Origin of the sequence: [Mycobacterium] manitobense (assembly GCF_025821665.1) — a bacterium.
Taxonomy (GTDB): Bacteria; Actinomycetota; Actinomycetes; order Mycobacteriales; family Mycobacteriaceae; genus Mycobacterium; species Mycobacterium arseniciresistens.
The window spans coordinates 1-47,201 of sequence record NZ_JACKSJ010000245.1; the positions used below are offsets into that span (position 1 = coordinate 1).

At 70.3% G+C, this 47,201-nt stretch carries 46 protein-coding genes; 8 read left to right on the plus strand and 38 right to left on the minus strand.

Going from position 1 to position 47,201, the window contains the following annotated elements:
- The 7 genes from pyrF to pyrR form a co-directional block, all read right to left on the minus strand.
- A partial coding sequence (pyrF, locus tag H7I41_RS26835; protein WP_264015685.1) for an orotidine-5'-phosphate decarboxylase occupies positions 1-707 on the minus strand: 707 nt, incomplete at its 3' end.
- 2 nt (positions 708-709) lie between these two features.
- The gene (gene carB / locus H7I41_RS26840; RefSeq protein WP_264015686.1) at positions 710-4,054 is read right to left on the minus strand and encodes a carbamoyl-phosphate synthase large subunit; all 3,345 of its coding nucleotides are present in this window, start codon (positions 4,052-4,054) and stop codon (positions 710-712) included.
- The gene (gene carA / locus H7I41_RS26845; protein ID WP_276009711.1) at positions 4,055-5,158 is read right to left on the minus strand and encodes a glutamine-hydrolyzing carbamoyl-phosphate synthase small subunit; all 1,104 of its coding nucleotides are present in this window, start codon (positions 5,156-5,158) and stop codon (positions 4,055-4,057) included.
- 14 nt (positions 5,159-5,172) lie between these two features.
- Positions 5,173-5,730, minus strand: a complete 558-nt coding sequence (locus H7I41_RS26850; RefSeq protein ID WP_264015688.1) for a PH-like domain-containing protein — start codon at positions 5,728-5,730, stop codon at positions 5,173-5,175.
- Positions 5,727-7,028: a dihydroorotase gene (locus H7I41_RS26855; protein WP_264015689.1), complete on the minus strand. Its 1,302-nt coding sequence runs from the start codon at positions 7,026-7,028 to the stop codon at positions 5,727-5,729. The genes H7I41_RS26850 and H7I41_RS26855 overlap by 4 nt, the downstream gene beginning before the upstream one ends.
- The gene (locus H7I41_RS26860; protein ID WP_264015690.1) at positions 7,025-7,972 is read right to left on the minus strand and encodes an aspartate carbamoyltransferase catalytic subunit; all 948 of its coding nucleotides are present in this window, start codon (positions 7,970-7,972) and stop codon (positions 7,025-7,027) included. Before H7I41_RS26860 ends, H7I41_RS26855 begins: the two co-directional genes overlap by 4 nt.
- Positions 7,969-8,550: a bifunctional pyr operon transcriptional regulator/uracil phosphoribosyltransferase PyrR gene (pyrR, locus tag H7I41_RS26865; RefSeq protein WP_264015691.1), complete on the minus strand. Its 582-nt coding sequence runs from the start codon at positions 8,548-8,550 to the stop codon at positions 7,969-7,971. The genes H7I41_RS26860 and pyrR overlap by 4 nt, the downstream gene beginning before the upstream one ends.
- 112 nt (positions 8,551-8,662) lie before the next feature.
- Between pyrR and H7I41_RS26870 the strand changes: the two genes are divergently transcribed.
- Positions 8,663-9,868, plus strand: a complete 1,206-nt coding sequence (locus tag H7I41_RS26870; RefSeq protein WP_264015692.1) for a serine hydrolase domain-containing protein — start codon at positions 8,663-8,665, stop codon at positions 9,866-9,868.
- Between the two features lie 4 nt (positions 9,869-9,872).
- Here the strand turns inward: H7I41_RS26870 and H7I41_RS26875 are convergent, their stop codons facing one another.
- From H7I41_RS26875 to H7I41_RS26920, 10 genes are all read right to left on the minus strand, one after another.
- A complete protein-coding gene (locus H7I41_RS26875; RefSeq protein WP_264015693.1) occupies positions 9,873-12,551 on the minus strand; it encodes a fumarate reductase/succinate dehydrogenase flavoprotein subunit in 2,679 nt (892 codons plus the stop codon).
- On the minus strand, positions 12,551-13,306 hold the full coding sequence (locus H7I41_RS26880) for an ABC transporter ATP-binding protein (protein ID WP_264015694.1): 756 nt from the start codon (positions 13,304-13,306) through the stop codon (positions 12,551-12,553). Before H7I41_RS26880 ends, H7I41_RS26875 begins: the two co-directional genes overlap by 1 nt.
- On the minus strand, positions 13,303-14,091 hold the full coding sequence (locus H7I41_RS26885) for an ABC transporter permease (RefSeq protein ID WP_264015725.1): 789 nt from the start codon (positions 14,089-14,091) through the stop codon (positions 13,303-13,305). Before H7I41_RS26885 ends, H7I41_RS26880 begins: the two co-directional genes overlap by 4 nt.
- Before the next feature lie 71 nt (positions 14,092-14,162).
- On the minus strand, positions 14,163-15,596 hold the full coding sequence (locus H7I41_RS26890; protein WP_264015695.1) for an ABC transporter substrate-binding protein: 1,434 nt from the start codon (positions 15,594-15,596) through the stop codon (positions 14,163-14,165).
- 38 nt (positions 15,597-15,634) lie between these two features.
- The gene (locus tag H7I41_RS26895) at positions 15,635-15,865 is read right to left on the minus strand and encodes a 4Fe-4S dicluster domain-containing protein (RefSeq protein WP_264015696.1); all 231 of its coding nucleotides are present in this window, start codon (positions 15,863-15,865) and stop codon (positions 15,635-15,637) included.
- Complete coding sequence (locus H7I41_RS26900) at positions 15,862-16,587, minus strand: GntR family transcriptional regulator (protein ID WP_264015726.1); 726 nt, start codon at positions 16,585-16,587, stop codon at positions 15,862-15,864. Before H7I41_RS26900 ends, H7I41_RS26895 begins: the two co-directional genes overlap by 4 nt.
- A 260-nt stretch (positions 16,588-16,847) precedes the next feature.
- The gene (locus H7I41_RS26905) at positions 16,848-17,399 is read right to left on the minus strand and encodes a hypothetical protein (protein WP_264015697.1); all 552 of its coding nucleotides are present in this window, start codon (positions 17,397-17,399) and stop codon (positions 16,848-16,850) included.
- A 7-nt stretch (positions 17,400-17,406) separates the two neighbouring features.
- Complete coding sequence (gene nusB, locus H7I41_RS26910; protein WP_264015698.1) at positions 17,407-17,892, minus strand: transcription antitermination factor NusB; 486 nt, start codon at positions 17,890-17,892, stop codon at positions 17,407-17,409.
- 20 nt (positions 17,893-17,912) lie between these two features.
- Entirely contained in the window at positions 17,913-18,476 is a 564-nt protein-coding gene (gene efp, locus H7I41_RS26915; protein WP_264015699.1) for an elongation factor P, read from the minus strand.
- A gap of 27 nt (positions 18,477-18,503) precedes the next feature.
- A complete protein-coding gene (locus tag H7I41_RS26920) occupies positions 18,504-19,592 on the minus strand; it encodes a M24 family metallopeptidase (RefSeq protein ID WP_264015700.1) in 1,089 nt (362 codons plus the stop codon).
- 33 nt (positions 19,593-19,625) lie between these two features.
- Between H7I41_RS26920 and H7I41_RS26925 the strand changes: the two genes are divergently transcribed.
- A complete protein-coding gene (locus tag H7I41_RS26925) occupies positions 19,626-20,240 on the plus strand; it encodes a B-4DMT family transporter (protein ID WP_264015701.1) in 615 nt (204 codons plus the stop codon).
- Here H7I41_RS26925 and aroQ read toward each other — a convergent pair.
- The 4 genes from aroQ to aroC are packed head-to-tail and all read right to left on the minus strand — an operon-like array spanning position 20,237 to position 23,610.
- A complete protein-coding gene (gene aroQ, locus H7I41_RS26930) occupies positions 20,237-20,671 on the minus strand; it encodes a type II 3-dehydroquinate dehydratase (RefSeq protein WP_264015727.1) in 435 nt (144 codons plus the stop codon). The genes H7I41_RS26925 and aroQ overlap by 4 nt on opposite strands.
- Complete coding sequence (aroB, locus tag H7I41_RS26935; protein WP_264015702.1) at positions 20,665-21,747, minus strand: 3-dehydroquinate synthase; 1,083 nt, start codon at positions 21,745-21,747, stop codon at positions 20,665-20,667. The genes aroQ and aroB overlap by 7 nt, the downstream gene beginning before the upstream one ends.
- Positions 21,740-22,399 carry a shikimate kinase gene (locus H7I41_RS26940; protein ID WP_302471837.1) on the minus strand — a complete coding sequence of 220 codons (660 nt, stop codon included), beginning with the start codon at positions 22,397-22,399 and terminating at the stop codon, positions 21,740-21,742. Before H7I41_RS26940 ends, aroB begins: the two co-directional genes overlap by 8 nt.
- The gene (gene aroC, locus H7I41_RS26945; RefSeq protein ID WP_264015703.1) at positions 22,399-23,610 is read right to left on the minus strand and encodes a chorismate synthase; all 1,212 of its coding nucleotides are present in this window, start codon (positions 23,608-23,610) and stop codon (positions 22,399-22,401) included. Before aroC ends, H7I41_RS26940 begins: the two co-directional genes overlap by 1 nt.
- 161 nt (positions 23,611-23,771) lie before the next feature.
- Between aroC and H7I41_RS26950 the strand changes: the two genes are divergently transcribed.
- From H7I41_RS26950 to H7I41_RS26965, 4 genes are read left to right on the plus strand one after another with little or no spacing between them, the layout of a single operon-like run.
- Positions 23,772-24,296 (plus strand): DUF1097 domain-containing protein, encoded by a 525-nt coding sequence (locus H7I41_RS26950; RefSeq protein ID WP_264015704.1) that lies wholly within the window; start codon positions 23,772-23,774, stop codon positions 24,294-24,296.
- The gene (gene nthB / locus H7I41_RS26955) at positions 24,293-25,030 is read left to right on the plus strand and encodes a nitrile hydratase subunit beta (protein WP_264015705.1); all 738 of its coding nucleotides are present in this window, start codon (positions 24,293-24,295) and stop codon (positions 25,028-25,030) included. The genes H7I41_RS26950 and nthB overlap by 4 nt, the downstream gene beginning before the upstream one ends.
- Positions 25,027-25,647: a nitrile hydratase subunit alpha gene (gene nthA, locus H7I41_RS26960; protein WP_264015706.1), complete on the plus strand. Its 621-nt coding sequence runs from the start codon at positions 25,027-25,029 to the stop codon at positions 25,645-25,647. Before nthB ends, nthA begins: the two co-directional genes overlap by 4 nt.
- Positions 25,644-25,925, plus strand: a complete 282-nt coding sequence (locus H7I41_RS26965) for a nitrile hydratase accessory protein (protein ID WP_264015707.1) — start codon at positions 25,644-25,646, stop codon at positions 25,923-25,925. Before nthA ends, H7I41_RS26965 begins: the two co-directional genes overlap by 4 nt.
- A gap of 48 nt (positions 25,926-25,973) precedes the next feature.
- Here the strand turns inward: H7I41_RS26965 and H7I41_RS26970 are convergent, their stop codons facing one another.
- The 6 genes from H7I41_RS26970 to H7I41_RS26995 form a co-directional block, all read right to left on the minus strand.
- Positions 25,974-26,402: a prepilin peptidase gene (locus H7I41_RS26970; protein ID WP_264015708.1), complete on the minus strand. Its 429-nt coding sequence runs from the start codon at positions 26,400-26,402 to the stop codon at positions 25,974-25,976.
- A 15-nt stretch (positions 26,403-26,417) separates the two neighbouring features.
- Entirely contained in the window at positions 26,418-27,233 is an 816-nt protein-coding gene (locus H7I41_RS26975) for a shikimate dehydrogenase (protein WP_264015709.1), read from the minus strand.
- A complete protein-coding gene (locus H7I41_RS26980; RefSeq protein WP_264015710.1) occupies positions 27,211-28,461 on the minus strand; it encodes an endolytic transglycosylase MltG in 1,251 nt (416 codons plus the stop codon). The genes H7I41_RS26975 and H7I41_RS26980 overlap by 23 nt, the downstream gene beginning before the upstream one ends.
- Positions 28,454-28,975, minus strand: a complete 522-nt coding sequence (gene ruvX, locus H7I41_RS26985) for a Holliday junction resolvase RuvX (protein ID WP_264015711.1) — start codon at positions 28,973-28,975, stop codon at positions 28,454-28,456. The genes H7I41_RS26980 and ruvX overlap by 8 nt, the downstream gene beginning before the upstream one ends.
- Before the next feature lie 4 nt (positions 28,976-28,979).
- Positions 28,980-31,679 (minus strand): alanine--tRNA ligase, encoded by a 2,700-nt coding sequence (gene alaS, locus H7I41_RS26990; RefSeq protein WP_264015712.1) that lies wholly within the window; start codon positions 31,677-31,679, stop codon positions 28,980-28,982.
- Positions 31,680-31,806: 127 nt separating this feature from the next.
- Positions 31,807-32,208, minus strand: coding sequence for a secondary thiamine-phosphate synthase enzyme YjbQ (locus H7I41_RS26995; RefSeq protein WP_264015713.1), 402 nt, complete (start codon positions 32,206-32,208; stop codon positions 31,807-31,809).
- Positions 32,209-32,335: 127 nt separating this feature from the next.
- Here H7I41_RS26995 and H7I41_RS27000 point away from each other — a divergent pair, with 127 nt between their 5' ends.
- Positions 32,336-32,668, plus strand: coding sequence for a GlsB/YeaQ/YmgE family stress response membrane protein (locus tag H7I41_RS27000; RefSeq protein ID WP_264015714.1), 333 nt, complete (start codon positions 32,336-32,338; stop codon positions 32,666-32,668).
- 30 nt (positions 32,669-32,698) lie between these two features.
- Here H7I41_RS27000 and H7I41_RS27005 read toward each other — a convergent pair whose 3' ends face one another.
- The 7 genes from H7I41_RS27005 to H7I41_RS27035 all read right to left on the minus strand — a co-directional run bounded on the left by H7I41_RS27005 (position 32,699) and on the right by H7I41_RS27035 (position 40,115).
- Positions 32,699-34,957 carry an MMPL family transporter gene (locus H7I41_RS27005; protein ID WP_264015728.1) on the minus strand — a complete coding sequence of 753 codons (2,259 nt, stop codon included), beginning with the start codon at positions 34,955-34,957 and terminating at the stop codon, positions 32,699-32,701.
- Positions 34,958-35,099: 142 nt separating this feature from the next.
- Positions 35,100-35,603, minus strand: coding sequence for an isoprenylcysteine carboxyl methyltransferase family protein (locus H7I41_RS27010; RefSeq protein WP_264015715.1), 504 nt, complete (start codon positions 35,601-35,603; stop codon positions 35,100-35,102).
- Positions 35,604-35,606: 3 nt separating this feature from the next.
- The gene (locus H7I41_RS27015; RefSeq protein WP_264015716.1) at positions 35,607-36,674 is read right to left on the minus strand and encodes a type III polyketide synthase; all 1,068 of its coding nucleotides are present in this window, start codon (positions 36,672-36,674) and stop codon (positions 35,607-35,609) included.
- Positions 36,675-36,946: 272 nt separating this feature from the next.
- Positions 36,947-37,420: an SRPBCC family protein gene (locus H7I41_RS27020; RefSeq protein WP_264015717.1), complete on the minus strand. Its 474-nt coding sequence runs from the start codon at positions 37,418-37,420 to the stop codon at positions 36,947-36,949.
- On the minus strand, positions 37,417-37,782 hold the full coding sequence (locus tag H7I41_RS27025) for an ArsR/SmtB family transcription factor (protein WP_264015729.1): 366 nt from the start codon (positions 37,780-37,782) through the stop codon (positions 37,417-37,419). Before H7I41_RS27025 ends, H7I41_RS27020 begins: the two co-directional genes overlap by 4 nt.
- Before the next feature lie 98 nt (positions 37,783-37,880).
- The gene (locus H7I41_RS27030) at positions 37,881-39,215 is read right to left on the minus strand and encodes a replication-associated recombination protein A (RefSeq protein ID WP_264015718.1); all 1,335 of its coding nucleotides are present in this window, start codon (positions 39,213-39,215) and stop codon (positions 37,881-37,883) included.
- 60 nt (positions 39,216-39,275) lie between these two features.
- A complete protein-coding gene (locus tag H7I41_RS27035) occupies positions 39,276-40,115 on the minus strand; it encodes a DUF3097 domain-containing protein (RefSeq protein WP_264015719.1) in 840 nt (279 codons plus the stop codon).
- A 58-nt stretch (positions 40,116-40,173) separates the two neighbouring features.
- On the opposite strand from H7I41_RS27035, the gene H7I41_RS27040 reads away from it, so the two are divergent.
- Positions 40,174-40,749, plus strand: a complete 576-nt coding sequence (locus tag H7I41_RS27040) for a hypothetical protein (protein WP_264015720.1) — start codon at positions 40,174-40,176, stop codon at positions 40,747-40,749.
- Positions 40,750-40,756: 7 nt separating this feature from the next.
- On the opposite strand, the gene H7I41_RS27045 is transcribed toward H7I41_RS27040, so the two are convergent.
- From H7I41_RS27045 to H7I41_RS27060, 4 genes are all read right to left on the minus strand, one after another.
- Positions 40,757-41,833, minus strand: a complete 1,077-nt coding sequence (locus H7I41_RS27045) for a zinc-binding metallopeptidase family protein (RefSeq protein WP_264015721.1) — start codon at positions 41,831-41,833, stop codon at positions 40,757-40,759.
- A complete protein-coding gene (locus tag H7I41_RS27050; protein WP_264015722.1) occupies positions 41,826-42,731 on the minus strand; it encodes a transglutaminase family protein in 906 nt (301 codons plus the stop codon). Before H7I41_RS27050 ends, H7I41_RS27045 begins: the two co-directional genes overlap by 8 nt.
- Positions 42,728-45,367 (minus strand): circularly permuted type 2 ATP-grasp protein, encoded by a 2,640-nt coding sequence (locus H7I41_RS27055; RefSeq protein ID WP_264015723.1) that lies wholly within the window; start codon positions 45,365-45,367, stop codon positions 42,728-42,730. The genes H7I41_RS27050 and H7I41_RS27055 overlap by 4 nt, the downstream gene beginning before the upstream one ends.
- Positions 45,367-47,201 (minus strand): transglutaminase family protein (locus H7I41_RS27060; protein ID WP_264015724.1); only part of this gene is annotated, 1,835 nt, incomplete at its 5' end. The genes H7I41_RS27060 and H7I41_RS27055, both read right to left, overlap by 1 nt.

Sequence of the window (47,201 nt, forward strand, 5' to 3'; positions counted from 1 at the left end):
CCGAGGCCGCCGAGCGCCTCGGGCCTGCCGCCCTGGGCCCCGACGCCTGGCACCAGGACGGGGCCGGCCAGCGCGCTCACGTCCGGCGGTTCGGCCAGGGTGGCGCCGACCACGACGCCGACCGATCCGGGCTCGGGAGCGGTGGCGCGGTTGACCGCTGCGGCGGCGTCGACGACGGATTGCGCGACCGTGCGCCCGTCGGTCGGCCCGTCGACCAGGGCACGCTGCACCGACGCACCTTCCGGATTCGACGTCGCGGCAAGCACGAAGACTCCCCTGCCGTGGGCGGCCGCCGTGTCCAGCAGCGGTTGCAGCGCGCCGAAGCCGAGATACGGCGACGCGGTGACGGCGTCGGCGGCCAGCGGCGAGTCGCCGGCCCAGGCCTCGGCGTAGGCCGCCATGGTGGACCCGATGTCGCCTCGTTTGGCGTCGGCCAGCACCAGCACCCCGGCCGCCCGCAACTCGGCGATGGTCTCCTCGAGCACGGCGAAGCCGGCGGCGCCGTACGGCTCGAAGAACGCGACCTGCGGCTTGACGATGGCGAAGTCGCCGAACGCCGCCACGCAGGTCTGGCAGAACGTCCGCAGCCCGTCCACCCCCGTGGACAGCCCCCAGTCCCGCAGCAGCGCGGGATGCGGATCGATGCCCGGGCACAGCGGTCCGCTACGCGCCACCGCCTCGGCGAGCCGACGACCGAACCCCGGCACGGTCAGCGTGATTCCAGCTCGCTGTGCAGTTCCTGAAGACTCATCACCCCGATGTCGCCGCGGATACCGGCCTCGATGCCCTGCACCGCCGCCGACGCGCCCTGCACCGTCGTCACGCACGGGATGTTCATGGACACCGCCGCCGACCGGATCTCGTATCCGTCGATGCGCGGCCCGGAGTTGCCGTACGGGGTGTTGATCACCATGTCCACCTCACCGGCGCGGATGGCGTCCACCGCCGAGAGCCGCTTGTCGTCGGCGCCACTCGGACTCTCGTAGTGCTTGCGCACCTCGTCGCACGGAATTCCATTGCGGCGCAGCATCTCCGCGGTGCCCTCGGTGGCCAGCACCCGGAAGCCCAGATCGGCGAGCCGCTTGACCGGGAACACCAGCGAACGCTTGTCGCGGTTGGCCACCGAGACGAAGATCGTGCCCTCCTTGGGCAGTGACCCGTACGCGGCGGTCTGACTCTTGGCGAAGGCGCTGCCGAAGTCGTGGTCGATCCCCATCACCTCGCCGGTCGACTTCATCTCCGGGCCGAGCAGCGAATCCACCTGGGCGCCGTCGGCGCGCCGGAACCGGTGGAACGGCAGCACCGCCTCCTTGACCGCCACCGGGGCGTTGCGCGGCGTGGTGGCGCCGTCACCGGTAGCGGCCAGCAGTCCCTCCTCGCGCAGCTGGGCGATGGTGGTGCCGAGCATGATCCGCGCACACGCCTTGGCCAGCGGCACCGACGTCGCCTTGGACACGAACGGGACGGTGCGGCTGGCGCGCGGATTCGCCTCGAGCACGTAGAGCACGTCGTCCTTGAGCGCGTACTGCACGTTGAGCAGACCGACCACGCCGATGCCTTGCGCGATCGCCTCGGTGGCCCGGCGCACCGACTCGATGTCGCTGCGGCCCAACGTCACCGGCGGCAGCGCGCACGCCGAGTCGCCGGAGTGGATGCCGGCCTCCTCGATGTGCTCCATGATCCCGCCGATGTACACCTCGGTGCCGTCGCAGAGTGCGTCGACGTCGATCTCGATGGCGTCCTCGAGGAACCGGTCCACCAGCACCGGGTGCTCGGGCGACAGTTCGGTCGCCCGGGTGATGTAGCCGTGCAGGGTCTCGTCGTCGTAGACGATCTCCATGCCGCGCCCGCCGAGCACGTAGGACGGCCGCACCAGCACCGGGTAACCGATGTCGGCGGCGATGCGGCGAGCCTGATCGAAGCTGGTCGCCATGCCGAACCTCGGCGCGGGCAGCCCCGCGGAGTTCAGCAGCTCCCCGAACGCCCCGCGGTCCTCGGCGAGGTCGATGGCCTTGGGGCTGGTGCCGACGATCGGCACCCCGGCCTTCTCCAGCCGTTCGGCCAGCCCGAGCGGGGTCTGCCCGCCGAGCTGCACGATCACGCCGGTGACACCGGGTCCGCCTGCCCCCGAGGCCGATTCGGCGTAGTAGACCTCGAGTACGTCCTCGAAGGTCAGCGGCTCGAAGTACAGCCGGTCGGCGGTGTCGTAGTCGGTGGACACCGTCTCGGGGTTGCAGTTGACCATCACGGTCTCGAATCCGGCCGCGCTCAGCGTGGTGGCGGCGTGCACGCAGGAGTAGTCGAACTCGATGCCCTGACCGATGCGGTTGGGCCCGGAGCCCAGGATGAGCACCTTGGGTTTCTCCGCCTGCGGCGCGACCTCGGTCTCGGCCGCCGGATCGAGCTCGTAGCTGCTGTAGTGGTACGGCGTCTTGGCCTCGAACTCGGCGGCGCAGGTGTCGACCGTCTTGAACACCGGATGGATGCCGAGCCGCTGGCGCAGCGCCCGCACACCCATCTCGCCGGCCAGTTCCGGTCGCAGCGCCGCGATCTGGCCGTCGGACAGGCCGCTGTGCTTGGCCCGGCGCAGCAGCGACCCGTCGAGCACCGGCGCCTCGAGGATCTCGGCGCGCAGCGCCACCAGGCGAGAGATCTGGTCGACGAACCACGGGTCGACGCCGGAGGCCTCGGCCACCTGCTCGACCGTCGCACCGAGACGCAGCGCCAGTTCGATGTCGTAGACCCGGCCGTCGGTCGGGGTGCGCAGCCCGGTGAGCACCTCGTCGACCGTGAGGTCGGGATCCGGCGTGGTCCAGAAGCCGGCCCGCTTGGTCTCCAGTGAGCGCATCACCTTGCCGAGCGCCTCGATGAAGTTGCGGCCCAGCGACATCGCCTCGCCGACCGACTTCATGGTGGTGGTCAGGGTGGCGTCGGCGCCGGGGAACTTCTCGAACGCGAAGCGCGGCGCCTTGACCACCACGTAGTCGAGCGTCGGCTCGAAGCAGGCCGGCGTCTCCTTGGTGATGTCGTTGATGATCTCGTCGAGGGTGTAGCCGATGGCCAGCTTCGCGGCGATCTTCGCGATCGGGAAGCCGGTCGCCTTGGACGCCAGCGCACTCGAGCGCGACACCCGCGGGTTCATCTCGATGACGATCAGCCTGCCGTCGGCCGGGTTCACCGCGAACTGGATGTTGCAGCCGCCGGTGTCGACGCCGACCTCGCGCAGGATGTCGATCCCCAGGTCGCGCATGGTCTGGTACTCGCGGTCGGTGAGCGTCATCGCCGGCGCCACGGTCACCGAATCGCCGGTGTGCACGCCCATTGGGTCGAAGTTCTCGATCGAGCACACCACCACCACGTTGTCGCGATGGTCGCGCATCAGCTCGAGCTCGTATTCCTTCCACCCGTAGATGGATTCCTCGATCAGCACATTGGCCGACGGTGATGAGGCCAGGCCGTGGCCGGCCATTCGTTCGACGTCCTCGGCGGAGTACGCCATGCCCGACCCCAGCCCACCCATGGTGAACGACGGGCGGACGACGACCGGCAGTCCGAGGTCCTCGACGGTCTCACGGACCTCGTCCATGGTGAAACAGACCCGGCTGCGCGCCGATTCGCCGCCCACCTTGGCGACGATGTCCTTGAACTTCTGCCGGTCCTCACCGCGCTGGATCGCCTCGAAGTCGGCGCCGATCATCTCGATGCCGTATCGCTCGAGTGCGCCGTTCTCGTAGAGCGACACCGCGGTGTTGAGCGCGGTCTGCCCGCCGAGGGTGGCCAGCAGCGCGTCGATCTTGTTGCCGCGCTCGGCCTGTGCGGCGATCACCCGTTCCACGAACGCCGGCGTGATCGGTTCGACGTAGGTGTGGTCGGCGTACTCCGGGTCGGTCATGATCGTCGCCGGGTTGGAGTTGATCAGGCTGACCTGCAGGCCTTCGTCGCGCAGCACGCGGCAGGCCTGGGTGCCGGAGTAGTCGAACTCGGCGGCCTGGCCGATCAGGATCGGACCGGAGCCGATCACCAGGATGTGGTTGAGGTCTTCGCGGCGCGGCATCTACTTCTCCTCCGCCATCAGGTCGACGAATTGGTCGAACAGGTAGTTGGCGTCGTGCGGACCGGCTGCCGCCTCGGGGTGGTACTGCACCGAGAACGCGCGGCCGTCAACCAGTTTGACACCCTCGACGGTGCCGTCGTTGGCGCAGGTGTGGCTGACGACGGCCCGCCCGAACGGGGTGTCGAACTCCTCCCCCGCCTCACCTTCGAGTGCGAAGCCGTGGTTCTGCGCGGTGATCGCGACACTGCCGGTCTGGTGGTCGATCACGGGGATGTTGATGCCGCGGTGGCCGAACACCATCTTGTAGGTCGACCGGCCCAGCGCGCGGCCGAGGATCTGGTTGCCGAAACAGATGCCGAAGAGCGGGATCCCGGCGCCGAGCACCTCGCGGGTGACACCGACGATGTGATCGGCGGTGGCCGGGTCGCCGGGGCCGTTGGACAGGAACACCCCGTCCGGTTTCAGGTCGGCGATCTGGGCGAACGTGGCATCCGACGGCAGCACGTGGCTGCGGATGCCGCGGCGGGCGAAGTTGCGCGGCGTGTTGGTCTTGATGCCGAGGTCGATGGCGGCGACGGTGAGCCGGTGGCCGCCCTCGGGCTCCACCACGTAGGTGACATCGGTGCTGACCTGGCCGGCGAGATCGGCGCCGAGCATCGCAGGCTGGTTGCGTACCCGCTCCAGCAGTTCGTCGGCGCCGGCCAGGGCGTCACCGGAGAAGATGCCCGCCTTCATCGACCCGCGGCTGCGCAGGTGCCGCACCAGCGCCCGGGTGTCGATACCGGCGATCCCGACGATGCCCTGCTGCACCAGTTCGGCGTCCAGAGTGCCGGTGGCTCGCCAGTTCGACGGGCGCGGCGACGGATCGCGCACCGCGTAGCCGGCCACCCAGATCTTGTCGCCGCGGCTCTCGGCGTCCTCGTTGTTCCAGCCGGTGTTGCCGATCTGCGGCGCGGTGGCCACCACGATCTGACCGTGGTAGCTCGGGTCGGTGAGCGTCTCCTGGTAGCCCGACATGCCGGTGGAGAACACCGCCTCGCCCAGCGTCTGGCCGACGGCGCCGAACTCCGTCCCGGTGAACGTCCGCCCGTCCTCGAGCACCAGTAGAGCAACAGATGTCACGCTGTCTTGCCTTCCACGTTGTCGCCGACGCTGTCGGTCGGGGGCGTCTGAACCCATTCGGCGTAGCGGTGCCGGTCGTCGGCCCGGAACCCGGTGTCGATCTCCACACCGGACGGCAGCCGCCATCGGATCGCCAGCACGCCGTCGCCACGGTCCGCCCCGCGGTGTGGGATCACCTTGCCGGCGATACCCATTTCGGTGCGGATGGCCACGATCGTGTCCTCGGGGATCCAGATCGGCCCGGCGCCGGTGCGCTGCACCATGATCCCCTCCGGGTAACGGGTGAGGACGGCCTTGGCCCGGAACCCGAGATCGGCGGCGGCGACGCGATCCTGCCAGCTCGGCGACAGTGTGGTTCCGACGTAGAGGCCAGGGGTGGCGGTGACGGTCGCGGAGCCCACGGTGTCGGGCAGTGCGGGCAGCTTGCCGATCAGCTCGGCCTGCCGCTGCGCGCGATGCACCCAGCCGCGCAGCATCTGCCGGATGAAGAACGCGATCAGCAGCACCACAAGTGCGGCCATGATCAGCGATGCGATCAGCGTCGGGGTGTTCATGAGACTGCGCTCTTCCCGTCGCGGGCGGTGATCCTGCCGCGCAGCATCGTGAGCGTGACGACTGCGGGCAGCGTCATCTGCTCGAAAGGCGTGTTGTCCGAACGGCTGGCGAGGTCGGAGCCCGCCACGGTCCAGGTGGTGTCGGGGTCGACGACGGTCAGGTTGGCCGGCTCACCGACCTCCAGCGGACGGCCCTGATCGGGCAGCCCGACGATGCGCGCTGGGTTCTCGCTCATCACCCTGGCCACGTCGCGCCAGGTCAGCAGGCCCGACCGCACCATCGTCTCGACCACCACCGACAACGCGGTCTGCAGGCCGAGCATGCCGGGGCGGGCGTGGGCGAACTCGCACATCTTCTCGTGCTCGGCGTGCGGGGCGTGGTCGGTGGCGACGCAGTCGATGACGCCGTCGGCCAGCGCCTGCCGCAGCGCTTCGGCGTCGCCGGCCTCCCGCAGCGGCGGGTTCACCCGGTTGCGCCCGTCGTAGTCGACCAACCGGCTGTCGTCGAGCAGCAGGTGGTGTGGGGTCACCTCGGCGGTGATCGCGATGCCCTGTTCCTTGGCCCACCGGACGAGTTCGACGGTGCCCGCGGTGGATGCGTGACAGATGTGCACGCGCGCGCCGGCGTCGCGGGCCAGCAGCGCGTCGCGGGCGACGATCGACTCCTCGGCGGCGCGCGGCCAGCCGGCCAGTCCGAGCCGCGCGGCAGTGGGACCCTCGTGGGCGACGGCGCCGACGGTCAGCCGGGGCTCCTCGGCGTGCTGGGCGATCAAAGCGCCCAGGCCGGTGGCGTACTCCAGCGCACGCCGCATCATCAGCGGGTCGTGCACGCAGATGCCATCGTCGGAGAACATCCGGACCTGCCCGGCCCCGGCGGCCATCATGCCCATCTCGGTGAGCTGGGTTCCGGCCAGGCCGACGGTGACCGCGCCGACGGGGTGCACGTCGACCAGCCCGACCTCCTGCCCGCGGTGCCAGACGTGGTCGGTGACCACCACGCTGTCGGCGACGGGATCGGTGTTGGCCATCGCGAACACCGCGGTGAATCCACCCAGCGCCGCTGCGGCCGAACCGGTCTCGATGTCCTCGGCGTACTCGCGGCCGGGTTCGCGCAGATGGGTGTGGAGGTCGACGAAACCCGGCAGCAGGATCTGCCCGTTGGCATCGATCACGTCTGCGTCGTCCGGAACGGCGAGGCCGGCGCCGATCTCGGCGATCTGGCCGTCGTCGACCAGCACGTCGACCGGTTCACCTTCGCCGTAGGGGCGGACGCCCCGGATCAGGACAGTGGCACTCATGCGCTGATCGCCTCCTTTTCGGCGCCGACGAGCAGATGGAACAGCACGGCCATCCGGACGTGCACGCCGTTGGAGACCTGTTGCAGCACAGCGGATTGCGACGAGTCGGCCACCGAGGAGGCGATTTCCATCCCGCGCAGCATCGGCCCGGGATGCAGAACGACGGCATTGCCCGGCAGCAGCGCCTGACGCTTCTGCGACAGGCCGTAGCGCACCGAGTACTCCCGGCTGGACGGGAAGAAGCCGCCGTTCATCCGCTCGGCCTGCACCCGCAGCATCAGCACCGCGTCAGCGCCGGGCAGTTCGGCGTCGAGGTGGTGCGACACCGTGACCGGCCACTCGCTCGCACCGACGGGCAGCAGCGTCGGCGGCGCCACGAGCACCACCTCGGCGCCGAGGGTGTGCAGCAGCGACACGTTGGAGCGGGCGACCCGGCTGTGCAGGACGTCGCCGACGATCACCACCCGCCTGCCCTCGATCCCACCGAGCCGCTGGCGGATGGTCAGCGCGTCGAGCAGCGCCTGGGTCGGGTGCTCGTGGGTGCCGTCACCGGCGTTGATCACACTCGGACCGCCGTTGGGCTCCGCCGTCCACTCCGAGAGCTGTTGCGCCGCACCGGAAGCAGGATGGCGGATGATCAGCGCGTCGGCGCCCGCGGCCCGCAGTGTCAGCGCGGTGTCGCGCAGCGACTCCCCCTTTGCGACCGAGGATCCCGATGCGCTGACGTTGATCACGTCGGCGCTCATCCATTTGCCCGCCACCTCGAACGACACCCGGGTGCGGGTCGAGTTCTCGTAGAACATCGTGATCACCGTGCGGCCGCGCAGAGTCGGCAGCTTCTTGACCTCACGGCCGAGCAGCGCCTGGCCGAACCGGTCGGCGTCGTCGAGGATCGCCGTGGCCTCGTCGCGACTCAGGTCGGCGGCAGAGAGCAGATGCTTCACCTTTTCGGCCCTCCCTGGGGTGCGATGGACACGCCGTCGCGTCCGCCGTCGTTCTCGACCAGCCGCACCTTGACGTTCTCGCTCCGCGAGGTGGGCACGTTCTTGCCGACGTAGTCGGCGCGCAGCGGCAGTTCGCGGTGCCCACGATCCACCAGCACGGCGAGTTGCACGATCCGGGGCCGGCCGATGTCTCGCAGCGCGTCCAGCGCCGAGCGCACCGAACGCCCCGTGTAGAGCACGTCGTCGACCAGGATCACCAGCGCGCCGTCGATGCCGCCCGCGGGGATCGAGGTCTCCTCGAGCGGGCGCGGCGGCTTGCCTGCCAGGTCGTCGCGGTACAGCGTGATGTCCAGCGCACCGTGGCCCACGGTCACGCCGGAGAATTCGCTGATGTTGGCCGCCAGCCGCGCCGCCAGCGTGACGCCGCGGGTGGGAATGCCGAGCAGCACCACGCGGGGCGCATCGGCGCCGCCGTCGAGTGCGGTCTTCTCGATGATCTGATGCGCGATACGGGAAATGGTGCGGCCCACGTCCGCCGCCGTCATCAATTCCCGGTCGGGGGTGTCAGGACTGCCCACGCGCGATCCAGACCTCCTTCTCCGCCTCGCCGGACGGATCGTTAAAGGATGTCAAACTGCCGCGGAGCCTACCACCGCGGCGGCGCCCGCCCGCGCTGGCTAGCCTGGCTAGGTGAATCTCAGTGGTAATCAGGCCTCGATCCGGGACGCGGTCGACGCCGGGGTGCTCGCCGGCGCGGTGACCCTGGTGTGGCGCGACGGACGCATCGAGCAGGTCAACGAGATCGGCCACCGCGACATCGAGGCCGGGTTGCCGATGCGCCGCGACACGGTGTTCCGCATCGCGTCGATGACCAAACCGGTGACGGTGGCGGCGGCCATGGCCCTGGTCGAGGAGGGCAAGCTCGCCCTGACCGACCCGGTCACGAAGTGGTTGCCCGAACTGGCCGACCTGCGCGTGCTCGACACCCCGGGCGGCCCGCTGGACCGCACGCACCCGGCCCGCCGACCGATCACCGTCGACGACCTGATGACCCACCGCAGCGGACTCGCGTACTTCTTCTCGGTCACCGGGCCGCTCGCGCGCGCGTACGGCCGCATCTCGGCCAAGCAGTCGCCGGACGCCTGGCTCGCCGAGATCGCCGCCCTGCCGTTGCAGCACCAGCCCGGCGACCGGATGACCTACAGCAACGCCACCGACGTGCTCGGCGTGCTGCTCGAACGCATCGAGGGCGCGACGCTGCAGGACGTCATGACTGAACGGATCCTCGGGCCGCTCGGCATGGTCGACACCGGGTTCTTCGTGGATCCGCGAAACCGAGGCCGGGTCGCGACGATGTACAAGCTCACCGATGACGACACGCTCAGCCACGACGCGATGGGGCCGCCGACCACCACGCCGCCGCCGTTCTGCATGGGCGGGGCGAACCTGTTCTCCACCGCCGACGACTACCTGCGGTTCGCCCGGATGCTGCTGGAGGGCGGCAGCGTCGACGGCGTGCGGGTGCTCTCGGAGGAGTCGGTGCAGTCGATGCGCACCGACCGGCTCACGCCCGAGCAGAAGCGCCACCCGTTCCTCGGCATGCCGTTCTGGATCGGGCGCGGCTTCGGGCTGAACCTGTCGGTGGTCACCGACCCGGCCAAGTCACGTCAGCTGTTCGGGCCAGGCGGGGCGGGCACCTTCGGCTGGCCCGGCGCGTACGGGACGTGGTGGCAGGCCGACCCCGCCGCCGACATGATCCTGATCTACCTGATCCAGAATCTGCCCAACTTCGGCGCCGACGCGGCGGCCGCCGTGGCGGGCAACACGTCGCTGCTCACCCTGCAGTCCGTGCAACCGAAGTTCGTCCGCCGGACGTACCAGGCGCTCGACCTGTGAGCCCTCAGCCGGCCAGCGCCCGGCGCGCGTAGGCACGGACGTCGGCGTCACCGTCGTCGAGCGCCAGGCCCAGCGCGTCGCGGGCGGCCTGCTCGGAGGACGCCCACCGGGTGAGGCTGAGCACTGCGGCCTTGCGGACGTCCAGGTGCGGATCGGCCAACGCCCGCGACAGCGGGGGCACGGCCGTCGAGGGCGACGGAGCACCCGCCAGCGCCCGCGCCGCGCCCTGGCGGATCTGCCAGGCCGACGCGGCGAGCGCGCCCTCGACCGTCGGTCCGTCGTCGGCGCCCCACCCGATCGCCCCCATGGCGGCCAGCGCTGCGGCGCGCACCAGCGGGTCGGCGTCGTCGATCAGGGCGCGGACCGCGTCGGCGCCCGCCCCGAGGGTGCCAAGGCCGTTGGCGACGGCGATGCGCACCTCACGGTTCTCGTCGGTGGCGCCCGCCGCGACCCCGTCGACGTCGTCGACCGACACCAGCGCCCGCACCGCCTCGATGCGCACCCGGTGGTCGGCGTCGGACAGCGCCTCGCGATAGGCGTCCGCCGCGCCCACCCGTCGCGAACTGAGCAGATAGAGGGCGACGGCCCGCACCACCGCGTCCGGCGAGCGCAGGTGTCCCGCAACGGCTTCGGGTGCCGGTAGCACCTCGACCAGCTCACGCACGCTCTCGGCCGCAACGCCACGCACCTCGGGCGCCTCGTCGCCCAGTGCGCGGAACAGCCCGTCGGCGTAGCCGTCCGGCAGTACCTCGACCAGCGTGGCCACCGCCGTGCGCCGCACCCCCGGATCGGGATCAATGAGGTACCCGGCGAGGTCGGCCACCGAGGGCTCCTCCAGCGCGAGCACCGCCGCGATGCGCGGAGACGGCGGTTCGGCGGCCACTTCGCGCGGCCGGATCTTCTCGTCCAGCGGGGCGCGGCCCCCGACCAGCTCCGGCTGCGCCACCGTGGTCACCGGGGCATCCGACGGCAGATGGTCCAGACCCGGCACCGGCACGAAATACGCTGCGACGGGGCGCTTGAGGAACTCCATCGACCCGGCGGCGGTCTTGCGCAGGTTCAGGTGGTAGCGCCAGTTGTCGTCATCGCGGCCGGGCAGGTCGGCACGGTCGTGGTAGAGCCCCCAGCGTGATTCGGTGCGGGTCAGCGACGACCTGGCGGCCATCTCCGCGCAGTCGCGGATGAACGACACCTCCACCGCACGCATCAGCTCGTGCGGCGTGGTGGCGCCCATCCCGGCGATCTCGCTGCGCATCCGTTCGAACGTCTGCACGGCGATCGACAGCTTGGTGGCCGATTTCGGCGGCGCCACATAGTCGTTGACGAACCGGCGCAGCTTGTACTCGACCTGCGGCTGTGGCGGCCCGGACGGATGCCGCAGCGGCCGGTAGATGAGGTCGTGCGCCTCCTGCAACTGGTCGCGCGGGAGGGCGGCGGGAACCGGTACGTCCGCGAGCGTGCCCGCGGCGTGCGATCCGGCCAGGTCGCCGTAGACGAAGGCGCCGATCATGTAGTTGTGCGGCACGCACGCCAGGTCGCCCGCCGCGTAGAGTCCGGGCACCGTGGTGCGCGCATGCTCGTCCACCCAGACACCGGACGCAGAATGGCCACTGCACAAACCGATCTCGGAGATGTGCATCTCGATGTCGTGGGTGCGGTAGTCGTGACCGCGGTTGGCGTGGAAGGTGCCCCGGGTCGGCCGCTCCGTGGTGTGCAGGATGTTCTCCAGCGCCGACAGCGTCTCGTCGGGCAGGTGCGACACCTTGAGGTAGATCGGCCCGCGGGCGGACTCGATCTCCTGCTTGACCTCCGCCATCATCTGGCCCGACCAGTAGTCGGAGTCGACGAAGCGTTCACCGAGGGCGTTGACCTGGTAGCCGCCGAACGGGTTGGCGACGTAGGCGCATGCCGGGCCGTTGTAGTCCTTGATGAGCGGATTGACCTGGAAGCACTCGATTCCGGACAGCTCGGCGCCGGCGTGGAAGGCCATCGAATAGCCGTCGCCTGCGTTCGTCGGGTTCTCGTAGGTGCCGTAGAGGTAGCCCGACGCCGGCAGTCCCAGCCGTCCGCACGCCCCGGTCGCGAGCACCACGGCCTTGGCCGCGACGGTGACGAACTCGCCGGTTCGGGTGTTGAACGCGGCGGCGCCCACGGCCCGACCACCGCTGGTGAGCACGCGGACCGGCATCAGACGGTTCTCGATCTGGATCTTCTCGCGCATCGACCGTTGCCGCAGCACCCGGTAGAGCGCCTTCTTGACGTCCTTGCCCTCCGGCATCGGCAGCACGTAGGAACCGGACCGGTGCACCCGGCGCACGGCGTACTCGCCGTGCTCGTCCTTCTCGAACTTCACGCCGTAGCGCTCCAGCCGCTGCACCATCGCGAATCCGCGAGTCGCGGTCTGATAGATGGTGCGCTGGTTGACGATTCCGTCGTTGGCGCGGGTGATCTCGGCGACGTAGTCCTCCGGCGTCGCCTTGCCGGGGATGACGGCGTTGTTGACGCCGTCCATGCCCATGGCCAGCGCGCCCGAATGCCGGACGTGGGCCTTCTCCAGCAGCAGCACCCGCGCACCGTGTTCGGCGGCCGACAGCGCGGCCATCGTGCCCGCGGTGCCGCCACCGATGACCAGCACGTCGCAGTCCAGCCGGGTGGGCTCGGGGGCGAGGGTGGGGATGTCCATCAACTGACGAGCTCCGGGTGGTCGGGGGCGGTGCCCAGGTTCGAGATCGCCTCGGCGCGTATCGCGGTGCGGTCGACGGTGTGGTCGCGTGGGCTCGGCACGTCCAGCAGCGCCCGCAGCGGTTGCCCGGCCCGTCCGAGCACCGCGATGCGGTCACCGATCAGCAGGGCCTCGTCGACGTCGTGGGTGACGAACACCACGGTGGTGGGATGCGCGCGCCAGGTGTCGATCAGCAACTCCTGCATGGTGGTCCGGGTCTGGGCGTCCAGCGCGCCGAACGGCTCGTCCATCATCACCGCGCGCGGCTCCCCGGCGAGACCGCGGGCCAGTTGCACCCGCTGGCGCATCCCGCCGGACAGGCTCTTGGGCAGGTAGCGCTCGAAGCCGGTGAGGCCGACGTCGGCGATCCACTTCAGCGCCTCGTCGCGCCTGCCCTGCCGTGGCCGGCCGGCCAGCTTGAGCGCCAATTCGACATTGGACTGCACGGTGAGCCACGGCAGCAGCGCGTTGTCCTGGAACACCATCGCCCGGTCCCGCGACGTCGTGGTGACGGGCGCCCCGTCGGCGAGCACCTCGCCGGCGTCGGGTGTCAGCAGGCCGGCCAGCGCCCGCAGCACCGTCGACTTGCCGCATCCCGACGGGCCGGTGAGCACCAGGATCTCCCCCGGCCGCACGTCGAGGTCGAGGCCGTCGATGACCGGCGCGCCGCCGTAGCTGAGCACGAGGTCCCGCAGGGTGAGGTTCATGCCGGTCATCGGTTACTCCCCTCACCGCGGGGCAGCCAGCGGGTGACACGGCGCCCGATCAGTTCCACGGCGGCCGAGGTGGCGAATCCGAGCACCCCGATGGTGATGATGCCGACGAACACCTGCGGGTAGGCCAGCACGGTGTAGGCCTGCCAGGTGCGGTATCCCACGCCGAGCCGGCCCGAGATCATCTCCGCGGAGATGACGCAGATCCATGCGACGCCGATGCCGACCGACAGCCCGCCGAACACGCCGGGCAGGATGCCGGGCAGCACGACCCGGCTGATGACGTCCCAGCGGTTGCCGCCGAGGGTGCGCACCGAGTCCTCCCACAGCGTGGGCAGCGCGCGCACGGCGTGCCGGGTGCTGACCATGATCGGGAAGTACGCGGCGAGGAAGGTGATGAACACGATCCCGGCCTCGTCGGTCGGGAACAGCAGGATCGCCACGGGCACGATGGCGATGGCGGGGATGGGCCGGGCGAGTTCGGTCAGCGGGCCGAAGACGTTGGCGAACCTCGGCGAGCGGCCGAGCATGATGCCGGTGACCACGCCGGCGACGGCGGCCAGCGCGAAGCCGGTGAGGATCCGGATCAGTGACTGGCCGAGGTCGAGCCAGTAGTCCTGGGTGCCGAGGCGGCTTCCGAATGCGGCGATCACCTCGGTGACAGTCGGCAGGGTGTCGAAGCGAAGCCACAGCCGCACGTCATTGGCGGTCAGCAGCTGCCAGAGCGCGATGGCGGCAGCCACCGACGCGATGCGCACCGCCCATGAGGCAAGGGGCCGGCGCCGCAGCGCAGGTCGGGACGGTGCCGCAGGTACCGCGACGGCGGGTTCATCAGCGGCCAGCACCGCGGGCGGGGCGGTCACACCGCACCCGCCAGCGCCTGCTGGTAGTCCACGACCGTCGCCCCGGGATGGGTTGCGGTGTAGCGCTGAGCGCCGGCGAGCGTGCCGAACGGCAGGTACTGCGGCCGCTGTTGATCACCGGAGCGCACCCAGACGGACTTGTCGGCGAACCACCGCGTGCCGTACTCGGTGTCCGACACGTAGGCCGCCCGGACGTTATCGCCGCGGGCGGTGGCCTCGCGCACGGCGCGCAGCAGGCATCCCGGGTTCGCCGCCGGCTGGGTGGTGTCGCGGCCGTCGAGCCAGAGTTCGCCCGCCAGCCGGGGATCGGTGACGTCGGCGTTGCACACCGGGTCCCGGCCGCGGATCGCCGATGGGTTGGCGGTGCTGTCGCGTGCGGCGTCGTAGTCGACTCCGCGTTCGGCGAAGGCCTTGCGGATCGCCTCGTCGGAGACGAACCCGTTGATGTCCAGATCGGCGAAGTCGCCGATGGACTTCAGGTAGGGCACATCGCCTTTGAAGGCCTCGATCAGCGACGGCTTGAGGGTGGTGTCGAAGCTGGTGCCGCCCGGACCGTTGTAGAGGTAGACGACCTCCTCAGGCAGCCCGCTGCCCTCGGCGACGAGTTTCGCCGATTCCAGCGGCTTGTCGTTGAGGAAGTCGGTGGCGTCGAGCTGGGCCTGCAGGAAGGCGTCGAGCACCTCGGGGTGCCGGCCTGCGTAGTCACGCCGGACGACGACACCGTGGAAGGTGGGATAGTCGCCCTCTGCGCCGTCGTAGAGCAGCTTCGCCTTGTCCTGGAAGACCAGCAGCCCCGGCCACGCGACGAATTGCGAAAGCGCTTGTGCTTGACTGGATTCCAGTGCCGACGCGCCGACCTGCGGCTGCTGGTTGAGCACCTCGACGCCGGTCTTGGGGTCGATGCCTGCGTTGTCGAGCGCCCGGACCAGGGTGCCGTGCCCGGCCGAACCCACACTGGCCGAGACCTTTTTGCCCTTCAGGTCGGTGACCGATCTGATCGGCGAATCCGGCGGCACGACAATCATGTTCAGCGACCCGGTGGGGCTGTAGCCGGTGACGGAGACGAACTCGGTGCGGGCGCGCTCGTTGGCCTGGGTCTTGGAGCCGTTGATCAGCAGCGGGTAGTCGCCCATGGAGCCGATGTCGATCTTCTCGGCGACCATCTGCGCGGTGATCGGCGCGCCGGTGTCGTAGTCCTGCCACTCGACGTTGTACTCGACGCCGGTGGACTCGCTGACGTCGGCGAGCCGCTGCTCCAGGAAACCCCTGGCCTTCAACAAGGTTCCGGCGGTGACGGTGTTGATGGTCTTCGACTGGTAGCCGATGACCACGTTGACGGTGCCGTCGGATTGCGACTGGGAGTCCAGCGAGCAGGCGGCCAGCGAGCCGACGGTGGCGGCGGCGAGCGCCACGGCGATGGTGCGTTTCATGTGCGGGTGTCCTGGGAGGTCGGGGCTGACGAGCCGGACTAACGGATCAGGTAGGGCATGTTGACCGTGACGGCGCCGGTGGGACAGCGGGCCGCGCACGGGCCGCAGTACCAGCATTCGTCGACGTGCATGAACGCCTTGCCGTTCTCCGGGTTGATCGCCAGCGAGTCGAGCGGGCACACGTCGACGCACAGGGTGCAGCCCTCGATGCACAGCGATTCGTCGATCGTCACCGGGACGTCGGCGCGTTGGTTGTTCACCAGCGTCATGAGTCACTCCTGATCAGGTTGCCGCGCATGGTGATCCGGTCACCGCGCATGCGGATGTACTCCAGGTCGACGGGCCTGCCGTCGTCGAGACTGGCGAGGCGTTCGAGCATCAGCAGCGCGGCGCCGTCGGGCACCTGCAGCGTCGCCGCCGAATGCGGGTCCGCCGACACCGCTTCCAGCGCCAGCGTCGCCGCGCCGAGGCGCTGCCCGCTGACCTGTTCGATGAGGGCGAACACGTCGTTGTTCTCCAACCGGTGTTCGAGCACCTGCTCCCCGATGTCGGGTGTGAGGTAGGTCAGGTCGAGGGAGAGCGGGAGGTCACCGAGATAGCGCAGCCGCTCCACGAACACCACCTGCGCGCCGGGCGGGAGTTGCAGCCGGCGCGCCACTGCGGGCGGGGCGGCCAGCCGCATCGCCGCCCGGACCTCGTTGCGCACCTCGCCGTAGCCCTTGAACGTCTCCTTGAGACCCGCCAGCGCGTCGAGTCCGTGGTCGTACTTGCGGACCGCGACGTGGGTGCCGACCCGTGGACCGCGGTCGATGAGGCCCTCGTTCTTCAGCACCGCGAGCGCCTCGCGCACGGTGTTGCGGGAGACGAAGAACTCGGCGGCCAGGTCTTGCTCGGCGGGAAGCCCGTCGGCGTAGGCGCCGGCGTGGATCTGATGGCGAAGCACGTCGGCCACCTGCCGGGCCCGGTCCGCCCGGGCACGCCGGCCGGGCAGCGGGATGGCTCCCGCTTCGTGGCCCGGTTCGTGACCGGCTGGGGCGTGCGACACGCGAATCACGTTAAGGCGCTTTCCGCAAGGCCTTCCCGCTGCGCGCGGTCAGCGCGGGCCGCGGCCGCCCATTGCGCCGTGCCGCACCGCCGCCGACCTGCTGAATCAGCCGTACCTCCGGCGAATGCGCCACCTCCGGGCGGGGCCGGGGCATTGCAATCGCGCTGAGCGAAAAGCGGCGCCCGCGCGGGGTCTGCGGCTGCGGCTCAGCGCATGCAGCGCGACAGCACCCGGCCGAACTGCAGGAGCCGCTGCATCTGCGCCAGACCGCCGTTGTCGACGGTCTTGTGGTAGCGGAACGACTCGCAGTAGACGTCGGTCTCGGTGGCCGACCTCTGCCGCGCCCGGGTGATCAGTTGGGTGTACATCCGCAGCCGCACCTCAGCCAGCCTGCGGGTGCCGTCGTCGAGCACCTCGTACTCGGTGGTGAGCACGTGGTCGGTGATCGACGACAGCGAGATGGTGCGCACCGAGGCGTCGAGCACGCGGCGCTCACGGTCTCCGGTGGTCGACACCGAGTCGTCGGCCCGCCACATGATCAACCGCGACCCGTCGGTCAGCACGACCTCCTGCCACAGCACCTCGTCCTCGTCGCTCCACGAGTCGTCCACTGTGGCGCGGGACATGATGAACGACGTGATCTGCGGGAGGTCGACCACGGCGCGCAGCTGGTCGAGCGCCAGCTCGGGATCGCGCAGGTACACCCGCGCCGCGTCCTCCACGCTGGAGTACGGCGCCCAGTCCTGAGGTGACCCCATGACGTCCCTAGCCTTCCGGGGTTCCCCGCACCGCCTCCCGCACGGCTTGGGATGCGGCTCGGATCTGCGGTGTCACCAGCATCACCTGGCCGAGCACACCGTTGACGAAGCTCGGCGAGTCATCGGTGGACAGCTGCTTGGCCAGTTCGACGGCCTCGTCGACGGCCACCGGCGGGGGCACGTCGTCGGCGTGCAGCAGCTCCCACACCGCGACTCGCAGGATGGCCCGGTCCACCGCGGGCAGCCGCTCCAACGTCCAGCCCTGCAGGTGCGCCGAGATGAGGTCGTCGATGTGGGCGCGGTGTTCGGTCACGCCGTGCGCCACGGTGACGGTGTAGGGGTTGAGCGCGAAGACGTCGGCCTGGGTGTGCGACAACGCCGTTCTCGCCTCGGCGACCTCGGCGGGGCTGATGCCCCTTGCCTCGGCCTCGAACAGCAGGTCGACCGCCCGCTTACGGGCCTGGTGCCGGCCCTTGTCAGGCCGGTCAGGCATCGATCCGGCCTCCGGTGCGGTCAGGCATTGACCCGACCGAGATAGTTGCCGTCGCGCGAGTCCACCTTGAGCTTGTCGCCGGTGTTGATGAACAGCGGCACCTGGATCTCGGCGCCGGTCTCCAGGGTCGCGGGCTTGGTGCCTGCGCTGGAGCGGTCGCCCTGCAGGCCCGGCTCGGTGGACGCGACCACGAGCTCCACGGTCACCGGCAGCTCCAGGTACAGCGGCACCCCGTCGTGGAACGCGATCTGCACCGCCATGCTCTCGAGCAGGAAGCCGGCGGCGCGGCCCACCAGCGCCTCCGGCAACGGGTGCTGTTCGTAGTCCTCGGAGTCCATGAAGACGAAGTCCGACCCGTCGCGGTACAGGTAGGTGGCGTCGCGGCGGTCGACCGTCGCCGTCTCCACCTTCACGCCGGCGTTGTAGGTCTTGTCGACGACCTTGCCCGACAACACGTTCTTGAGCTTGGTGCGCACGAAGGCCGGCCCCTTGCCGGGCTTGACGTGCTGGAATTCGGTGATCTGCCACAGCTGGCCGTCGATGTTGAGGACGAGCCCGTTCTTGAAGTCGGCGGTCGATGCCACGGTCGGTACTGCTCCTAGCTCTCTGTGTCAGAGGATGGCCAGTTCCTTGGGGAACCGGGTGAGTAAGTCGGGGGTGTCGGATTCCTCACTGACGACCAGCGTGTCCTCGATGCGGACGCCGCCGCGGCCGGGTAGGTAGACACCGGGTTCCACGGTGACCGCGGAGCCAGCAAGCAGTGTACCGGCGGCCATGGAGTTGATTCCCGGCGCTTCGTGGATCTGCAGGCCCACCCCATGGCCGAGGCCGTGGCCGAAGTTCTCGGCGTGGCCTGCGTCGGCGATGACCTGCCGGGACGCGGCGTCCACGTCCTTGAGGGCCACCCCGGCCCCGAGCGCCTCACGGCCGGCGCGCTGCGCGTCGGACACCAGGGTGTAGATGTCGCGCTGCCACTGCTCAGCACGCCCGAGCACGAAGGTGCGGGTCATGTCGGAGTGGTAACCCGCGACCAGCGCCCCGAAGTCGATCTTGACGAAGTCGCCGGTGGCGAGCACGGCGTCGGTCGGCCGGTGATGCGGTATCGCCGAGTTGGCGCCTGCCGCCACGATGGTCTCGAAGGAGACGCCGTCGGCGCCGTGGTCGAGCATCAGTGACTCGAGTTCGCGGCCGACCTCCTTCTCGGTGCGGCCCGGCCGCAACCCGCCACGCTCCACCAGGTCGGTCAGCGCGGCGTCGGCGGCCTCGCAGGCGAGCCGCAGCAGCGCGATCTCCCCGGCATCCTTGACCTCGCGCAGCGCCTCCACGGTGCGCGGCGCGCGGACCAGTTCGATGTCCGTCGCCGCCTCGAGCAGTCCGCGATGACCGTCGACGGTGACCACGTGACTCTCGAAGCCCAGGCGGCCGACCCGCGCCGCCCCGGCACGTGCCACCAGGCACGGCCCGACCGCCCGGTCGATCACCGCCTCCACGTCGGGCGCCTGCTGCGCGGCCTGCGTGCGGTACCGCCCGTCGGTGGCCAGCACGGCGCCCGGCGTGTCGGCGAGGATCAGCAGAGCGGCGTTCGAGCCGGTGAAACCGGACAGATAACGCACATTGACCAGGTCGGTGACCAGCATGGCAGCCAGGTCGGCGGCCTCGAGGCGGGCGCGTAACCGATCTCTACGCTGGGAATGAGTCACAGCCGCTGACGGTACTCGCTACGCTGTGCCCTCATGAGCAAGTGGTTACTGCGCGGACTGGTCTTCGCTGCCCTGATGGTGATCGTCCGGTTGGTGCAGGGAGCGGCGATCAATGTATGGGAGACGAAAGCCTCCCTCATCAGCGTGGTCCTCGTCCTTCTCTTCATCGTCGCCGTGTTCGCCTGGGGGCTGATCGACGGGCGGGCCGACGCGCGCAGCAACCCCGATCCCGAGCGGCGTTCCGACCTCGCGATGACCTGGCTGCTGGCCGGGCTGTTCGCCGGCTTCGTCAGCGGCTTGGTCGCATGGTTCATCGGGATCTTCTACAAGAGCCTCTATGTCGAGGGACTGCTGAACGAGCTCACCACGTTCGCGGCGTTCACCGCGCTGCTGACGTTCCTGTTCGCGATCCTCGGCGCCACGATCGGCCGGTGGCTGGTGGACCGCAAGGCGGTCCAGCAGCCCCGCCGCCGTGAGGGCATGGACGACGGCGACGACCGGGCCGACACCGACGTGTTCGCCGCGGTGCGCAGTGGAGACCGGCGGGACGACGGGACCGAGACTCAGCAGACCACGCCGGTGGCCACGCAGGGCGGCGGCACCGAGCGCGCGGACGAGCCGACCACCCCGCGCCAGCAGCAGCCCTAGCTCAGGGTCGCCAGGTAGCGCAGCGCCGCGACGTAGCCCTGCACGCCGAGACCGACGATCACGCCGGTCGCGACCTCGCTGAGATACGAGTGGTGCCGGAACTGCTCGCGCCGGTGCACGTTGGAGATGTGCACCTCGATCAGCGGGGCGCTCAGTTCGGCGCAGGCGTCGCGCAGCGCGATCGAGGTGTGGGTGAAGGCGCCGGCGTTGAGCACCACGGCCTCCCCCGCATCCGCGGCGTCGTGCACCCAGCCCAGCAGGTCGGCCTCGCTGTCGCTCTGGCGCACCGACACCTCGAGCCCCAGGTCGGCGGCTTCGCGTTCGATCAGCGCGACCAGGTCGTCATGGGTGGTGCTGCCGTAGACCTCGGGTTCGCGGCGGCCCAGCCGGCCGAGGTTGGGGCCGTTGAGCACCCGCACGGTCGTCACGATCCGGCTCCGATCTCGGCGTAGGCGGCGGCCAGCAGCGCCGGGTCCGGGCCCTCCAGCCGACCCGGCTTGGCGAGCCCGTCGAGCACCACGAAGCGCAGCACTCCCGAGCGGGTCTTCTTGTCGCCGGCCATGAACTCCACCAGCTGCGGCAGCGCGTCGGCGTCGTAGTGCACTGGCAGCCCGAGCGCGGTGAGCACCCTGCGGTGCCGTTCGGCGGTGTCGTCGTCGAGGCGGCCCGCCAGCCGGCCCAGTTCGGCGGCGAACACCAGTCCCACCGAGACCGCCGCGCCGTGGCGCCACTGGTAGCGCTCGCGCCGCTCGATGGCGTGCGCCAGCGTGTGGCCGTAGTTGAGGATCTCGCGCAGCGCCGACTCCTTCTCGTCGGCGGCCACCACCTCGGCCTTGACCGTGACTGATCGCCGGATCAGTTCGGGCAGAACATCTTTCGTGGGATCGAGGGCCGCCTGGGGGTCGGCCTCGATGAGGTCGAGGATCGCCGGGTCGGCGATGAAGCCGGCCTTCACGATCTCGGCCATGCCGGCGACGATCTCGTTGCGGGGCAGGGTCGCCAGGGTGGCGAGGTCGACCAGCACCGCGGCCGGCTGGTGGAACGCCCCGACGAGGTTCTTGCCCGCGTCGGTGTTGATGCCCGTCTTCCCGCCCACGGCGGCGTCGACCATCGCGAGCAGCGTGGTCGGCACGTGGACGATGTCAACCCCGCGCAGCCAGGTGGCCGCGGCGAAGCCGGCCACGTCGGTGGCCGCTCCCCCGCCCAGGCTGACGACGGCGTCCTTGCGGCCGATGCCGATGCGGCCGAACACTTCCCAGAGGAAGCCGACGACCGGCAGCTCCTTGCCCGCCTCAGCGTCGGGGATCTCGACGCGGTGGGCGTCGATCCCCTGCTCGGCCAGGTGGTGCCGGATGGCCTCGGCGGTCTGGGCGAGGGTCGGCTGGTGCAGCACCGCGACCTTGTGCCTGCCCGCCAGTGTGCGGCCCAGCTCGCCGAGCAGGCCGGTGCCGATGATCACGGGGTAGGGCCTGTCGACGAGCACGTCGACGACGACCGGGTCAGTCATTCCTTCGCTCCGGGTGCCGTGCGGCCATGACCGCGGGGGTGGGCGGGGTGTCGCTCTGCTGCTGGCCGGCGGGGCCGCGCCGCCACGGCGGCCTGCGGCGCCTGCGGGGCCGGGCGACCGGCTTCCCGGTCGGCACCGGTGCGGGTGCGGCGTCCAGCCGGGCCACGATGTGGCGCACGACCGCCCCGGGGTTGCGCCGGTTGGTGTTGATCCGCATGGTGGCCACCCGGCGGTACAGCGGCGCCCGCGCGGCCATCAGCTCGCGGAACTTCTCCGCCCGGTCGGGCCCGGCCAGCAGCGGTCGCACGGTGCTTCCGCCGGTGCGGCGCACCCCCTCGGCGGCGCTGATCTCCAGGTAGATGACGGTGTGGCCGGCCAGTGCCTCGCGCACGCCCGGTGTGGTGACGGCGCCGCCGCCGAGCGAGAGCACACCGTCGTGGGTCTGCAGCGCCGAGCGCACGACCTGCTCCTCGATGCGGCGGAACTCCTGCTCGCCGTCGGTGCTGAAGATGTCGGCGATGGTGCGGCCGGTGGTCTGCTCGATCGCGGCGTCGGTGTCGAGCAGGGCCAGTCCGGTCGCCTTGGCCAGCCGGCGCCCGATGGTCGACTTACCCGAGCCGGGCAGACCGACGAGCACCGCCTTGGGTGCCATCAGCCCGACGCCTGCGCCGCGGGACCCGAGGGCTCACGCTCGGCGACCGCCCGCAGGTAGGAGTCGATGTTGGTCCGGGTCTCGGCCAACGAGTCGCCGCCGAACTTCTGCAGCGCGGCGCGGGCGACGACGAGTGCGACCATCGTCTCGACGACGACACCGGCGGCAGGCACCGCGCACACGTCGGAGCGCTGGTGGATCGCGACGGCCTCGTCGCCGGTGGTCATGTCGACCGTGGCGAGCGCGCGGGGCACGGTGGAGATCGGCTTCATCGCGGCCCGCACCCGCAGCGCCTGGCCGTTCGTCATGCCGCCCTCGAGACCGCCCGCGCGGTTGGTCGACCGCAGCACACCGTCGGGGCCCGGGTACATCTCGTCGTGGGCGACGCTGCCGCGGCGGCGCGCGGTCTCGAAACCGTCGCCGATCTCGACGCCCTTGATCGCCTGGATGCCCATCACCGCGGCGGCCAGCTGGCTGTCCAGGCGGTTGTCGCCGCTGGTGAACGAGCCGAGGCCGACCGGGAGCCCGGACACCACGACCTCGACGACGCCACCGAGGGTGTCACCGTCGCGCTTGGCGGCCTCGATCTCGGCGATCATCGCGTCCTCGGCGTCCTTGTCGAACGCCCGGACCGGGCTGTCGTCGATCGCGGTCAGGTCGGCGGGCTGCGGCGGCGGGCCGTCGTAGGGCTTGCTCGCGCCGATGGAGATGACGTGGGAGAGCACCTCGACGCCGAGGGCCTCACGCAGGAAGCCGCGCGCGACGGTGCCCGCGGCGACCCGGGCGGCCGTCTCGCGGGCGCTGGCGCGTTCCAGCACGGGCCGGGCGTCGTCGAAGCCGTACTTGAGCATGCCGGCGTAGTCGGCGTGGCCGGGCCGGGGCCGCGTCAGCGGCGCGTTGCGGGCGATGTCGGCCAGTTCGGCGGGGTCGACGGGGTCGGCGGCCATCACCGTCTCCCACTTCGGCCATTCGGTGTTGCCGATCTCGATGGCGATCGGCCCGCCCAGCGTCAGGCCGTGCCGGACCCCGGCCAGCACCGTCACCTGGTCCTGCTCGAACTTCATCCGGGCGCCGCGGCCGTAGCCGAGTCGACGGCGCTTCAGCTGGGCGCCGATGTCCTCGGAGGTGACGTGCACACCGGCGACCATGCCCTCGAGCATGGCCACCAGGGCGCGGCCGTGCGATTCCCCGGCAGTGGTCCAACGCAACACGCGTCCCATCTTCCCACGTCGGGTTTCCCGGACGTAATTCGCCGATTCACGGCGCGTACCGAGCAGGCGTCTTCACCGCCTGTTCCGCCGCCCCGCGCGATCGACCGCAATCGCAAAACCACCGTCACCGCCTGGAAACACACTCCCGGCACAGTCCATGCATGGACTCCCGGTCAGCGCTCACCCTGAGCATCGGCGTGCTCGGCGGAGTGGCGGTGGCGCTGACCGCCGAGGTGATCACCGTCCCGATCTGGGTGGTGTTCCTGACGTGGGCCTCGTTCTTCTTCGTCGGCGGCGGCGTCGCCGGCTGGGTGCGTTCCCTGTCGAGCAACCTCGTCGGCGTCGTCATCGCCTCGGCCAGCCTGTACGCCGGACACCTGCTGGGCGGCAGCGTCTTCGCCGTCGCGTTGGCGGTCGGCGTCGGCAGCGCCGTGATGGTCCAGGCGTCCTGGGTGCCGCTGCTGTCGACCACTCCGGCCGTGGTGGTCGGCTTCGCAGCCACCGTGTCGACGGTCGCGGGCACCGGCAACGCCGTCACCGTGACGACGATCAGCCATCCCGGCCTGGTCGCCGCGACAGCGTGCGTGCTCGGTGCGTCGTTCGGGCTGCTCTCGGAGTACGTGGCGACGCTGCTCACCGGCGACACCGCGGTGGAGACCACGACGGAAGGTAGCCCGGCGTCATGAAACTGCAGCACAACCTCGGCGGTCTGGAAGGACTACCGGAGCCGCTGAACCTCGAGAAGCGGGTGTTCGTCGAGGACTGGGAGAAACGGATCTTCGGCATCCACGTGGCGATGATGGGGTTGTCCAACCACCTGGGCTCGGCGTTGCCGCAGTATCCGATCGACGAGGTGCCGACCGCGTTCAAGGACGAATGGACGTGGGCGGACCTGCGCACCGGCGCCGAGGCGATGAACCCGTTCGACTACTTCAAGTTCCGCTACTACGAGAAGTGGCTCGGCGGCATCACGCAGTTCTTCATCGACAAGGGCTACCTCGACGAAGCCGAACTGGCGGCTCGCCAGGCCCAATTGGACAGCGCCGCCGAGCAGGACACCTCGGCAGTGGAGCCTGCCATCGACGACCAGGTGGTGGCGTACCTGCGCCGGGGCGACAGCCCGCGGCGCGACGTCGCCCACCCGAAGTTCGCGGTCGGTGACCAGGTGCGGATCACCAACGTCCCGGCCGGCGCGCACACTCGGCTGCCCGGACACCTGCGCGGACGGCTCGGCACCGTCGAGCGTGTCTTCGAGGGCGACTACGGCTATTTCACCCACACCGGCGACGGCATCGGCGACCCGATGCCGATCTACATCGTCGCCTTCACCCCCGAGGAGATGTTCGGGCCGCGTGCCGAACCGGGACTGCAGACGTTCTACGCCGAATTGTTCGAGGCCTACCTGGAAGGAGTCAGATGAGCGGGCAGTTCTCCTATCCCGACGACCGTGAGGAGACCAGTGCGGCGAAGGTGGCGGCGCTCGAGTCGCTACTGGTCGAGAAGGGCATCATCACCCCGCAGACGGTGGACAAGGTGCTGGCCTACTTCGAGTCGGAGATGACACCGCTCAACGGCCGCAAGATCGTCGTGAAGGCATGGACGGATCCCGGTTTCGCGGCCCGGGTGGTCGACGACACCCCGTCTGCCATCGACGAACTCGACCTGCCCGACGGGATGGCCGGCGCCGAGGGTGAGCATCTGCAGGCGGTGGCCAACTCCCCCGGTGTGCACAACCTGGTGATCTGCACGCTCTGCTCGTGTTTCCCGTGGCCGGTGCTCGGCCTGCCGCCCTATTGGTACAAGGATCCGGTGTTCCGCTCGCGGGCTGCGCGTGAGCCGCGCAAGGTGCTCAGCGAGGTCGGTGTCGATCTGCCCGCGGACACCGAGATCAAGGTGTGGGACAGCAGCGGCCACTCCCGTTGGTTCGTGATACCCGAACGTCCTTCGGGCACCGACGATTTCACCGACGAGATGCTGATGGACCTGGTCACCACGGAGTCGATGATGGGTGTGGGGCTCGCAGGACCGGTGTCATGAGACTCCACGACACCTGCACCACGGACGCGGCGGCCCCGCAGTTCGACCACGAGTGGCAGCGCCGTGCGTTCGGGCTGGCGCTCGCGCTGTCGGAGTTCGGCCACTACGACTGGAGCGACTTCCAGCAGAGCCTGATCGAGACCATCGGCCGCTGGGAGGATGCCCCCGAGGCGCAACGCGGCGAGTGGCAGTACTACGACCATTGGGTGAGCGCGCTGCAGAAGGTGGTCGACGACCACAGCGTGCTCGACGCACCCCCGCGCGGCGAGGACCACTAGCGATTTCGGCGCGCTTCCGCGCGGCGAACGCTCGAGATCACGCCGAAATCACAGGACGGCGAGGGTCACCGCGGCGGCCGTCGCCGCGCACATCGCCGGACCGTGCGGCACCGTCGATCCCCGCCGCCGCAGCAGCGCCACCACCGCCCACCCGGCGGTCAGCAGTGGGGCCGTCAGAGCGGCCAGCACCCACACGTCGGGCCCGAAGGCACCGGTGAGACCGCCGACGCCGAGCGCCAGCTTGACGTCACCGGCGCCCATCGCGGCCGGTGACACCAGGTGCACCGCGGCGTAGCAGGCGAACAGCGCGGCGGCGCCCAGCGTGGCGGGCCCCGCACGGCCGGCGAGCGCGGCGGCCGCGAGCACCAGCACGGCGCCGGGCAGGGTCAACGCGTTAGGCAGCCGCCGCTGCCGGACGTCGCAGATCGTCAACGCCACCAGCCAGCATGCGGCAGCCACCAGAACCCCCGCCCCCATCCGTCGAGGCTAAGGTCAGCGCAGCGCGGCCCTCATCACCTCTTTGGGCGCCGGCATCCCGGTGAACAATTCGACCTGCGCGAAGGCCTGGTTCAACAGCATCTCCAGCCCGCTGACCACCCGGCCACCGGCGGCCGCGACCGCCGATGCCAGCGGCGTCGGCCAGGGATCGTAGATGGCGTCCAGCAGCACCGGCGTGCCCGCGAGATCCACCGCGTACGGGCGGGCGGCATCGGCCGGGATCGTGCTCACCAGCACGTCGGCGGGCGCGGCGGCCACCCGCTCGCCGATCAGCTGGCACCATTGCGCCGCCACCCCGCAACGGGCGGCCAGCCGCACCAGCGGCGCGGCCCTGTCCTCACTGCGCGCGGCCACGGTGATGCGCCGGACACCGAGACCCGCCAGCGCCACCACCGCGGCCGGAGCGGTGCCGCCGGACCCGAGCACCATCGCGTGGCCCGAGGCGCTGCCGAGTGCGCCGACGATGCCGTCGACGTCGGTGTTGTCGGCCCGCCAGCCCCGGCCGCTGCGCACCAGGGTGTTGGCGGAGCCGACGAGGTCTGCGCGCTCGGTGCGCTCGTCGGCGAAGCGCAGCGCCGCGAACTTGTTCGGCATGGTCACCGACAGGCCCACCCACTCGGGGCCGAGGCCACCCACCAGTTCGGGCAGCTGATCGGCGGTGCACTCGATCCGGTCGTAGGTCCAGCTGTCCAGCCCGAGCGCACGGTAGGCGGCCAGGTGCACCTGCGGCGACCGCGAGTGCGCGATCGGCGAGCCCAGTACCGCGGCCCGGCGCACCTCGTCGGAGCTACCGTGCCGAGTCGAGCACACCGTTGCGCTGCGCCAGTTCGATGTTGGCCAGGTGCTGGTTGTAGTCGCGGGTGAACAGGGTGGTGCCCTGCATGTCGATGGTCACGAAGTACAGCCAGTCACCGGGGGCGGGCTGCTCGGCGGCCACCAGCGCCGGCCGGCTCGGTGAACAGATCGGCGTGGCGGGCAGTCCCGGCCGCACGTAGGTGTTCCACGGGTTGCCCTGGGCCCGGTCGCCGTCGGTGGTGGCCACCTCGATCCGGTCCAGCGGGTAGTTCACGGTGGAGTCGAACTCCAGGGTGCGGTTCTCGGCCAGCCGGTTGTAGATGACCCGGGCCACCTTCGCGAAGTCCTCCGGCTTGGACTCGCGCTGCACCAGCGAGGCCACTGTCAGCACCTGGTAGGGCGACAGGTTCATCGCCGTCGCGGTCTCCTGGATACCCGCCTGCGCGTACTGCGTGGCGCTCGCGCCGATCAGGGTCGACAGGATCTCGGTCGGTGTGGCCGACGGGTCGATGTTCCACGCCCCGGCCATGATCAGGCCCTCGATGCGACGGTGGTCGGCACCCATCGCCGTCACCGGCTGGACGGCCCACTCGGGCACGGCCAGGGCGGACAGCGGCGCCGAACCGGCGATCTGACGCAGTTCGTCGGCGGCCACGCAGCGCTCTGCGCCGTCGAGGTCGACGCAGGTGGCCTTGGAGACCAGGGTCAGGATGCCCTCGGTGACGGCGTTGGTCTTGACGTCGCGCACGTCGTCGAGCTGGCGGCCCTCCGGGATGACCAGCTTGCCGACCCGGCTGCCCGGGTCGACGAGGCGTTCGACGGCGCTGGCGCCCGAGATCTCGGTGCGCAGCTTGTAGAAGCCGGGCTGGATCGCCGAGATGGCCGAGTTGCCCGCCGCGGCGTTGACGAACGACTGCACGGTCGCGACGACCTTGTTCTCGGCGAGCGTCTCGCCGATCGCCGTCGTCGAGTCGCCGTCCTGGACCTGGATCACGACGTCGGAGACACCGTCACCGGCGAAGTCCTCCCCGCCGCCGCCGAAGATGCCGTGCCACAGCTTCGAGCCGAGGAACACCGCGCCGACGATCACGACCACCAGCAGCGTCAGGGTGAACGCCCTCGTGACGCGCCGCTTGCGCCGGATGCGGTCCGCGCGCATCCGGTCGGACCGGCTCATCCGGCGCCGTGGCGGTCCCACCGCCACCGGCTCCGCCCTGCTCCGGCCGTTCCAGTTCTCAGTCATCCACGCCCTCTCCGGGCGCCGCCAGGGCCGCGCGCCGCTGATCCAGCCAGCTCTGCAGAATTCCCACGGCGGCGGCCTGGTCGATGATGGCCCGCTGCCCTTTCGCCCGTACCCCGGCCTCGCGCAGCGAACGCTGCGCCGACACGGTGGTGAGCCGTTCGTCGGCCAGCCGCACCGGCACCGGCGACACCCGCCGCGCCAGTTCGTCGGCGAGCGCGATTGCGTCCTGGGCGGCCGGACCCGTCCGGTCCGCGAGCGTACGCGGCAGGCCAACCACCACCTCGACCGCCGCCAACTCGCCGACCAGCTCGGTCAGCCGTCGCAGGTGGCGGTCCTTGCGGCGGCGGTCACGCGTCACCGTCTCGACCGGCGTGGCCAGGATCGCGTCGGGGTCACTCACGGCGACGCCGATCCGGACGCTCCCGACGTCGATGCCGATGCGCCGGCCGCGACCCGGATCGGGGTCACCCGCTGCCCCGGGCCGATCCGGGAGCCGGTGATCGGTGTCGGCCACCAAGTCAGCTCCGGCCTATCTCGGCGCGCAACGCGGCCATCGCCGCGTCGATCCCCGCCGCCCCCTTACCGGAACCCTGCGCCAGATCGGCCTTGCCGCCCCCACGGCCGTTGACCGCCGCACCGAATGTCTTGACCAGGTCGTCGGCACGCAGGCCGAGATCCTGTGCGGCCGGGTTGACGGCCACCACGAACGGCACGGTGTCGTTGTCGCCCTCGGCGACCAGTGCGACGACGGCCGGTTCGGCGCCCAGCTTGCCGCGGATGTCGCCGACAAGGCTGCGCAGATCCGCCGCCGACATCCCGCCGGCCATCCGCTGCGCCACGACACGCACCTTACCGACAAGATCAGCACCGGCGGCGGCGTTCGCCGCGGCGGCGCGCGCGTTCGCCAGCCGCATGCGGTCCAGTTCCTTCTCCGCTGCCCGCAGCCGTTCCACCAGCGTGGCGACTCTGGCGGGCACCTCTTCGGAGGGCACCTTCAGCGACGATGCGAGGCCTGCCATCAGCGCCCGCTCCTTGGCGAGGTGGCGGAACGAGTCGAGGCCGACGTAGGCCTCGACGCGGCGCACCCCGGAGCCGACGGACGACTCGCCGAGGATGGTGACCGGACCGATCTGAGCCGAATTGCGCACATGGGTGCCGCCGCACAGCTCGATGGAGAACGGTCCGCCGATCTCGACGACGCGTACCTCCTCGGGGTAGTTCTCGCCGAACAGCGCCATCGCGCCCATCGCCTTGGCCCGCTCGAGTCCGGTGGTGAAGCTGTGCACCTCGAAGTCGGCTTCGACCGCCTCGTTGGTGACCTCTTCGATCTCGCTGCGTTGGTCGTCGGTGAGCGCGCCCTGCCAGTTGAAGTCGAAGCGCAGGTAGCCCGGCCGGTTCAGGGATCCCGCCTGCACGGCGTTGGGGCCGAGCACCTGGCGCAGTGCGGCGTGCACCATGTGCGTGCCCGAGTGTCCCTGGGTGGCACCGTGCCGCCAGCGCGGGTCGACGGCGGCGACGACGGTGTCACCCTCGACGAATTCGCCGGATTCGACGTTCACCCGGTGCGTCCACAGCGTCTTGGCGATCTTCTGCACGTCGGTGACCGCCGCCTTCGCCGTCCCAGACGCGCCTGTCCCCGTGACGGTTCCCTCGTCGGCGATCTGCCCACCCGACTCCGCGTAGAACGGGCTGCGGTCGAGCACCAACTCGACGCGCCCCGACGAGGTGTCACCGTCGCCGGCGTGGGTGACCACCGGAACCCGGCGGCCGTCGACGAAGATGCCGAGAATTGTTGCTTCGGTGGACAATTCGTCGAAGCCGGTGAACTCGGTCGGCCCTGCGTCGACCAGCTCCCGGTACGCCGACAGGTCACTGTGCGCCTGCTTGCGCGCGGCGGCGTCGGCCTTGGCGCGCCGGCGCTGCTCGGCCATCAGTCCGCGGAATCCCTCCTCGTCGACGCTCAGGCCGGCCTCGGCGGCCATCTCCAGGGTCAGCTCGAGGGGGAAGCCGTAGGTGTCGTGCAGGGTGAACGCGTCGTTGCCGGACAGCACCGTGGCGCCGGACGCGCGGGTGCTGCGGGCGGCCTCGTCGAACAGCCGCGAGCCCGAGGCCAGCGTCCGATTGAACGCGGTCTCCTCGGCGACGGCGATGCGCTGGATGCGGTCGAAGTCGGCGGCCAGGTCCGGGTACGACGGACCCATCGCGTCGCGCACCGTGGTCATCAGGTCGGCCATCACCGGCTGTTCGACGCCCAGCAGTTTCGCCGAGCGGATGATCCGGCGCAGCAATCGCCGCAGCACATATCCGCGGCCTTCGTTGCCCGGGCTGACGCCGTCGCCGATGATGATCGCCGCGGTGCGGCTGTGGTCGGCGATGATGCGGTATCGCACGTCGTCAGCGTGGCTGCCCGCCCCGTAGCCGCGCGGCGCGATGCCCGCGACGAGGTCGATCACGGGGCGCAGCAGGTCGGTCTCGTAGACGTTGTCGACGTCCTGCAACAGACACGCCACCCGCTCGACGCCCATGCCGGTGTCGATGTTCTTGCGCGGCAGCGGGCCGAGGATCTCGAAGTCCTCCTTCGACGTGCCCTCGCCACGCTCGTTCTGCATGAACACGAGATTCCAGATCTCGATGTAGCGGTCCTCGTTGGCCTCGGGGCCGCCCTCGACGCCGTACTGGGGTCCGCGGTCGTAGTAGATCTCCGACGACGGCCCGCAGGGTCCGGGGATACCCATCGACCAGTAGTTGTCGGCCATCCCCCGGCGCTGGATCCGCTCGAGCGGCAGGCCCGCGACCTCCTGCCACAGTGCGATGGCCTCGTCGTCGTCGAGATAGACCGTCGCCCACAGTCTTTCCGGGTCGAGGCCGTAACCACCCTGGTCCTGCGGGTTGGTCAGCAGAGTCCAGGCGAACTCGATGGCGCCCTTCTTGAAGTAGTCGCCGAACGAGAAGTTGCCGGCCATCTGGAAGAAGGTGTTGTGCCGGGTGGTGATGCCGACCTCGTCGATGTCGGGTGTGCGGATGCACTTCTGGATGCTCACCGCGCGGTCCCACGGCGCGGTGCGCGCGCCGAGGAAATACGGCACGAACTGCACCATGCCGGCGTTGACGAACAACAGGTTGGGGTCATCGAGGATCACCGAAGCGCTGGGCACTTCGGTGTGACCTGCCTTCACGAAATGATCGAGGAAGCGTTTCCTGATCTCGTGTGTCTGCACGTTCCTGCTGTCCTCGCTGGTAGTCGTGGTCGCGAACAAATCGACCGCACCACAGTACCGGTCGACGGTGCCGGCCCACCGGCCCGCCGAACCCCGTGACGACGCAGCCGCCCGGTCGGGCCCCGGCTCAGGCGCCGAGGAAGCTGAGCCGCACCGAACGCTTCGGATTGTCCCTGTTCAGGTCGACGAGCACCACGCTCTGCCAGGTGCCGAGCAGCGGGCGGCCGCCCTGCACCGGGACCGTCACCGACGGGGCCACCAGAGCCGGCAGCACATGGTCGGCGCCGTGTCCGGGTGAGCCGTGCGCGTGCCGGTACCGGCCGTCGCGCGGCAGCAGCGCTTCCAGCGTGTCGATCAGGTCGTCGTCGGAGCCCGCGCCGGTCTCGATGATCGCCACGCCTGCGGTCGCATGCGGGACGAAGATGTTGCACAGGCCGTCACCGTGGTCGCCGCAGAACGCGCGCACCTCGTCGGTCAGGTCGACGATGCGGCGGCGTGTGGTGTCGACGTCGAGTACATCGGTGTCCATGCCGTCGAGCCTACGAGCCGGCGGGCGCGGCCTCCACCAGCGCCGCGCGGGGCCGTTTGACGCTCGCGTTTATTTTCCGCGGGCCAAGGGTAATTCAGCTCCAGCCACACTTCCCCTTGGAGGAGAAATGACACCCACCGGCATCATCACCGCAATCCTGATCGGCGTCGTGGTCGGCGTTCTCGGCCGCCTGGCGCTACCCGGCCGCCAGCCGATCGGATTCCTGATCACCGTGCTCGTCGGCATCGTGTCGGCGTTCATCGGCACCGCCATCGCCCGCGCGATCGGCATCCCCACCGCGACGAATGGGATCGACTGGCTGGAACTGCTGGTCCAGGTCATCGTCGCCGCGCTCGGCGTGGCCCTGGTCGCCGCGCTGATGGGACGTCGCCGTACCGGCGTCATGGGTGGCAGCCGCGGCGGCGCGCTTGGTGGCCGTCGCCGGTCCATGTTCCGCTGACTCTTCGCACTCGGTCCCGGCTGGCTACGGTCAGCCGGGACTTTTTTCGCCCGCTGCCAGTGCGGCCGGTGGTCCTTCACGCAGCCCGAACCGGTCGTGCAACCGCACGAGAGGTCCGGGCGACCACCAGTTCCAGCGTCCGAGGACGCGCATGAAGGCGGGCACCAGGATCATCCGCACCAGGGTCGCATCGGCCAGGACCGCCAGTGTGAGTCCCAGACCGAACATCCGCATGAACGACACGTTCGCCGCGATCAGCGCGGCGAACGAGATCGACATCACCGCCGCGGCCGCGGTGATGACGCGGCCGGTGTGTGCCAGCCCGAGCGCGACGCTCTCGGCGACGTCGGCCGCCATGCGCCCGGAGGCCAGCCAGAACTCGCGGATCCGCGACATCAGGAAGACCTCGTAGTCCATCGACAGCCCGAATGCGATGCAGAACAGCAGCACCGGGATGTTGGCGACCAGGGTCCCCGTCGGGGTGGTGCCGAAGGCGCCGAGGTGGCCGTCCTGGAAGATCCACACCATCGCGCCGAACGCCGCGGTCAGCGAGAGAATGTTCAGGGCAACGGCTTTCAGTGGCAGCACCACGCTGCCGGTCAACAGGAACAGTAGGCAGTAGGTGGACAGCGCGATCAGGCCGAGCACGATCGGCAACCGGGACGTGATGGCCCTGACGCTGTCGCGGTTCGACGGCGCGACCCCGGCCAGCTGGACCTGCCCGCCGCCGGGGGCGGCGACCTCCTGCAGGCGGTCGAGCTGCTGTTCCGAGCGGTCGGAGAACAGCGGCGCATCGGTGGCGACGGTGAGGAACGCGCTGCCGTCACGCTCACCGGCGGCCGCTGTCGGCGGGCCTGCCGCCCGGCCGTCGACGAAGGTGCCCACCGTCGCCGACACCGCCGTGACGTCGGCCACGCGGGACAGTTCGGCGGCGTAGCGCCCGAGTTCGTCGGGGGTGATCCCGCCGGAGTCCGGCAGCACGACGGTCACGTCGGTCGCCGGGTCGTCGGCGAACCCGTCGCGCAGCTGGTCACCCACCTGGTGCGCGGAGGACGACGCGGGCAGCACCCGGTCGTCGGGCAGACCCCAGCGGACACCCAGGAACGGCGCGCCGAGCACCAGTAGCAACGTGATCCCTGCCAGTCCGATCGGGATCGCCCGCCGCATCACGAAGTACGTTGACCGATACCAGAACTGCCGCTGCACCGGTAGCAGCGCCGGGTCGCCGCGGCTGAGGATGCGGCGCGCCAGGCGACGGACGTCCATCGCGTCGATGCGATCACCGAGCAGGACGATGGCCGCGGGGGTCACCACCAGCGCCGCCACCGCCGCGAACACCACCGTGGCGACACCGGCGTATGCGAACGACTTCAGGAAGTACATCGGGAACAGCACCATGGTGACCATCGGCAGCGCCACCGTCGTCGCCGAGAAGACGACCGTGCGGCCGGCGGTCATCATCATGCGCAGCACGGCCTCGTCTGGATGTGCGCCGTCCGCCAGTTCGTCGCGGTACCTGCTGATCATCAGCAGCGTGTAGTCGATCGCCAACGCCAGGCCCATCGCCATGCAGAGGTTGAGCGCGAAGATGGACACATCCGTGGCGAACGTGATGGCGTGCAGCACCGCCAGTGCGCCGACGATCGCGATCACCCCGACGACAACGGGCAGCGCGGCGGCCAGCAGTCCGCCGAACACCCACACCAGCACAAGGAAACTGAACGGGATGGCGATCGACTCCATCAGCAGCAGATCGCGCTGAGACTGTGCAGTGACCTGCTCATTGACCATCGCGACACCACCGGCGCGCACGCTCACCCCGTTGCGCTCGAAGCTCTCGCCGCCGATCGCGTCGACGAGGGCCGCGGTGTTGCCGTCGGCCTGTTTCTCGCCACCGGTCACCCCCGCGATCACCAGCCCGGACCGGCCGTCCTCGCTGAACATCCGCGCCGCGGCGGGTCCCGGCGCCGTCCAGGCCGAGGTCACCGACGCGACGTCGGGTGAGCTGTGAAGCTTCGCTACGACGTCATTGGCGACGGAGGTGGCGGCGGCGCTGCGCGCACCGTCCGGCGAGGACACCGTGATGAGCAGTTGTGCGTCGCCTCTGTCGAACCGTTCGGTCAAGAGCTCGGCGGCCCTTGCCGATTCGGAGCCGGGGTCCTGGAACCCGCCGGCGGCGAGCTTGCCCGCGACGGGGACGCCGAAGATGCCCGCTGCGACCAGCGCCAGCACGGCGATGACGAGGATTCGCCGCGGTGCGGCGGTGGCCGCACGGGCCAGGCCCGCCATGACGCCCGGATGGCGCACGTCCAAGGTCACACCGGTCCGGCGCCGGTAGGCAATGCGCTGTGCACCGGCACATCCTGCCCGAAGGGGCGCCCGATCGGTGGGCTCCCCTCGGCCGCCTGCCTTTTCGTCCGCGTCTCACGGGTCATGCGTATCCCAGGGCGAGGTTCTCGGCCCGGATCCGGACGGTCAGCACCAGCGCGTTGACGACGGTGAACACGATCGCGGTCAGCCATGCCGAGTGCACCAGCGGCAGAGCCGCCACCTCTGCGGCGACCGCGGTGTAGTTCGGATGGTGCAGCCAGCGGTACGGGCCGCGACGGACCAGCGGAGCGCCTGGAATGACGATCAACCGCGGGTTCCAGTGCCTGCCGAGCGTGGCCACACACCACCACCGGACGCCGGTGCTCGCCACCACGACGGCGACCATCGACCAGCCCAGCCAGGGGATGAAAGGGCGGTGCCCGCCGTACACCTCGACGAGGCAGGCCACCAGCAGAAGTGCGTGGCTCGCGACGATCACCGGATAGTGCCTGCGGCCGAATTCCCTGCCGCCGTTGGCGATCGACCAGCGGGCGTGGCGGCGGGCCACCACGAGCTCGACCAGCCGCTCGGCCGCTATCACGAGGATGAACACCAGATACGCCATGGCTCACCAGCTCAGCAGCAGCAGTTCGAAGCTGAAGCCGGGGCCCATGGCGAGCATCAGACCGAGCGATCCGTCGGGCGGCTGTCCGGCGATCGTGCGGCCCAGGACGTCGAGCACCGAGGCCGACGAGATGTTGCCGTTGTCGCGCATCGAGTCCCAGCTGTGCCGCAGCGCCTCGGCGGGGACGCCGACGGCATCCTGGATCGCCTCGAGCACCTTGGGGCCGCCCGGATGACAGATCCACGTGGAGATGTCGGAGACGGCTAGGCCGTGGTCGGCGAGGAAGCGGGCCACCTCGTCGCCGAGATGGTCGGCCGCGATTCTCGGCACGTCGCGTGACATCACCAGCTGGAACCCGCTGGCGCTGACATTCCAGCCCATCACGTCGGCCGTGTCGGGGAACAGCCTGCTGCGGGTGCCCAGAACGCGGGGCCCGGGATGTGCGGCCGCGCCTGCCCGGCGTGCGCCGGTGGCCACCACGGCGGCCGCTCCGTCGCCGAACAGGCACACCCCGATCAGCGCCGGAATCGAGGCGTCGTCGCGTTGCAGCGTCAGCGAGCACAGCTCCACCGACAGCAGGACCGCGACGTGCGTCGGGTATCCGCGCAGGTAGTCGTGCACACGCGCCATGCCCGCCGCACCGGCGACGCACCCGAGGCCGAACAGCGGCACGCGCTTGACGTCGGGCCGGAATCCGATGCGGGAACTGATCGCGGCGTCGATGGTGGGCACGGCGACCCCGGTGCTCGACACGCACACGATCAGATCCACCTCGTCGGGCCGGATGGCCGCGGCGTGCAGCGCCGTGCGGACAGCGCGCTCACCCAGTTCCGTCGCCACCTCGACATAGGCGGTGTTGGCCTCGGTGAACCCGCTCAGTTCCGGGTATCGCTGGATCGGCAGCGCCAGGTTGCGGTGTTCGACACCGCTGGTGCGTGCGAACCGGGCGAATCCGGTGTCGGTGAAGTCGGTGAGCTCGCGGGCCACCTCGTCCTGTGTGTAGCGGTAGGGCGTGAACGCCATCGCCGTGCCGGCAATATGCGGTGCACCGGGAAAGGCGGTGGCGTCCATTGTTTCGGAAATTGCAGTATCGGTCATGGGACGTGTAACGGCGATTTCCCGCTATTAGTCCAGTTCCCGGCCCAGCCGTGAATTTTCCTACACTCGAGCGAAGATGCGCCGAATCAAGCGTATAAGGCCAGTTAGACCGACATTCTCTGGCAGTCACCGCACGACCACACAGGCGCTGAACGCCAATTCACAGGCACGCTTCGAATTCTGTGCGATGAATGGACGGCGAATGGCGAATCGCTGTCAGCCGTCCGGAAATCATCCCAGCGAATTCACAGCGCGGACAGTAGCGCGTCCAGCCGCTCGTAGCCCTCGGTCATGCCGCCCTCCATGCCCGAGGACAGCAGCCCGTCGCGGGCTTCGGTGGTCGGGCAGATCGACCGGCCACGCAGCCGGCTGCGGTTTCCGCCGAGATCCTCGAACCACAGGTACTCGATGTTGACGCTGTCGGGGAAGCCCTCGTACTCGAAGGTCTGGATGATCAGCTCGCCGTCGCGAACGGTGTGGAACACCCCGTTGAACCGGTACTCGCCGTCACCGTCGCTGTGCAGGTACCGGTAGCCGCCGCCGGTGTGGAAATCCCAGCGGTCGATGGTCATCTCCACACCGTGCGGCCCGAGCCATTGCCGGACCAGCTCGGGCTCGGCGTGCGCCCGGAACAGCGCCTGCACCGGGGCGTCGAAGTCCCGGGTGAATTCCATGGCCAGCGTGTCCACCGGGGCGTTGAGTTCGAGTGCCTTCGTCATGATGTCTTTCCTCTTTCGGTGTCGGTGTTCTCTTCGGACAATCCCGCCAGCACGTCGTCCAGCCGGCGGTAGCTGCGTTCGGCGTTGAGCCGGTAGGTGTCGATCCAGGCAGTCAGCCGCTCGAGGGCGGCGGCGTCCAGGTGGACGGGACGACGCTGAGCGTCGCGGGTCCGGGTGACCAGCCCTGCCGATTCGAGCACCTGAATGTGTTTGGAGACAGCTTGTTTGGTGATGTCGAACGGTTGGGCCAATTCGTTGACCGTGGCAGGTCCCCGGGAGAGGCGGGCCACGATCGCCCGCCGCACCGGGTCGGCCAGCGCCAGGAACGCCCGGTTCAGCCGGTCGTCCTCGCCGCCCGCCATTATCAACCTCATGCTTGATCAATGAATTGGTTGATTACGAGGTTAGCCGCGACGGCGAGGGGTGTCAAGAGTGGATTCGATTGCGCCGGAAGCGGCGTTCAGCGCTTCTTGCGGATGATGGCGCGCAGCCGCTCCAACCGTCCGGCGATCTCGCGTTCGGCTCCGCGCGCGGTCGGCCGGTAGTAATCGGCGCCGACCAGCTCGTCCGGCGGATACTGCTGTGGCACAACGCCGTCCGGATGGTCGTGGGCGTAGCGGTAGCCCACGGCGTTGCCCAGCTTCTGCGCACCCGAGTAGTGGCCGTCGCGCAGGTGCGGAGGCACCATTCCCGCCTTGCCGGCGCGGATGTCGCCCATCGCCGCGCCCAGCGCCGTCGTCACCGCATTCGACTTCGGCGCGGTCGCCAGGTGCACCGTCGCGTGCGCGAGCGTCAGCTGCGCCTCCGGCATACCGATCAGCTGCACGGTCTGCGCGGCCGCGACGGCCGTCAGCAGCGCCGTCGGATCGGCCATCCCGATGTCCTCGCTGGCCAGGATCATCAGCCTGCGCGCCAGGAACCGCGGGTCCTCCCCCGCCACCAGCATCCTCGACAGGTAGTGCAGCGCAGCGTCGACGTCGGAGCCGCGCACCGACTTGATGAAGGCGCTGACGACGTCGTAGTGCTGGTCGCCGTCGCGGTCGTAGCGCACCGCCGCCTTGTCCAGCGACTGCTCAATGGTCTCGACGGTGACCCGCTCACCCGCCTCGGCCGCCACCTCGAGCGCGGTGAGCGCCCGGCGGGCATCGCCGGCCGACAGTTGCACGAGCAGGTCGACGGCGTCCTCGGTGACCTCGACCGCGCCGGCGAGGCCACGCGGATCCTCGACGGCGCGGCGCACCACCGTGCGGATGTCGTCGGGCGTCAGCGGTTGCAGCTGCAGGATCAACGACCGGGACAGCAGCGGCGCCACCACCGAGAACGACGGGTTCTCCGTGGTCGCCGCGACGAGCAGCACCACCCGGTTCTCGACTGCCGACAGCAGCGCGTCCTGCTGGGTCTTGGAGAACCGGTGCACCTCGTCGATGAAGAGCACGGTCTGGTCGCCGTGCGCGGCGGCGCGGCGCGCGACATCGATGACGGCGCGCACCTCCTTGACGCCCGCCGACAGTGCCGACAGTGCCTCGAAGCGCCGGCCGGTGGACTGCGAGATCAGCGACGCGAGTGTGGTCTTGCCGGTGCCCGGCGGGCCGTAGAGGATGACCGACGCGGCGCCGGAGCCCTCGACGAGGCGGCGCATCGGCGAGCCCTGCTGAAGCAGGTGCTGCTGGCCGACGACCTCGTCGAGGGTCGCCGGCCGCATCCGCACAGCCAGCGGCGACGCCGGCGCGGGCCTGCCGGGTGGCCGGTCGACGGGCGCACCGCCGTCGGACACGTCGAACAGGCCGTCGGACACGCTTCAGGCATACCACGCCCGCCGGACACGGATTGGGTCAGCGCGCAGGAACCCGCACCGCTAGCGCGCGGGCTGGGTGACGAAGTCGATCAATTCCTCGACACGGCCGATCAGCGCCGGTTCGAGGTCGGTCCAGTCCCGTACCCGCCCGCGGATGCGTCGCCACGCGCCGGCGATGTCGGCCTGCGAGGCGTGCGGCCAGCCCAAGGCCTCGCAGACGCCGTGTTTCCAGTCCACGCCGCGGGGCACGTCGGGCCACGTCGTCACCCCGAGCCGGGCCGGCTTCACGGCCTGCCAGATGTCGATGTAGGGGTGGCCGACGACGAGGGTGTGCGTCCCGCCCGGGCCGCGCCGCACCGCGTCGGCGATGCGCGACTCCTTGGACCCGGCGACCAGGTGGTCGACCAGCACGCCGAGGCGCCGGCCGGGGCCGGGCGCGAAGTCGGCCACGATCGCGGCCAGATCGTCGACGCCGCCGAGGTGCTCGACGACCACGCCCTCGACACGAAGATCGTGACCCCACACCTGCTCGACGAGTTCGGCGTCGTGGCGGCCCTCCACGTAGATGCGGCTGGCCAGCGCGGTGCGCGCCCGGACCTTCGGGACGGCGACCGACCCCGACGCGGTGCGGGCGGGCACGGCCGCCGGGCCGCGCGGGGCGGTGAGGATGATCGGCTTGCCCTCCAGCAGGAAACCGGGCCCGAGGGGAAAGGACCGGACGCGACCGTTGCGGTCCTCGAGGTCCACCCGCCCCCTCTCGATCCGCACGACGGCGCCCACGAAGCCGCTCTGCGCGTCCTCGACCACCATGTCGCGCTCGACGGGCTGTTCGGTGGACAGGACACGCTTGGACCTGTGCGGGTCACGGGCGAGGATGTCGGGGCCGTAGCGATCGTTCACCCGGCTGATCCTAGGAACGCGGGGCCCCGATCTCCGGTTGCGACATACGATCACCGGCGTGCTGATCAACCAGGCCACCGCCAGGGGCATCGCCGACGGCACGATCACGCTGGTGCTGCGGCGGTGGGATGCGCCGCGGGCGAAGGTGGGCGGCACCCAGCGCACACCGGCGGGCACCATCCGCATCGACGGTGTGATCGAGCGCCCGGCGCGGTACCGGGTCACCGCGGCGCAGGCCCGCGCCGCCGGGTTCGCGGACGCACGGACCGCGCAGGCCGAGCTGGACCGCAGGCCGGCCGGGCACACCTACCTGATCTCGGTGTCCTACCTCGCGCCCGACAAACGGCCCGACCTGGCCGCCGACGACCTGCTGACCCCCGACGACGTGGCGGCGATCAGCGCGCGGCTGGCGCGCTGGGACGCCTCGGGAACACCCTGGACCCGGCAGTACCTGGAGATGATCGGCGCCAACGAGGCGGTGCGCGCACCGGATCTCGCCCTGCGGGACGGCCTGGACGTGCCGCGCTTCAAGCGGCGGGTCCGTCAGCTCAAGGGCCTCGGGCTGACGATCAGCCTCGACTTCGGCTACCGCCTGTCGCCTCGCGGCCGCGCCTATCTGCGCCACACCGCCTGAGGCGCCGTCAGCCCTGGGTCTGCTGCTGTGAGGCGCTGACCGACTCGAGTTTGACGGGATCACTGGTGATCTCGTCGATGACGGCGTGGACGAACCGCATCTTCTCCAGCACCGGCGGCGGCAGCACGAACGGATACAGGTCCTCGCGGCCCATCGAGCGGTTCACCATGTTCAGCGACCAGGCCAACGGCAGCCACAGGTCGATGATCGTGTCGAACCCGCTGGGCCCCAGCACCTTGCGCTCGAACGTCGCGCCCGCGGGAGCGAACCCGAACGCCGCCGCGGTGTCCAGGGTGTCGCGGATGTGCAGATAGTGCGCGAACGTCTCGGCCCAGTCCTCTGCGGGATGCATGGTGGCGTAGGAGGAGACGTAGTCCTTCTCCCAGCCTGCGGGCGCGCCCTCGTTGTAGTGGCGGTCGAGCGCGGCCTGATAGTCCAGGTCCGGGTCGCCGAACAGGTCGTTGAACCGCGCCAGGTAGTCGGGCGACGGGCTGACCAGCCGGTAGAAGTAGTAGTGCCCGATCTCGTGGCGGAAGTGGCCGAGCAGTGTCCGATACGGCTCGTCCATCGCGACCCGCAACTGTTCGCGGTGCACGTCGTCGCCCTCGGCGAGGTCGAGGGTGATGACCCCGTTGGCATGGCCGGTGAAGACCTTCTCGAATTCACTCGACAAGAGGTCGAACGCCAGGCCGTAGTCGGGGTCCGCGTCGCGGCCGACGATCGGCAACTTCAGCTCGTGCAGTTCGACGATCATCCGGCGCTTGGCCTTCTCGGCGGCCGCGAACGCCGGGAGCGCCTTGGTGTCGGCGTCGTTGGGCCGGGTGCGGGTCAACGCACACGACGTGCAGAGCCGCCGCACCGGCGCCTTCTCCACCAGCCAGTTGCACTTGGCCAGATACAGATTGGCGCACAACTGGTAGCGGCTCTCGTCCACCGCGCCCGCGTGCTCGCTCTCCTCCTCCGGCGCGATCACCAGCAGTGCCATGTCCTCCAGCGAGAAGCCCAGCCTGCTGCCGCAATTCAGGCACAGCGAGTTCTCGAACGCCAGGCGCTGACCGCAGTTGGGGCAGGTGAAGTCACGCATTCCCGACACCAATCGGCGCCACGTCGACCGCCACCTCGATGACGCTGCTCTCGCTCTCGGTGTAGATGATGCCGCGCAGGGGCGGGACGTCGGCGTAGTCGCGGCCGAAACCCACCACCACGTAACGTTCGTCGACCATCTTGTCGTTGGTCGGGTCCAGGCTCAGCCACTGATCCTGCGGAGTCCACACCGATGCCCAGGCATGGGTCGCGTCAACGCCTATCATGCGTTCCTTTCCCGGAGGGGGGTCGGTCGCCAGGTATCCCGAGACGTAGCTGGCTGCCAGACCGTGAGTGCGCAGACAGGCGATCGCCAGGCGCGCGAAGTCCTGGCATACCCCTTCTCGCGCAACCAAAACCTCGTCGACCCTGGTCGAGACGGTCGTCGAGCCCGAACGGTAGGTGAAGTCGGCATGGATGCGCGACGTCAGCTCGCGCAGCACCTCGACCAGCGGCCTGCCGGGCGTGAAGCTGGGTGCGGCATAGTCCCGTACCGCCGCCGTGATCTCCGGCGGACGCAGGTCGAGGGCGAACTCGGTGGCGAGCGCGGCGTCGGGGCCGACGGGACGGGAGAGTTCCCACGGCGCCTTGGCAGAGCCGCCGGTGTACAGCTCCGCCGGCGGCGGGTCGACCTCCACCAGCGACGTGCTGGTCACGCTCAGCGTGTGGTGGTGCTCGGTGACGTGGAAGTACGAACTCAGGTTCCCGTACCCGTCGCGGCTGGTCGAGCTGTCGGCGGGCGCGGGATCGACGACGAGTTCGTGGGTCAGGCACCGTTGGCCGGCCAGGTCGCGCGGGGTGAGGAAGCCCCGGCCGTACGAACTGGTCACCACGTCCGAATACCGGTACACCGTGCGGTGATCGATGCGGTAGGTGCGGGTCGACGGGCTGGCGCTCACGGCAGCACCCGGCGCTCACTGGGCCCCCACAGCGGCTGCATGTCGCCGGGCAGCGACAGGTGCGTGGTGGTGATCACCGTGGACAGTTCGCGCAACCCGGTGTGCAGATCGGTCAGCAGCGCGACGAGTTCGGGACGCATGCCCTCGTCGTCGACGTCCTCGAGGTCGGCCGGATCCAGTCGGCGCAGCCGGATCGCGAGTTCCTCGGCCAGCCGCTCCGGCCGCGACGACCCCGACGAACCCGGCAGCACCCGCAGCCCGGACCGGAGCCGGTCGAACTGATACACCAGCGAGCGCGGGTTCTCCGAGTCGAAGAGCAACAGGTCCGCCACGGCGGACACGCTCACCGCGCCGAGGGTGCGGCGCCGGTAGCTGATCGACGACTCGCACGCCACCAACGCGGATTCGGTGATGGTCTGCTCGGCCGCCGCGTGCCGCGCGGTGGTCAGCGTGGCGCGCAGCAGCGCCGTCAGGCCGAGACCGCGCTCGATGCGCTTGCCGATGTCCATCATCGTCCACCCGACGTCCTGCACCATCGACTCGGCGGCCACCCCCGCGAGGGCCAGCATGCCCGACAGCGTCTGCCGATGTGCGGCAACGAGATACGCCTCACCCTCGGTTTGCGACTCTGGTGGCGGTCCCGGTGGTCGCAGCACCGCGCGCTCGACGGTGGCCAGCACCATCCAGGTGTCATTGGACAGCTGGTCGCGCACCGAGCGCGCGGCGAGGCCGAGCCGTTCCACCGCCTGGGCGAGCGAGCCCGGGCGGTGCCGGTCGGCCGTGATCGACCACAGGGTGGTCGGCGCGATCGCGATCATCTCGTGGTCGTCGCCGTCGGCGCCGGTGTCGGTCCCGGTGATCCGTCCGATCGCGGTGAGCAGCACCGGCACACACTCGCCGCCGGCGAGGTCGGGCCGGTACCGGAACTCGTGATAGCGCTCGCGGGTCACCGTGAGCAGCCGCGCCGTGTGCTCCGCGCGTTCGGCGTAGCGTCCCAGCCAGAACAGGTCCGACAGCATGCGCGGCGAGCTCACCGCACGGGTCGGGCTCGGTGTCATCGCAGGCAACCCGGCAGGCAGTCGCTCGGCCCGGACCCGGGTCGAGGTGCGTACCCACACGTCCTTGGCCGCAACGGTGTTCATCTCGTATGCGGCCGCGCCCGGTGCGAGCAGGTAGCCCAGCCCGCCGATCATCGGGGCGTAACCGCTGCGCTGGGCGACGGTGAACAGCCGCATCCCGACGGCGGCCGCCGACAACCCGCCGCGGAGGTGGTTGGTGGGCGCCGAGGAGAACTGGGGCAGCTCCTGGCCCACCCACTGCCACGGCGCGGCCTCGATCCGCGCGGCCAGCTCCTCGCGCCGGCGCACCGAGAGCTGCGGGCCGACGACGACCTCGTCGCCGGTAACGGACTTGATCAACAGGGATGACAGCTTCGTGAGCAGGTGGGAACGCTCGAGGTCGATACCGCCCCAAAACAGCGGTGCGGTCTCCAGCAGCGGCGTCTCGTCGAGCAGCGAATGGGCCAGTTCGGGCAGGAAGCGCAGCAGCCCAGGGCTTTCCAGGATTCCGCTGCCCAGGGTGTTGACGACGGTGACGGCGCCGCGGCGCAGCACCTCGACCAGTCCGACCACGCCGAGGCGGGAGTCGGCGCGCAGGTCGAGCGGGTCGGCGTATTCGGCGTCGACGCGGCGCAGCACGACGTCGACCCGCTTGAGCGTGCCCAGCGAGCGCATCCACAGCTTTCCGTCGCGGACCACCAGGTCGGCGCTCTCGACCAGCGGAAATCCCAGCACGCTGGCGAGGTAGGCCTGGTCGAACGCCGTCTCGGAGTGGCTGCCGGGGCTGAGCACCACCACCACGGGTTCCTCGGCGGATTCGGGCGCGGCGTCGATCAGCGCCAGTCGCAGTGCCTGCGCCCACGGCGACGCGGGCCGCGGCGCGATGCGCTCGTAGAGGTCAGGGATGGCGTGGGCGACGACGCGCCGGTCCGCGAGTGCGTAACCGGCACCGGACGGCGCCTGCGTCCAGTCGGCGTTCACCACGAACCGCCCGGCCGCGTCGCGGCTGACATCGCAGCCGTGCAGGAACAGCTGGTGCCGGCCGGGGACCACGATGCCGTGCGCCGCGCGGACGTACCCGGGATGGGCGAACACCAGGGCGGCGGGCAGCACGCCGCTGGTGATCGCGCGCCGGTCGCCGTACAGGTCGGTCAGCACCGCGTCGAGCAACCGGGAGCGTTGCACCAGTCCGGCTTCCAGTCCGTCCCAGTCGGCGGCCGACACGATCAGCGGCAGCGCGTCGAGGTGCCACTGGCCCGGCGCGGAGGCGCCGACGGTCTGGTCCTGCGGGTCGTGCTGGACGTAGCTGATGCCGTCGTAGTCGACGAGGCCGCGCACGGTCGACCGCAGCCCGTCCAGCCCGTCGCGGCCCCGCTCGCCGATGCCCTCGGCGAGTTCGCGCCAGGCCGGCCGGATGTCGCCGGTGTCGTCGACGAACTCGTCGTAGCGGGCTCCGGCGCCGCCTGCCACGTCGAACAGTGCCTGCTGCGCCCTGGCAGCGCGGTACCCCGCCAGCACGTCGTCGACGTCATCGGCGGCGGGCACCGGCTCCGACGAACCGTTCGCGTGCAGCACCATCAACGCAGAACGGTACGCACCCGGCGCAGGTCGAGAATGCCCGGTGCGCCCACGTCGGTGGACTGGCGGGCCTGCTTCTCCCTGATGTCGGACATGTCGATGCGGCCCGCGGTGAAGCCGGTCGCCTCGAACCGGCGGCTCCGGCGGGATTCCGCCTCGACCGCGTTCACCGGCGGGGTGTCGTAGGAACGGCCACCGGGGTGGGAGACGTGGTAGGTGCAGCCGCCGCGTGAGGTGCCGCTGGCGGTGTCGAGGAGTTCGAACCGCAGCGGACCGTCGACGGTGATGGTGGGGTGTAGGGCGCTGGGCGGCTGCCACGCCCGGTACCGCACTCCGCCCACCTGGATGTCGGGGTTGTCGGTGGCCAGCAGCGGCACCGGCTGCCCGTTGACGGTGACGATGTAGCGGTGCCGGTCGGCGCCGATCAGCCGCACCTGGATGCGCTCCACCGACGAGTCCACGTAGCGCGCGGTGCCGGTGGCCGTGGCTTCCTCGCCGAGCACGTTCCACGGTTCGATGGCCCCGCGCAGTTCCAGCTCGACGCCGCCGAACACGGCGGTGCCGATGCGCGGGAAGCGGAATTCGGTGAACGGATCCAGCCAGCTCGTGTCGAAGTCGACGCCGTGCGCGCGCAGATCGGCCGCGACGTCGGCGATGTCTTGGATCAGGAAGTGCGGCAACAGATATCGGCCGTGCAGATTCGCGCCGTGACGGATCAGCGGGGCGCGCAGCGGCTCGTCCCAGAACCAGGACACCAGCGAGCGCACCAGCAGCGCCTGCACCATCGCCATCTGGTGGTGGGGCGGCATCTCGAACCCGCGCAGCTCGAGCAGGCCGAGCCGGCCGCGGGTGCCGTCGGGGCTGTAGAGCTTGTCGATGCAGAACTCGGCGCGGTGGGTGTTGCCGGTGATGTCGGTGAGCAGATGGCGCAGCGCGCGGTCGGTGATCCACGGTTTCGCCGCCCCGGGCGCGCCGCCCGATGACGGCGCCAGCCGCGCGATCTCGGCGAAGGCGATCTCGAGTTCGTAGAGCGCCTCGGAGCGGCCCTCGTCGACCCGCGGCGCCTGCGAAGTGGTGCCGATGAACCGGCCGGAGAACAGGTACGACAGCGCCGGGTGGCGCTGCCAGTAGGTCAGCATCGACACCAGCAGATCGGGGCGGCGCAGCAGTGGTGAGTCGGCAGGCGTGCGGCCGCCGAGCGTGATGTGGTTGCCGCCGCCGGTGCCCCCGTGGGTGCCGTCGACGGCGAAGGACTCGGTGGACAGCCGGGCGAGCCGGGCCTGTTCGTAGAGCGTGTGCAGCTGCTCGCGCTGTTCGGCGAACGATGCGGTGGGGGCCACGTTGACCTCGATCACGCCGGGGTCGGGGGTGACCGACATCGAGGTGATGCGGGGGTCCTGCGGAGGGCCGTAGCCCTCGATCACCACCGGGGTCTCGATGGCGGCGGCGGCCGCCTCGATCCGGGCGATCAGGTCGACGAAGTGGTCGAGCTCGGTGGTGGGCGGCAGATAGACGTAGAGCAGCCCGGACCGGATCTCGGCGACCAGCGCGGTGGTCGGGGCGGTGTCGGCGTCTTCGACGACGGCCGCCTCCTCGCCGTCGGAGCCGGTTTTCAGCCTCCCCCGCGGCTTCAGCGGATCGGCGTCGTGCGTCGCGGGTGGCGGCTGCCAGCTGATCGCGTCGAGCGGCAGCCGCAGCCCGGCGGGCGAGTTGCCGTCGAGCAACACGATCCGGCCGCGGCGCAGCCGCCAGTCGGCGCTCGCCCAGCCGGACTCGTCGTCGAGGCGGTGCAGCGGCAGCACGTGAGCCGCCGGCGCGGCCACCGATTCGTCGA

What these genes read in the sequence shown, in the direction of transcription:
- carB (WP_264015686.1), bottom strand. Translation starts at nt 4,054, where the DNA reads ATGCCGCGCCGCGAAGACCTCAACCACATCCTGGTGATCGGCTCCGGT.
- H7I41_RS26850 (WP_264015688.1), bottom strand. Translation starts at nt 5,730, where the DNA reads ATGAACACCCCGACGCTGATCGCATCGCTGATCATGGCCGCACTTGTG.
- H7I41_RS26855 (WP_264015689.1), bottom strand. Translation starts at nt 7,028, where the DNA reads ATGAGTGCCACTGTCCTGATCCGGGGCGTCCGCCCCTACGGCGAAGGT.
- H7I41_RS26875 (WP_264015693.1), bottom strand. Translation starts at nt 12,551, where the DNA reads ATGGACATCCCCACCCTCGCCCCCGAGCCCACCCGGCTGGACTGCGAC.
- H7I41_RS26880 (WP_264015694.1), bottom strand. Translation starts at nt 13,306, where the DNA reads ATGACCGGCATGAACCTCACCCTGCGGGACCTCGTGCTCAGCTACGGC.
- H7I41_RS26890 (WP_264015695.1), bottom strand. Translation starts at nt 15,596, where the DNA reads ATGAAACGCACCATCGCCGTGGCGCTCGCCGCCGCCACCGTCGGCTCG.
- H7I41_RS26895 (WP_264015696.1), bottom strand. Translation starts at nt 15,865, where the DNA reads ATGACGCTGGTGAACAACCAACGCGCCGACGTCCCGGTGACGATCGAC.
- H7I41_RS26905 (WP_264015697.1), bottom strand. Translation starts at nt 17,399, where the DNA reads ATGGGGTCACCTCAGGACTGGGCGCCGTACTCCAGCGTGGAGGACGCG.
- nusB (WP_264015698.1), bottom strand. Translation starts at nt 17,892, where the DNA reads ATGCCTGACCGGCCTGACAAGGGCCGGCACCAGGCCCGTAAGCGGGCG.
- H7I41_RS26925 (WP_264015701.1), top strand. Translation starts at nt 19,626, where the DNA reads ATGAGCAAGTGGTTACTGCGCGGACTGGTCTTCGCTGCCCTGATGGTG.
- aroB (WP_264015702.1), bottom strand. Translation starts at nt 21,747, where the DNA reads ATGACTGACCCGGTCGTCGTCGACGTGCTCGTCGACAGGCCCTACCCC.
- H7I41_RS26940 (WP_302471837.1), bottom strand. Translation starts at nt 22,399, where the DNA reads ATGGCACCCAAGGCGGTGCTCGTCGGTCTGCCCGGCTCGGGTAAGTCG.
- H7I41_RS26950 (WP_264015704.1), top strand. Translation starts at nt 23,772, where the DNA reads ATGGACTCCCGGTCAGCGCTCACCCTGAGCATCGGCGTGCTCGGCGGA.
- nthB (WP_264015705.1), top strand. Translation starts at nt 24,293, where the DNA reads ATGAAACTGCAGCACAACCTCGGCGGTCTGGAAGGACTACCGGAGCCG.
- nthA (WP_264015706.1), top strand. Translation starts at nt 25,027, where the DNA reads ATGAGCGGGCAGTTCTCCTATCCCGACGACCGTGAGGAGACCAGTGCG.
- H7I41_RS26965 (WP_264015707.1), top strand. Translation starts at nt 25,644, where the DNA reads ATGAGACTCCACGACACCTGCACCACGGACGCGGCGGCCCCGCAGTTC.
- H7I41_RS26970 (WP_264015708.1), bottom strand. Translation starts at nt 26,402, where the DNA reads ATGGGGGCGGGGGTTCTGGTGGCTGCCGCATGCTGGCTGGTGGCGTTG.
- H7I41_RS26980 (WP_264015710.1), bottom strand. Translation starts at nt 28,461, where the DNA reads ATGACTGAGAACTGGAACGGCCGGAGCAGGGCGGAGCCGGTGGCGGTG.
- H7I41_RS26995 (WP_264015713.1), bottom strand. Translation starts at nt 32,208, where the DNA reads ATGGACACCGATGTACTCGACGTCGACACCACACGCCGCCGCATCGTC.
- H7I41_RS27000 (WP_264015714.1), top strand. Translation starts at nt 32,336, where the DNA reads ATGACACCCACCGGCATCATCACCGCAATCCTGATCGGCGTCGTGGTC.
- H7I41_RS27005 (WP_264015728.1), bottom strand. Translation starts at nt 34,957, where the DNA reads ATGGCGGGCCTGGCCCGTGCGGCCACCGCCGCACCGCGGCGAATCCTC.
- H7I41_RS27010 (WP_264015715.1), bottom strand. Translation starts at nt 35,603, where the DNA reads ATGGCGTATCTGGTGTTCATCCTCGTGATAGCGGCCGAGCGGCTGGTC.
- H7I41_RS27015 (WP_264015716.1), bottom strand. Translation starts at nt 36,674, where the DNA reads ATGGACGCCACCGCCTTTCCCGGTGCACCGCATATTGCCGGCACGGCG.
- H7I41_RS27020 (WP_264015717.1), bottom strand. Translation starts at nt 37,420, where the DNA reads ATGACGAAGGCACTCGAACTCAACGCCCCGGTGGACACGCTGGCCATG.
- H7I41_RS27025 (WP_264015729.1), bottom strand. Translation starts at nt 37,782, where the DNA reads ATGGCGGGCGGCGAGGACGACCGGCTGAACCGGGCGTTCCTGGCGCTG.
- H7I41_RS27045 (WP_264015721.1), bottom strand. Translation starts at nt 41,833, where the DNA reads ATGCGTGACTTCACCTGCCCCAACTGCGGTCAGCGCCTGGCGTTCGAG.
- H7I41_RS27055 (WP_264015723.1), bottom strand. Translation starts at nt 45,367, where the DNA reads ATGGTGCTGCACGCGAACGGTTCGTCGGAGCCGGTGCCCGCCGCCGAT.